The 54,390-nt window shown below is 60.6% G+C and carries 60 protein-coding genes, 1 tRNA gene and 1 pseudogene (1 of these 62 only partly in view); 28 read left to right on the top strand and 34 right to left on the bottom strand.

The features are described 5' to 3' along the window. The 4 genes and pseudogenes from AC1D17_RS18245 to AC1D17_RS18230 form a co-directional block, all read left to right on the top strand. Window positions 1-1,876: the 3' portion of a heavy metal translocating P-type ATPase gene (locus AC1D17_RS18245; RefSeq protein WP_477566754.1), read on the top strand. The gene continues 605 nt to the left of window position 1, outside the view; 1,876 of the gene's 2,481 nt are visible here — the last part of the coding sequence; the start codon falls outside the window, past its left edge; it ends in the stop codon at window positions 1,874-1,876. A gap of 15 nt (window positions 1,877-1,891) precedes the next feature. Beyond that, entirely contained in the window at window positions 1,892-2,335 is a 444-nt protein-coding gene (cueR, locus tag AC1D17_RS18240) for a Cu(I)-responsive transcriptional regulator (RefSeq protein ID WP_477566753.1), read from the top strand. A 38-nt stretch (window positions 2,336-2,373) separates the two neighbouring features. Then, a pseudogene (locus AC1D17_RS18235) lies at window positions 2,374-2,618 on the top strand (copper oxidase); the annotation flags it as partial. A 50-nt stretch (window positions 2,619-2,668) separates the two neighbouring features. After that, the gene (locus AC1D17_RS18230; RefSeq protein ID WP_477566752.1) at window positions 2,669-3,148 is read left to right on the top strand and encodes a cupredoxin domain-containing protein; all 480 of its coding nucleotides are present in this window, start codon (window positions 2,669-2,671) and stop codon (window positions 3,146-3,148) included. A gap of 90 nt (window positions 3,149-3,238) precedes the next feature. On the opposite strand, the gene AC1D17_RS18225 is transcribed toward AC1D17_RS18230, so the two are convergent. Together AC1D17_RS18225 and AC1D17_RS18220 are read right to left on the bottom strand one after the other, a co-directional pair. Then, window positions 3,239-4,519 carry an O-acetylhomoserine aminocarboxypropyltransferase gene (locus tag AC1D17_RS18225; protein WP_477566751.1) on the bottom strand — a complete coding sequence of 427 codons (1,281 nt, stop codon included), beginning with the start codon at window positions 4,517-4,519 and terminating at the stop codon, window positions 3,239-3,241. A 127-nt stretch (window positions 4,520-4,646) separates the two neighbouring features. Continuing rightward, window positions 4,647-5,075 (bottom strand): CoA-binding protein, encoded by a 429-nt coding sequence (locus AC1D17_RS18220; RefSeq protein WP_477566750.1) that lies wholly within the window; start codon window positions 5,073-5,075, stop codon window positions 4,647-4,649. Window positions 5,076-5,295: 220 nt separating this feature from the next. On the opposite strand from AC1D17_RS18220, the gene AC1D17_RS18215 reads away from it, so the two are divergent. Further along, a complete protein-coding gene (locus tag AC1D17_RS18215; protein WP_477566749.1) occupies window positions 5,296-6,132 on the top strand; it encodes an EamA family transporter in 837 nt (278 codons plus the stop codon). Between the two features lie 18 nt (window positions 6,133-6,150). On the opposite strand, the gene AC1D17_RS18210 is transcribed toward AC1D17_RS18215, so the two are convergent. The 3 genes from AC1D17_RS18210 to AC1D17_RS18200 are packed head-to-tail and all read right to left on the bottom strand — an operon-like array spanning window position 6,151 to window position 7,575. Beyond that, complete coding sequence (locus AC1D17_RS18210; RefSeq protein ID WP_477566748.1) at window positions 6,151-6,438, bottom strand: HigA family addiction module antitoxin; 288 nt, start codon at window positions 6,436-6,438, stop codon at window positions 6,151-6,153. Window positions 6,439-6,449: 11 nt separating this feature from the next. Continuing rightward, complete coding sequence (locus AC1D17_RS18205) at window positions 6,450-6,716, bottom strand: type II toxin-antitoxin system RelE/ParE family toxin (RefSeq protein ID WP_477566747.1); 267 nt, start codon at window positions 6,714-6,716, stop codon at window positions 6,450-6,452. 37 nt (window positions 6,717-6,753) lie between these two features. Then, window positions 6,754-7,575, bottom strand: a complete 822-nt coding sequence (locus tag AC1D17_RS18200; protein ID WP_477566746.1) for an enoyl-CoA hydratase — start codon at window positions 7,573-7,575, stop codon at window positions 6,754-6,756. 160 nt (window positions 7,576-7,735) lie between these two features. Between AC1D17_RS18200 and AC1D17_RS18195 the strand changes: the two genes are divergently transcribed. The 3 genes from AC1D17_RS18195 to rpsI all read left to right on the top strand — a co-directional run bounded on the left by AC1D17_RS18195 (window position 7,736) and on the right by rpsI (window position 9,328). Beyond that, the gene (locus AC1D17_RS18195; RefSeq protein WP_477566745.1) at window positions 7,736-8,167 is read left to right on the top strand and encodes a PaaI family thioesterase; all 432 of its coding nucleotides are present in this window, start codon (window positions 7,736-7,738) and stop codon (window positions 8,165-8,167) included. Between the two features lie 226 nt (window positions 8,168-8,393). Next, window positions 8,394-8,858, top strand: coding sequence for a 50S ribosomal protein L13 (gene rplM / locus AC1D17_RS18190; protein ID WP_264219235.1), 465 nt, complete (start codon window positions 8,394-8,396; stop codon window positions 8,856-8,858). A gap of 2 nt (window positions 8,859-8,860) precedes the next feature. Next, window positions 8,861-9,328, top strand: a complete 468-nt coding sequence (rpsI, locus tag AC1D17_RS18185; RefSeq protein WP_477566744.1) for a 30S ribosomal protein S9 — start codon at window positions 8,861-8,863, stop codon at window positions 9,326-9,328. An 83-nt stretch (window positions 9,329-9,411) separates the two neighbouring features. On the opposite strand, the gene AC1D17_RS18180 is transcribed toward rpsI, so the two are convergent. After that, on the bottom strand, window positions 9,412-10,143 hold the full coding sequence (locus AC1D17_RS18180; protein WP_477566743.1) for a cysteine hydrolase family protein: 732 nt from the start codon (window positions 10,141-10,143) through the stop codon (window positions 9,412-9,414). A gap of 159 nt (window positions 10,144-10,302) precedes the next feature. Beyond that, a complete protein-coding gene (locus AC1D17_RS18175) occupies window positions 10,303-10,764 on the bottom strand; it encodes an Lrp/AsnC family transcriptional regulator (protein ID WP_477566742.1) in 462 nt (153 codons plus the stop codon). Window positions 10,765-10,885: 121 nt separating this feature from the next. Here AC1D17_RS18175 and AC1D17_RS18170 point away from each other — a divergent pair, with 121 nt between their 5' ends. The 4 genes from AC1D17_RS18170 (at window position 10,886) to AC1D17_RS18155 (ending at window position 14,607) form a co-directional block, all read left to right on the top strand. Continuing rightward, window positions 10,886-11,677, top strand: coding sequence for a phenylalanine 4-monooxygenase (locus AC1D17_RS18170; RefSeq protein ID WP_477566741.1), 792 nt, complete (start codon window positions 10,886-10,888; stop codon window positions 11,675-11,677). A gap of 92 nt (window positions 11,678-11,769) precedes the next feature. Next, window positions 11,770-12,726 (top strand): agmatinase, encoded by a 957-nt coding sequence (speB, locus tag AC1D17_RS18165; RefSeq protein ID WP_477566740.1) that lies wholly within the window; start codon window positions 11,770-11,772, stop codon window positions 12,724-12,726. 93 nt (window positions 12,727-12,819) lie between these two features. After that, window positions 12,820-13,752: an N-acetyl-gamma-glutamyl-phosphate reductase gene (gene argC / locus AC1D17_RS18160; RefSeq protein WP_477566739.1), complete on the top strand. Its 933-nt coding sequence runs from the start codon at window positions 12,820-12,822 to the stop codon at window positions 13,750-13,752. A gap of 63 nt (window positions 13,753-13,815) precedes the next feature. Continuing rightward, window positions 13,816-14,607, top strand: a complete 792-nt coding sequence (locus AC1D17_RS18155) for a sulfite exporter TauE/SafE family protein (protein WP_477566738.1) — start codon at window positions 13,816-13,818, stop codon at window positions 14,605-14,607. On the opposite strand, the gene AC1D17_RS18150 is transcribed toward AC1D17_RS18155, so the two are convergent. Beyond that, window positions 14,608-15,711 (bottom strand): COX15/CtaA family protein, encoded by a 1,104-nt coding sequence (locus AC1D17_RS18150; protein ID WP_477566737.1) that lies wholly within the window; start codon window positions 15,709-15,711, stop codon window positions 14,608-14,610. A gap of 177 nt (window positions 15,712-15,888) precedes the next feature. Here AC1D17_RS18150 and AC1D17_RS18145 point away from each other — a divergent pair, with 177 nt between their 5' ends. The 3 genes from AC1D17_RS18145 (at window position 15,889) to AC1D17_RS18135 (ending at window position 18,302) form a co-directional block, all read left to right on the top strand. Further along, window positions 15,889-16,101 (top strand): DUF2842 domain-containing protein, encoded by a 213-nt coding sequence (locus AC1D17_RS18145; protein WP_477566736.1) that lies wholly within the window; start codon window positions 15,889-15,891, stop codon window positions 16,099-16,101. Between the two features lie 15 nt (window positions 16,102-16,116). Then, a complete protein-coding gene (locus AC1D17_RS18140) occupies window positions 16,117-16,857 on the top strand; it encodes a metallophosphoesterase family protein (protein WP_477566735.1) in 741 nt (246 codons plus the stop codon). A 176-nt stretch (window positions 16,858-17,033) separates the two neighbouring features. Then, complete coding sequence (locus tag AC1D17_RS18135) at window positions 17,034-18,302, top strand: GNAT family N-acetyltransferase (RefSeq protein WP_477566768.1); 1,269 nt, start codon at window positions 17,034-17,036, stop codon at window positions 18,300-18,302. A gap of 15 nt (window positions 18,303-18,317) precedes the next feature. Here the strand turns inward: AC1D17_RS18135 and AC1D17_RS18130 are convergent, their stop codons facing one another. After that, window positions 18,318-20,507 (bottom strand): GumC family protein, encoded by a 2,190-nt coding sequence (locus AC1D17_RS18130; RefSeq protein ID WP_477566734.1) that lies wholly within the window; start codon window positions 20,505-20,507, stop codon window positions 18,318-18,320. Between the two features lie 231 nt (window positions 20,508-20,738). Between AC1D17_RS18130 and AC1D17_RS18125 the strand changes: the two genes are divergently transcribed. From AC1D17_RS18125 to AC1D17_RS18105, 5 genes are all read left to right on the top strand, one after another. Then, window positions 20,739-21,314: a polysaccharide biosynthesis/export family protein gene (locus tag AC1D17_RS18125; RefSeq protein WP_477566767.1), complete on the top strand. Its 576-nt coding sequence runs from the start codon at window positions 20,739-20,741 to the stop codon at window positions 21,312-21,314. 4 nt (window positions 21,315-21,318) lie between these two features. Beyond that, on the top strand, window positions 21,319-22,494 hold the full coding sequence (locus AC1D17_RS18120; protein ID WP_477566733.1) for a glycosyltransferase family 4 protein: 1,176 nt from the start codon (window positions 21,319-21,321) through the stop codon (window positions 22,492-22,494). Between the two features lie 57 nt (window positions 22,495-22,551). Then, window positions 22,552-24,111 carry an undecaprenyl-phosphate glucose phosphotransferase gene (locus tag AC1D17_RS18115; RefSeq protein WP_477566732.1) on the top strand — a complete coding sequence of 520 codons (1,560 nt, stop codon included), beginning with the start codon at window positions 22,552-22,554 and terminating at the stop codon, window positions 24,109-24,111. A gap of 14 nt (window positions 24,112-24,125) precedes the next feature. Then, window positions 24,126-25,376, top strand: coding sequence for an O-antigen ligase family protein (locus AC1D17_RS18110; RefSeq protein WP_477566766.1), 1,251 nt, complete (start codon window positions 24,126-24,128; stop codon window positions 25,374-25,376). Between the two features lie 64 nt (window positions 25,377-25,440). Continuing rightward, on the top strand, window positions 25,441-26,607 hold the full coding sequence (locus AC1D17_RS18105; protein ID WP_477566731.1) for a glycosyltransferase family 4 protein: 1,167 nt from the start codon (window positions 25,441-25,443) through the stop codon (window positions 26,605-26,607). Between the two features lie 133 nt (window positions 26,608-26,740). On the opposite strand, the gene AC1D17_RS18100 is transcribed toward AC1D17_RS18105, so the two are convergent. Continuing rightward, window positions 26,741-27,436, bottom strand: a complete 696-nt coding sequence (locus AC1D17_RS18100; protein ID WP_477566730.1) for a hypothetical protein — start codon at window positions 27,434-27,436, stop codon at window positions 26,741-26,743. 204 nt (window positions 27,437-27,640) lie between these two features. On the opposite strand from AC1D17_RS18100, the gene AC1D17_RS18095 reads away from it, so the two are divergent. Next, window positions 27,641-27,717 (top strand) — tRNA-Pro (locus AC1D17_RS18095). A gap of 202 nt (window positions 27,718-27,919) precedes the next feature. Here the strand turns inward: AC1D17_RS18095 and AC1D17_RS18090 are convergent. The 10 genes from AC1D17_RS18090 to AC1D17_RS18045 all read right to left on the bottom strand — a co-directional run bounded on the left by AC1D17_RS18090 (window position 27,920) and on the right by AC1D17_RS18045 (window position 35,328). After that, the gene (locus AC1D17_RS18090) at window positions 27,920-29,491 is read right to left on the bottom strand and encodes a calcium-binding protein (protein ID WP_477566729.1); all 1,572 of its coding nucleotides are present in this window, start codon (window positions 29,489-29,491) and stop codon (window positions 27,920-27,922) included. A gap of 164 nt (window positions 29,492-29,655) precedes the next feature. Then, window positions 29,656-29,922, bottom strand: a complete 267-nt coding sequence (locus tag AC1D17_RS18085; RefSeq protein WP_477566765.1) for a hypothetical protein — start codon at window positions 29,920-29,922, stop codon at window positions 29,656-29,658. Between the two features lie 5 nt (window positions 29,923-29,927). After that, window positions 29,928-30,278: a hypothetical protein gene (locus AC1D17_RS18080; RefSeq protein ID WP_264219253.1), complete on the bottom strand. Its 351-nt coding sequence runs from the start codon at window positions 30,276-30,278 to the stop codon at window positions 29,928-29,930. 135 nt (window positions 30,279-30,413) lie between these two features. After that, a complete protein-coding gene (locus AC1D17_RS18075; protein ID WP_455272027.1) occupies window positions 30,414-30,659 on the bottom strand; it encodes a DUF982 domain-containing protein in 246 nt (81 codons plus the stop codon). A 130-nt stretch (window positions 30,660-30,789) separates the two neighbouring features. Beyond that, the gene (locus tag AC1D17_RS18070) at window positions 30,790-31,323 is read right to left on the bottom strand and encodes a MerR family transcriptional regulator (RefSeq protein WP_113316048.1); all 534 of its coding nucleotides are present in this window, start codon (window positions 31,321-31,323) and stop codon (window positions 30,790-30,792) included. A gap of 153 nt (window positions 31,324-31,476) precedes the next feature. Then, on the bottom strand, window positions 31,477-31,815 hold the full coding sequence (locus AC1D17_RS18065; RefSeq protein WP_060641264.1) for an integration host factor subunit alpha: 339 nt from the start codon (window positions 31,813-31,815) through the stop codon (window positions 31,477-31,479). 94 nt (window positions 31,816-31,909) lie between these two features. Then, on the bottom strand, window positions 31,910-32,881 hold the full coding sequence (locus tag AC1D17_RS18060; RefSeq protein ID WP_477566728.1) for a beta-ketoacyl-ACP synthase III: 972 nt from the start codon (window positions 32,879-32,881) through the stop codon (window positions 31,910-31,912). A 5-nt stretch (window positions 32,882-32,886) separates the two neighbouring features. Beyond that, window positions 32,887-33,945, bottom strand: a complete 1,059-nt coding sequence (gene plsX / locus AC1D17_RS18055; RefSeq protein WP_477566727.1) for a phosphate acyltransferase PlsX — start codon at window positions 33,943-33,945, stop codon at window positions 32,887-32,889. Between the two features lie 204 nt (window positions 33,946-34,149). Further along, the gene (locus tag AC1D17_RS18050) at window positions 34,150-34,701 is read right to left on the bottom strand and encodes a YceD family protein (protein ID WP_477566726.1); all 552 of its coding nucleotides are present in this window, start codon (window positions 34,699-34,701) and stop codon (window positions 34,150-34,152) included. An 87-nt stretch (window positions 34,702-34,788) separates the two neighbouring features. After that, window positions 34,789-35,328, bottom strand: a complete 540-nt coding sequence (locus AC1D17_RS18045; protein ID WP_477566725.1) for a ubiquinol-cytochrome C chaperone family protein — start codon at window positions 35,326-35,328, stop codon at window positions 34,789-34,791. 131 nt (window positions 35,329-35,459) lie between these two features. Here AC1D17_RS18045 and AC1D17_RS18040 point away from each other — a divergent pair, with 131 nt between their 5' ends. Further along, a complete protein-coding gene (locus AC1D17_RS18040) occupies window positions 35,460-35,975 on the top strand; it encodes an outer membrane protein assembly factor BamE (protein WP_477566724.1) in 516 nt (171 codons plus the stop codon). A 122-nt stretch (window positions 35,976-36,097) separates the two neighbouring features. On the opposite strand, the gene AC1D17_RS18035 is transcribed toward AC1D17_RS18040, so the two are convergent. The 4 genes from AC1D17_RS18035 to ribH form a co-directional block, all read right to left on the bottom strand. Continuing rightward, window positions 36,098-38,236 carry a sodium-translocating pyrophosphatase gene (locus tag AC1D17_RS18035; protein ID WP_477566723.1) on the bottom strand — a complete coding sequence of 713 codons (2,139 nt, stop codon included), beginning with the start codon at window positions 38,234-38,236 and terminating at the stop codon, window positions 36,098-36,100. Window positions 38,237-38,455: 219 nt separating this feature from the next. Continuing rightward, the gene (locus AC1D17_RS18030) at window positions 38,456-39,691 is read right to left on the bottom strand and encodes an MFS transporter (protein WP_477566722.1); all 1,236 of its coding nucleotides are present in this window, start codon (window positions 39,689-39,691) and stop codon (window positions 38,456-38,458) included. Window positions 39,692-39,699: 8 nt separating this feature from the next. Next, complete coding sequence (gene nusB, locus AC1D17_RS18025) at window positions 39,700-40,194, bottom strand: transcription antitermination factor NusB (protein WP_477566721.1); 495 nt, start codon at window positions 40,192-40,194, stop codon at window positions 39,700-39,702. After that, window positions 40,191-40,652 carry a 6,7-dimethyl-8-ribityllumazine synthase gene (gene ribH, locus AC1D17_RS18020; protein WP_264219261.1) on the bottom strand — a complete coding sequence of 154 codons (462 nt, stop codon included), beginning with the start codon at window positions 40,650-40,652 and terminating at the stop codon, window positions 40,191-40,193. The genes nusB and ribH overlap by 4 nt, the downstream gene beginning before the upstream one ends. Before the next feature lie 207 nt (window positions 40,653-40,859). Between ribH and AC1D17_RS18015 the strand changes: the two genes are divergently transcribed. Together AC1D17_RS18015 and AC1D17_RS18010 are read left to right on the top strand one after the other, a co-directional pair. Beyond that, window positions 40,860-41,363, top strand: a complete 504-nt coding sequence (locus tag AC1D17_RS18015) for a cupin domain-containing protein (RefSeq protein WP_477566720.1) — start codon at window positions 40,860-40,862, stop codon at window positions 41,361-41,363. 39 nt (window positions 41,364-41,402) lie between these two features. Continuing rightward, window positions 41,403-41,921, top strand: coding sequence for a GNAT family N-acetyltransferase (locus AC1D17_RS18010; RefSeq protein WP_477566719.1), 519 nt, complete (start codon window positions 41,403-41,405; stop codon window positions 41,919-41,921). 137 nt (window positions 41,922-42,058) lie between these two features. Here the strand turns inward: AC1D17_RS18010 and AC1D17_RS18005 are convergent, their stop codons facing one another. The 7 genes from AC1D17_RS18005 to AC1D17_RS17975 all read right to left on the bottom strand — a co-directional run bounded on the left by AC1D17_RS18005 (window position 42,059) and on the right by AC1D17_RS17975 (window position 48,144). Continuing rightward, window positions 42,059-42,433 carry a hypothetical protein gene (locus tag AC1D17_RS18005; RefSeq protein ID WP_477566718.1) on the bottom strand — a complete coding sequence of 125 codons (375 nt, stop codon included), beginning with the start codon at window positions 42,431-42,433 and terminating at the stop codon, window positions 42,059-42,061. Beyond that, window positions 42,412-42,825 carry a hypothetical protein gene (locus AC1D17_RS18000; protein WP_477566717.1) on the bottom strand — a complete coding sequence of 138 codons (414 nt, stop codon included), beginning with the start codon at window positions 42,823-42,825 and terminating at the stop codon, window positions 42,412-42,414. Before AC1D17_RS18000 ends, AC1D17_RS18005 begins: the two co-directional genes overlap by 22 nt. A gap of 98 nt (window positions 42,826-42,923) precedes the next feature. After that, on the bottom strand, window positions 42,924-43,541 hold the full coding sequence (locus tag AC1D17_RS17995; RefSeq protein ID WP_477566716.1) for a riboflavin synthase: 618 nt from the start codon (window positions 43,539-43,541) through the stop codon (window positions 42,924-42,926). Next, window positions 43,541-44,653, bottom strand: coding sequence for a bifunctional diaminohydroxyphosphoribosylaminopyrimidine deaminase/5-amino-6-(5-phosphoribosylamino)uracil reductase RibD (ribD, locus tag AC1D17_RS17990; RefSeq protein ID WP_477566715.1), 1,113 nt, complete (start codon window positions 44,651-44,653; stop codon window positions 43,541-43,543). The genes AC1D17_RS17995 and ribD overlap by 1 nt, the downstream gene beginning before the upstream one ends. 172 nt (window positions 44,654-44,825) lie before the next feature. Beyond that, complete coding sequence (gene nrdR / locus AC1D17_RS17985; protein WP_264265880.1) at window positions 44,826-45,299, bottom strand: transcriptional regulator NrdR; 474 nt, start codon at window positions 45,297-45,299, stop codon at window positions 44,826-44,828. A 27-nt stretch (window positions 45,300-45,326) separates the two neighbouring features. Then, window positions 45,327-46,628: a serine hydroxymethyltransferase gene (gene glyA, locus AC1D17_RS17980; protein ID WP_264219267.1), complete on the bottom strand. Its 1,302-nt coding sequence runs from the start codon at window positions 46,626-46,628 to the stop codon at window positions 45,327-45,329. Between the two features lie 190 nt (window positions 46,629-46,818). Continuing rightward, a complete protein-coding gene (locus AC1D17_RS17975) occupies window positions 46,819-48,144 on the bottom strand; it encodes a L,D-transpeptidase family protein (RefSeq protein ID WP_477566714.1) in 1,326 nt (441 codons plus the stop codon). A 462-nt stretch (window positions 48,145-48,606) separates the two neighbouring features. Here AC1D17_RS17975 and AC1D17_RS17970 point away from each other — a divergent pair, with 462 nt between their 5' ends. After that, on the top strand, window positions 48,607-49,170 hold the full coding sequence (locus AC1D17_RS17970) for a hypothetical protein (RefSeq protein WP_477566713.1): 564 nt from the start codon (window positions 48,607-48,609) through the stop codon (window positions 49,168-49,170). Window positions 49,171-49,354: 184 nt separating this feature from the next. On the opposite strand, the gene ldtR is transcribed toward AC1D17_RS17970, so the two are convergent. From ldtR to AC1D17_RS17955, 3 genes are all read right to left on the bottom strand, one after another. Beyond that, window positions 49,355-49,867: a transcriptional regulator LdtR gene (gene ldtR, locus AC1D17_RS17965; protein ID WP_477566712.1), complete on the bottom strand. Its 513-nt coding sequence runs from the start codon at window positions 49,865-49,867 to the stop codon at window positions 49,355-49,357. A 131-nt stretch (window positions 49,868-49,998) separates the two neighbouring features. After that, window positions 49,999-50,436 carry a DUF6163 family protein gene (locus AC1D17_RS17960; protein WP_477566711.1) on the bottom strand — a complete coding sequence of 146 codons (438 nt, stop codon included), beginning with the start codon at window positions 50,434-50,436 and terminating at the stop codon, window positions 49,999-50,001. Window positions 50,437-50,581: 145 nt separating this feature from the next. Then, window positions 50,582-51,529, bottom strand: a complete 948-nt coding sequence (locus tag AC1D17_RS17955; RefSeq protein ID WP_477566710.1) for an adenylate/guanylate cyclase domain-containing protein — start codon at window positions 51,527-51,529, stop codon at window positions 50,582-50,584. 191 nt (window positions 51,530-51,720) lie between these two features. Between AC1D17_RS17955 and hemB the strand changes: the two genes are divergently transcribed. From hemB to AC1D17_RS17940, 3 genes are all read left to right on the top strand, one after another. Continuing rightward, complete coding sequence (gene hemB / locus AC1D17_RS17950; RefSeq protein ID WP_477566709.1) at window positions 51,721-52,734, top strand: porphobilinogen synthase; 1,014 nt, start codon at window positions 51,721-51,723, stop codon at window positions 52,732-52,734. Window positions 52,735-52,905: 171 nt separating this feature from the next. Next, window positions 52,906-53,370 (top strand): RDD family protein, encoded by a 465-nt coding sequence (locus AC1D17_RS17945; protein WP_477566708.1) that lies wholly within the window; start codon window positions 52,906-52,908, stop codon window positions 53,368-53,370. Window positions 53,371-53,560: 190 nt separating this feature from the next. Further along, entirely contained in the window at window positions 53,561-54,322 is a 762-nt protein-coding gene (locus tag AC1D17_RS17940) for an arginyltransferase (protein ID WP_477566707.1), read from the top strand. Window positions 54,323-54,390: the final 68 nt, after the last annotated feature.

The following is a 54,390-nucleotide window of genomic DNA, read 5'->3' as shown; positions in this document are numbered from 1 at the left end:
CAGCATCGGCATGGGCAACAACCTTGTCATTCAGTTTGTGCTCGCCACCATCGTCCTGTTCGGACCAGGTCTCCGCTTCTTTCAGAAGGGCGTTCCCAACCTGCTTCGCTGGACCCCCGACATGAATTCGCTGGTCGTGCTCGGCACCTCGGCCGCCTGGAGCTATTCAGTCGTCGCGACATTCCTGCCCGGCGTGCTGCCTTCCGGTACCGCCAACGTCTACTACGAGGCGGCCGCCGTCATCGTCACGCTGATCCTGCTCGGCCGTTACCTTGAGGCGCGCGCCAAAGGCAAGACCAGCCAGGCGATCAAGCACCTCATCGGCCTTCAGGCGAAGACCGCGCATGTAAAGCGCGGCGAGGACTTCGTCGAGATCGAAATCGGAGACGTGACCCTCGGCGACATCGTGCGCATCCGCCCCGGCGAGAAAGTCCCGGTCGACGGCCGCGTCAGCGAAGGCGCGTCCTATGTGGACGAGTCGATGATCACGGGCGAACCCGTTCCGGTCAAGAAATCCTCGGGCGACGATGTCGTTGGCGGCACGATCAACAAAACCGGATCGTTCACGTTCGAAGCGACAAAGATCGGCGCCGACACACTTCTCGCCCAGATCATCAAGATGGTCGAGGCCGCGCAAGGCTCGAAGCTGCCGATCCAGGCACTCGTCGATCGGGTTACGGGATGGTTTGTCCCGGCCGTCATTGCGGCCGCTGCCCTGACTTTCATGGCCTGGCTCGTCCTCGGCCCTTCGCCTGCGCTGACCTTCGCTCTGGTCAATGCCGTCGCGGTGCTGATCATCGCCTGCCCCTGCGCCATGGGTCTGGCAACCCCGACATCCATCATGGTCGGCACGGGCCGCGGGGCCGAACTCGGCATTCTCTTCCGAAAGGGCGAAGCGCTCCAAACCCTGCGCGACGTCGACGTCGTGGCACTGGACAAGACTGGCACACTCACCAAGGGCAAGCCGGAACTGACAGACTTTGCCGTCAACGAGGGGTTCGATCGCAACGAAACGCTCCGCCTCGTTGCCAGCCTGGAGATGCAGTCCGAGCACCCGATTGGCGAAGCCATCGTCGCGGCGGCGAAAGCCCAGGATCTTTCGCTGCTAGACGTCTTGGATTTCGAAGCTACCCCGGGCTACGGCGTGAGCGGCCGAATCGGCGATCGGACCGTGCTGGCCGGCGCAGACCGGGCGATGACGCGGAGCGGCATCGATATCTCGCCGTTTTCGGATCAGGCGGCCGCTCTCGGCGATGCGGGCAAGTCGCCGCTCTATGCCGCCATCGACGGCAAGCTGGCCGCCATCATCGCCGTGTCCGATCCCGTCAAGGAAACGACGCCGCAGGCGATCAAGGCCCTGCACGCGCTCGGCCTGAAAGTCGCGATGATCACGGGGGACAACAGGCGCACGGCGCAGTCGATTGCCCGTCAGCTCGGCATCGACGAGGTCATCGCCGAAGTCCTGCCCGATGGAAAGGTCAAAGCCGTGGGCAAGCTGCGCGAGGGCGGACGCAAGGTGGCGTTCATCGGCGACGGCATCAACGATGCGCCCGCTTTGTCGGAAGCCGACATCGGTCTTGCGGTCGGAACCGGAACGGACATCGCCATCGAGAGCGCCGATGTCGTGCTGATGTCGGGCGATCTCAACGGCGTGCCACGGGCGATTGCCATCAGCAAGGCGACGATCCGCAACATCCGGCAGAACCTGTTCTGGGCCTTTGCCTACAATGTCAGCCTGATCCCCGTCGCTGCGGGCGTCCTCTACCCGTTGAACGGCACGCTGCTGTCGCCGGTCCTTGCCGCCGGCGCAATGGGCCTATCGAGCGTGTTCGTGCTGGCCAACGCGCTGCGTCTACGGCGCTTCAAGGCAAACTGACGGAAGGAAACCACGATGAACATCGGTGAAGCATCCAAGGCCTCCGGCGTCTCGACCAAGATGATCCGCTACTATGAGCAGATCAAGTTGATCTCGCCGGCCCATCGCACCGAATCGAGCTATCGGACATATACGGACAACGACGTTCACACGCTGCAATTCATTCGCCGTGCACGCGATCTCGGGTTCTCGGTTGAGCAGATGAAGGCCCTGCTGGCCTTGTGGCGGGACCGCTCGCGCGCAAGCGCCGACGTCAAGGCGATCGCGCTTGAGCACATCGCGGAGCTCGAGCGCAAGGCCGCAGCCATTGCCGCGATGACGAAGACGCTCAAGCATCTGGCCAGTCATTGCCACGGCGACGAACGGCCGGACTGCCCGATCATCGAAGGCTTCGCCGAGACCCTGGAGGATAACGGGCCCGGTGTGCCGTCCAAGTTCGGCCTCGCCAACCTCGTCTAGATGAGCCCGGTCAGTCCGCCTTGACCCGCAAAAATAATTTCCCTGAGAACATCGTTCCGACGATGACCAGATGGTGTCCGCGCGGCCCGATCGAGATGGGTGGCATGTTCTCCGTCGTCAGGATCCGCGAGGGGATTGCAGCCGACAAGTATACCGATCGCGGCTGGTACGAAAACCCACCCGGCACGAGGCTGGCGAGTGAACGGGAAAACGCCCCGGCACGACCAAGGCCAAGGATGCCAACATCCGGATCTTGCCCAAGCCCGTGAAGCCCAAGCCCTAAAGGACGGCTGATCTCGACCCGATCCAATTCAGCAACCAAAGGAATGAACCATGAAAACTGCAATGATCGCGCTGTTCCTTGCGGCGCTCGCCACTCCCGCCCTCGCTTCCGGCTCGCATGCGGGTGGCCACGGTGAAGCCATGGCCGCCGGTGAACCCGGCAAGAAGGCTCAGGCAACCCGGACGATCCGTGTCTCCATGAAGGAGACGGATGACGGCAAGATGGTCTTCGCGCCCAACACCTTCAAGGTGCGCAAGGGCCAGACGATCGTCTTCTCCATTAAGAACGCGGGCGAACTGGACCACGAGTTCGTCCTCGACCAGGATGACAAGATCATGGAGCACAAGGCCATGATGGAAAAGTTTCCGGAGATGGAACATGACGACCCGAACGCGATCCGTCTGGCCGCCGGAAAGTCCGGTGAGATCGTCTGGAAGTTCACCAATGACGGCACGTTCAAGATCGCCTGCCTCGTTCCCGGCCACTTCGACGCCGGAATGCATGGCGACGTCGCCGTCGCCATGCATTAACCCACAGAAGGAGATGGGACATGTAGTCGATCAAGCCGGCCGCAACGACGGTGTTCGTCATCGCGCTTGCCTCCGGCCTGGCGAACTACATCAGGCTTTCGCCAGCGACTGCTCGAGATCGGCGATGATATCGGCGACATCCTCGATGCCGACCGACAGGCGAACGACTTCCGGGCCAGCGCCGGCCGCCGTCTGCTGTTCTGCCGTGAGCTGCCGGTGCGTGGTCGAGGCCGGGTGGATCACCAGCGAGCGCGTGTCACCGATATTGGCCAGATGCGAGACCATTTCCAGGCCTTCGACAAAGCGTTTTCCGGCTTCGTAACCACCCTTCAGACCGAAGGTGAAGACGGCGCCGGCGCCGCGCCTGGAGTATTTCTGCTGGAGCGCGTGATTGGCATCGCCCTCGAGGCCGGCATAATTCACCCAGGCAACCTTGTCATGGGCGCTGAGCCACGTGGCAACGGCCAGCGCGTTGTCGCAATGCCGCTGCATGCGGAGCGGCAACGTCTCGATGCCGGTCAGGAGCAGGAATGCATTGAACGGCGAGATCGCCGGGCCGAAATCGCGCAGGCCCAGTACCCGGCAGGCAATGGCGAAAGCGAAGTTGCCGAAGGTCGCATGCAGGACCATGCCGGCATATTCGGGGCGCGGCTCCGAAAGGATCGGATATTTGCCGGATTTCGACCAGTCGAACGTGCCGCCATCGACGATGACGCCGCCCATCGAATTACCATGGCCGCCCATGAACTTGGTCAGCGAATGCACGACGATGTCGGCGCCGTGTTCGATCGGCTGGATCAGGTAGGGTGTGGCCATCGTGTTGTCGACGATCAGCGGCAGGCCATGTTTCTTGGCGACGGCGGAAATGGCCGCGATATCGACGAAAGTGCCGCCCGGGTTGGCGAGGCTCTCAATGAAGATCGCCTTGGTGCGGTCATCGATCTGGCTTTCGAAAGAGGCGATATCGGCCGTATCCACCCAGCGAACTCGCCAGTCGAAGGATTTGAAGGCATTGCCGAACTGGTTGACGGAGCCGCCGTAGAGCTGACGGGCCGCCAGAAAATTGTCGCCGGGGCTCATGATGGCGTGGAACACCAGCAGCTGCGCCGCATGACCGGATGCAACGGCAAGCGCTGCCGTGCCGCCTTCGAGCGCTGCGACACGTTCTTCGAGCACGGCCTGCGTCGGGTTCATGATTCGGGTATAGATATTGCCGAAGGCCTGCAGGCCGAACAGCGAGGCGGCGTGATCCGCATCATTGAAGACGAAACTCGTGGTCTGGTAGATCGGCGTTGCCCGCGCACCCGTGGTCGGGTCCGGCGCTGCGCCTGCGTGGATCGCGAGCGTATTGAAACCTGGTTTGTTCGTCATGGATGTGTCCTCCCTTGATCAAGTTCGGCGCACTATTTCAGAGGTAACATGTTGCGGTCAAAGACTTTTTTGCCTGTTTTGCACGCCTGACGGGTAAGGAATTCCAATCCTTGACCCAACGGGGGAATCAACCGACCAGCCGCGGGTACTCGATCGCCGGGCAGCGGTCCATCACCACCTGAATGCCATTTTCCTCAGCCTTTGCCGCAGCTTGGTCGTCGCGGACGGCCAATTGTGTCCAGATGAATTTGGGGCGGGCTTTCAGGGCAAGGATTTCATCGATCAGCGCCGGCAGCGCGCCGGTTGCGCGAAACACGTCGATCATGTCGACCGGTTCGGGAATATCGGCAAGCCTGGCATATACCTTTTGACCGTGGATTTCCTTGCCGGCCTGACCGGGATTGACCGGAAAAACCGTGTAGCCCTTGCGCAGCAGGAACGCCATCACGCGGTGGCTCGGGCGCTCGGCATTGGGCGACGCACCGACCAGGGCAATGGTTTTCGTCGAGCGCAGAATGCCGGACAGGTAATAGTCTGGATACACATCATGATTCATCATCGACTTCCGCGCTGCATGATCTTTGAGCCGATAATTGAGACAGCCTTCGCGGGTGTCAACCGGCCAGTCGGCGTTCACACCTGAATCCGCTAAATGACGATATCGCGCAGCGTGGCCAAATCTGACCCTTTGCCAGAATCGAGTTGCTTTTCTTAGCTCTCCACTTCAGAAACACAGCCATTCCGCCGCTTCTCTCGCAGTATTTCGAAGGTTCATCTTGCCCCTTGACGTCATTGCTCTCGTTCTGTTCGGGGCGTTATTGCATGCGACATGGAACGCCCTGGTCAAGGCGGGATCGGAAAAATCGCTGGATGCAGCGATGATCGCGCTCGGTTCTGCCGTCGTCGCCCTGCCGTTCCTGCCTTTCATGCCATTGCCGCATCCGGACGCCTGGCCGTTCCTTCTGGTGTCGGCGCTGTTCCAGTTTGCCTATTTTCAGCTTGTTGCGGCCGCCTACCGCGCCGGCGATATCGGCCTTGTCTATCCGCTGATGCGTGGCGCCGCCCCTTTGCTGGTGGCTGGAACGAGCGGCGCGATCATCGGCGAAAACCTGTCCGACGGGACGATCGCCGGCGTCCTGACGATCTCGACGGGCGTGCTGACCCTGGCGTTCGAGGCCCGCAAGGGCGGCACCCGCGCCATCCTCTTGGCGCTTGCCAATGCCGTAGTGATCGCCACCTATACCTATATCGACGGGATCGGCGCACGGCTGGCCCTCAACCCGATCTCCTACACGCTCTGGATGGTGCTCCTGCCGCCGGTGTTGTTGTTTTCATGGGCTTTTGCCAAGCGCGGCTTTGCGCCGGTGCTCTTCCACGTCCGCCATCAATGGTGGCGCGGACTGATCGGCGGGGGCGGCTCGATCCTTGCCTATGGCCTGGCGCTCTGGGCGATGACGAAAGCGCCGGTTGCGACGGTCGCAGCGCTGCGCGAAACATCGATCCTCTTCGCCATCACCATCTCGATCGTCGTCCTCAAGGAACGCGTCAGCATCGTCCGCATCGCCGCCGCCTGCCTGATCGCGCTCGGTGCGCTGACGCTGAAGCTGGCTTGAGCGGCATTTACGTCAATTTCAGGCAGCAGATTTTGCTGGAAGAACTTCGATCTTGATCCGCTCACCGTTTTGTCGCGATGCGACGGCGAGATCGTAAGCGCCTTGGAGTCCGAGCCAGAACTGAGGATCATTTCCAAAGAACTGGCCAAGCCTCAAAGCAGTATCGGCGGAAATCACGCGTTTTCCAGTCAGGATTTCGGAAACGCGTCCGGAGTTTATCCGCAGCGCCAGTGCCAAAGCGTTGCCTGTCATGCCGCGCGCATCCAGTTCTTCCCTGAGCATTACGCCCGGATGAATTTCAAACATTCCATTTTCCTTCAATGGTAGTCCACTATTTCGACATCGTAAGCATGTCGAAAACAGAGCCGCCAGGGCCCGTTAATGGTCATCGCCCATTGTGTCTTTCGATCTCCCGGCAGTTTACGCAACCCAACCGATTTCAAGGGTGCCAAGTCATCGAGAGAGCGGGCATTGTACAGCATGACCAGCCGCATTTTTGCCTTCTCGGCATCCAATCCGGAAAGTTTTGATTTTCCGTTCTGTACAAATTGCCGCGTCGCGCTGTTGGCAATCGATTTGATCATACACACAACATGCACGTCCGTCGTACAACGTGACGCATCATGCTTTGGGCCACTCCGGCGTCCGCTTGCCGAGAACCGCATCGATCCCCTCCTTCGCATCGGACTTCAGCATGTTCTCCACCATCACCCCGGTTGCAAAATCATAGGCCCCGGTGATGCTCATCTCAGCCTGTTGATAAAACGCCCGCTTGCCGATCCTCAGCGCCTGCGGTGATTTCGAGGCGATGACGGCGGCGTATTTGTTGACCACCTGCTGCAGATACTGTTTCGGCACGATGCGATTGACCAGGCCGAAATCCTTGGCGGTCGAGGCATCGATGGTTTCACCGGTCAAGAGCATTTCCATCGCCTGCTTGGGGTGCGCGGCGCGCGAGACGGCGACCATCGGCGTCGAGCAGAACAGGCCGATATTGACGCCCGGCGTGCAGAAGGTCGAGCTGTCGGTGCAGATCGCCAGATCGCAGCTTGCGACCAGCTGGCAGCCCGCCGCCGTCGCCAGACCGTCGATTTCAGCGATCACCGGCTGCGGAAGCTGGTTGATCTTCAGCATCAGGCTGGCACAGAGCCGCAGGGATTTTTCGAAAAACGCCCGCCCTTGGTCATCGTCAGCGCGATGCGCCGTCATTTCCTTCAGGTCATGACCTGCGGAAAAAAGTGCGCCGGATGCGGCAAGAATCACCACCCTAATGTCATCCGACTGGGCAGCAGTATCGAGTTCGGCACCGAGTGCCTCCATCACCGCAATCGAAAGCGTGTTGGCCGGAGGATTGTTCAGCGTCAGCCGCAGCACATTGCCGGAAACTTCGCTGTGCACCGGGCCACGGGGTTCTTCCTTGTGCAAGGGAACGATATCCGCCATCTCTCTTCTCCTCTATCGTCGTCACGGCTTGCCCGGATCAGCGTTTGGTACGCTGCTGCAAGCACCGTTTCAAGCAGCGGCTTGAAACCGATAGGACTTTCGTCCTGCTTGCCCCGGCCACCCGCCGCCCGTTAGAAGGTCACGACACCGGGAGTGAACCATGCCTTTGGAACCGATCCTCACCGTCGCCGATCTCAACCGTTTCCTCGATACGGATTTTTCCGAAGTCCATACCGACGGCAAGATCTTCGAGGTCATGGCCACGGGGCCGGGCTTTGCCACGATGCGGCTGGATCCGCAGCAAAAACACCTGCGCCCCGGCGGCACCGTCTCGGGACCGACCCTTTTTGCGCTTGCCGATGTCACCGCCTATATCGCGCTGCTTGCTCATATCGGCCCGGTGGCGCTCGCGGTCACCACCAATCTCAACATCAATTTTCTCAAGAAACCCAAGCTCGGGCCGCTGCAATGCACCTGCCGGATCCTGAAACTCGGCAAGCGGCTGGCCGTGCTTGATGCCGCGATTTCAGAGCTTGATGGCGATGAACTGGTTGCCCACGCCACCGCGACCTATTCGATTCCGCCGAGATAATTTGTGGTATCAAAATACCCCATATCTAACTATATGTTTTATAACGGCAATTTTTCAAACCGCTCAAAACCGCGATCTTGACCGCATTTCATCCTTTGCGTATAAGCCGCACCAGATCGCGGTCCCTTGGGGCCGCTTTCATTTTTGGCTGGCTGAATGCCTGTCAAATTCAAGCAACAAGAAACGCCCGGCGGCAACGTATCGGGTTCAACGAAAGAGTTTTAACATGTCAACCTTCGTTCAGAAGCCTGCAGAGGTGGAGAAGAAGTGGATCCTCATCGACGCCGAAGGCCTCGTTGTCGGCCGCGTCGCCACTATCATCGCCAACATCCTGCGTGGCAAGCACAAGGCAACTTACACTCCTCACGTTGACGACGGTGACAATGTCATCGTGATCAACGCCGAGAAGGCAGTCCTGACCGGCAAGAAGTACACCGACAAGAAGTACTACTGGCACACCGGTTACCCGGGCGGCATCAAGGAGCGCACCGCGCGCCAGATCATCGAAGGCCGCTTCCCGGAGCGCGTTCTCGAGAAGGCTGTCGAGCGCATGGTTCCGCGTGGCCCGCTTGGCCGTCGCCAGATGAAGAACCTGCGCGTATACGCCGGTACCAATCATCCGCATGAAGCACAGCAGCCGGCCGTCCTCGACGTCGCCAAGCTGAACAGCAAGAACGTAAGGAGCGCCTAATCGTGGCTGATCTCTCTTCTCTGAAAGACCTCGGCACGGCTTCGGAAGCTTCGGCTCCGGTTCATGTCAAGAAAGTTGACGCCCTGGGCCGCTCCTATGCGACCGGCAAGCGTAAGAACGCCGTCGCCCGCGTCTGGGTCAAGCCGGGTTCCGGCAAGATCACCGTCAACGGCAAGGAATTCGCAAACTACTTCGCACGTCCGGTTCTGCAGATGATCCTGCGCCAGCCGATCGTCGCTGCTGCCCGTGACGGCCAGTTCGACATCGACGCGACGGTAGCCGGCGGCGGTCTTTCCGGCCAGGCCGGTGCCGTTCGTCACGGTATCTCGAAGGCCCTCACCTACTTCGAACCGGGCTTGCGCTCGGTCCTGAAGAAGGGTGGCTTCCTGACCCGCGATAGCCGCGTCGTCGAGCGTAAGAAGTACGGTAAGGCCAAGGCCCGCCGTTCGTTCCAGTTCTCGAAGCGTTAATCGTTTCCGGAATTATCGATTTGGAAAAGGCGGGCTTTGTCCCGCCTTTTTCTATGGCTCCAGGGGAACGCAATCCCGCACGCTTATTCAGCCGGTTCAGGACGGCGCTGACGTTGCGCCTCAATCGCCCTCAGGAAATTGTCAGACGTAGAGACCCATCCAAAAAGTATCTGCACGAGCGTAATCGATGCATCATGATTGCTCCTCGAGGCGTCCCGGCCGATTGGTTCGCTGGTGCAATCCGTCAGCAGGACACAGTGGTAGTCCCTGAAAAAGGCATCACGGATCGTCGATTCGACGCACACGCTCGTCGTGCATCCGGTGACAATGAGGTGCTTGATACCCGTCTTCTTCAATACGGCATCGAGTTCGGTCTGATAGAAACCGCTGAACCTTGTTTTATAGAGGACAACATCCCCAGCCTCAGGCTTGAGCCGGTCGACAATATCTGTTCCCCACGTATCGCGGATCAAAATCCGACTATCGCGGCCATCCGGGGCAGTCACAGCGTCGCCTACCCCAAAGATTTGGAGGTGCCGCATGCGATTGGGGGCGTCCGGCGCTCCAAGGTCCGAGAGATCGGAATGATAGCCCATTTTCAGATAGACGATGAGCACTCCCAGGTCGCGGGCAGCAGCGATGACGCTTGCAATCGGCTCGACAGCCTTTTGAATACCGGAAAGATCGATTCCGGCCCTGTCGAACATGCCACCTTTCGAGCCGAAGTCGTTCTGCATATCCACCACGATAACGGCAGCCTTAGAGGGATCGATTGATACGGATTGCGGCATAGCGTCGATGACAAGTGACTGCATTTCATTCTCCCATCTTTACGAGAATTTGCGCACTGTGCCTCAGTCATCATGATCCGCCGCCGATCACACGTCAACAAAGGTTGAGAACGGCACCGCGGCTTGCCCGCCGTGGACAGCGGCGCGTCCAAAGGCAGTTCCGCGCGACCTTGGGAGCATGCATCAAATCGGCAATTCCGTCGAAAACTTCAGCTCCCGCAGCACGAAACTCGACACCACCGTGCGCACATGCGGGTTGCGCATCAGGTAGCGCGTCATGAAAGCCTCGTAGCTTTCGACATCGCTTGCCCGGATTTTCAGCATGTAGTCGAAGGCGCCGGAGAGTGCATAGCATTCCATGATCTCCGGCCGCTCCAGCACCACCGAAGCAAAGGAGGCAACCGCCTCCTCGTGATGATCCTCCAGCGTCACATGCGCGATGACACAGAGTTTCAGATCGAGTTTTCCGGGATCGAGCAGCGTCACGCGCTTGCGAATGACGCCGTCGGCTTCCAGTTCCTGGATCTTTCGCCACGCCGAACTCTGCGACATGCCGGCCTTCTCGGCCAGCTCCGCCAGCGACAGGCTGCCATCGGCCTGGACGAGCTGCAGAAGCTTGCGATGGAAATTCCCAGATTCTTTCATATTTCTAAAAATCTCCGAAAATCCTGCCAATATTACGCCCGTACCCAGCACAAAAGAAAGAAAAATCCGTCGATCCGGGGGCATAATTGCAAGCAACTCGCGCATCTGGGAGGATCGAAACATGACCAATGAAAGCAGCTACACCGCCAAACTGCCCGGGCCGGACGGGATCTATCCCTACACTGCGGAGGAAGACGCAATCTGGGGAGAGCTCTATGAGCGCCAGATGAAGCTGCTCGCCAACATGGCCTGCCGGGAATATCTGGATGGCGTGAAGACCCTTGGCTTAAGGCCGGACAAGGTCCCGCAACTTGCCGATGTCGATCGCCGTTTGCATGAGACCACCGGCTTCGGGGTCGAAGGCGTCCCCGCCCTCATTCCGCCCTCGCGCTTCTACGAACTTTTGTCGCAGGGCAAGTTTCCGCTCGCCACCTTCCTGCGCCGCCGCGAGCATATCGACTACATCGAAGAGCCGGACCTGTTCCATGAGGTGTTCGGACACTGCCCGCTGCTGACCAATCAGAGCTACGCCAATTTCGTGCGCCATTTCGGCGAAGCGGCCGTCCGTCTGGGCAAGGGTTATTCCTGGCACCTGTTCCGCGTCTTCTGGTTCACGGTGGAATTCGGCCTGATCAACACGCCGCAAGGCCGCCGCTGCTTCGGAGCGGGCATTGTCTCTTCGCCGAGCGAGGCGAAGGCCGCCATGGAAGGCTCGGCGTGCGAATTCCGGCCGTTCGACCTGATGAGTGTGCTCAGAACACCTTACCGTATCGATATCGTCCAGCCGATCTACTATGTCATCGACAGTTTTGCCGATCTCGAAGCGATCGTCGCACAGGATATCGGCGCGATGATCGAAAAGGCAAAGTCTCTCGGTGATTTTGCCCCGGCTTTCGAAGCCAAGGCCTCATGAGAGACTGATTATCCGGCAGCAGTCCTAATCGGGGTCTTGCCTTCCTTCAGCCGATTGTCCAACGTCTGGCCACGCAACAGACGGAACCGATCATGGCCAACAAGACGATAGACCACGCAATCACTGCCGCATCGCTGAAGAGCGCCGCCACCGACCCGACCCATGCCGGCATCCTGTCCTTCATGCGGCGGAAATATACCAAGAGCCTGAAGGGCGTCGACGCCGTCGTCTGGGGCATCCCCTTCGACGCGGCGACGTCCAACCGCCCGGGTGCCCGCTTCGGGCCGCAGGCCATCCGCCGTGCTTCCGCCATCTTCGACAATGATCCGCAATATCCGTTCGACCGTGACCTGTTTGAAGACATGGCGACGATCGACTATGGCGACTGCCTGCTCGACTATGGCAATCATGCCGCCACGCCTGAGACCATCCGCGCCGGGGCAGAATCCATTCTCGCAAGCGGCGCGTTCCTGCTGACGCTTGGCGGCGACCATTTCGTCACTCTGCCATTGCTGCGCGCCCATGCCGCTGTTCACGGCCCCCTCTCCCTCGTGCAGTTCGACGCGCATCAGGATACCTGGGCCGACGAGAAAGGCCGTATCGACCATGGCTCCTTCGTCGGCCGTGCGGCGCGCGAGGGCCTGATCGATACCGCAAGCTCGATCCAGCTCGGCATCCGCACCCACGCGCCGGAGGATTGCGGCATCCGCATCCTCTATGGCTACGATATCGAGGAGATGAGCGCTGGCGAGATCGCCGACGTCATCCTCCACCATGTCGGCGACCGCCCGGCCTATCTCACCTTCGATATCGACTGCCTCGATCCGGCCTATGCTCCCGGCACCGGTACGCCGGTTGCGGGCGGGCCGTCCTCGGCGAAAATCCTGTCGGTAATCCGCAAGCTTGGCGCGCTGTCCATCAAGGGCGCCGATGTCGTCGAGGTCGCCCCTGCCTATGACCACGCCGATATCACCGCCATTGCGGGCTCCACAATCGCGATGTATATGCTCGGCCTTCATGCCGAACAGCTGGCGGAAYGGCGCGGATGACGGCCTGCCCCACCCTGTTGTCAAACTGATTCAATTTCATGCCAAAGTGATTCCGGAAGAACCGATAATCCATTGGCAGGACAGGATAAAATCATGAAACCGAAGATCTTCATCGATGGCGAACACGGCACCACTGGCTTGCAGATCCGCAGCCGCATGGCTGGCCGCTTAGATGTGGAATTGCTGTCCATTCCGGAAGCGGAACGCCGCAACGCCGCCATCCGCGAAGATCTCCTGAACAGCGCCGATGTCGCCATCCTCTGCCTGCCCGACGACGCCTCCAAACAGGCCGTCTCGATGCTCGAAGGCAACAACAAGGTGCGCATCATCGACACGTCGACGGCGCATCGCATCGCGCCGGACTGGGCCTATGGCTTTGCCGAAATGGATGCGGCGCAGGCGGCTAAAATCCGCGGTGCCCGCCTCGTCGCCAATCCCGGCTGCTACCCCACCGGCGCCATCGGCCTGATCCGCCCGCTGCGCCAGGCCGGCCTGCTGCCGGAAAGCTATCCCATCACGGTCAATGCGGTCTCCGGCTATACCGGCGGCGGCAAGCAGATGATCGCGCAGATGGAAGACCCGGCCAATCCGGACCATATCGACTCGCCGAACTTCCTCTACGGCCTGACGCTGAAGCACAAGCATGTGCCTGAGATGCAGACCCATGGCATGCTCGATCGCGCCCCGATCTTTTCGCCATCGGTTGGCCGCTTCCCGCAGGGCATGATCGTTCAGGTGCCGCTGTTCCTCGATCAGCTGAAGGACGGCGCAACGCTGGAAACGATCCATGCAGCGCTTGTTGCCCATTATGCCGGACAGTCGATTGTCGAGGTCGTACCGCTGGATACGAGCACGAAGCTGGCCCGCGTCGATGCCGTCGAACTTGCCGGCAAGGACACGATGAAGCTTTTCGTGTTCGGCACGAGCGGTGGCGAACAGGTCAATCTGGTTGCCCTGCTCGACAATCTCGGCAAGGGCGCCTCGGGTGCTGCGGTCCAGAACATGGACCTCATGCTGTCGGCATAAACCACCATCCCTTCGGGGCGTTCGCCGCCCCGATCCGCGACTGCGGAAAGGCATTGATCCGACATGGACGATACCGGCTTCTTCGCGACCCTTTTTGCAAGGGTCGCCACCTCGCTGCCCGAGCACGGCCTTTATCCACTGTTGATCTGCACTTTCATCGCCGGGCTTGCCCGTGGCTTTTCCGGTTTCGGCGCCGCCCTTATCCTCATCCCGGTCGGCGGTTCTATCCTCGGCCCGAAGATCATTTCCCCGGTTCTACTGGTGATCGACACGATTGCGGCTGCCGGCATGCTGCCGGCCGCATGGCGTGGCGCCAACCGGCACGAGGTCTTCATCATGGCATCCGGCGCCCTGATCGGCGTGCCGCTCGGCACGGCCGCCTTGGCACTTGCCGATCCGCTCGTCTTACGCTGGGCGATCACCATCGTCGCCACGCTGCTTCTTGCTCTATTGGTTTCCGGCTGGCGCTATCACGGCCAGCCGCGCGTGCCGCTGACGGCGGGCGTTGGCGGCATTGCCGGCATTTTCAGCGGCGCCGCCCAACTCGGTGGACCGCCGGTGGTCGCCTATTGGCTGAGCGGCGCCAACGACGCCCCGGTCATCCGCTCGAACCTCATGCTCTATTTCGCGATTTCCTCAGGCTTGACGGCCGTCACCTATCTGATCGGCGGTCTGTTCGTCGAGCAGGTCTTTGCCATGACGCTGGTCATCCTGCCGCTTTATGCTGGCGGCCTCTACATCGGCTCGCACCTCTTCGGCCTTGCCAGAGCATCGACTTTCCGGATCATCTGCTATGTGCTGATCGGAGCATCCGCCATTCTCGGCATGCCCGCCCTCGACACGCTCCTGCGCTGATCAATCCCTGACCTCGATCGCCAGCGGCCGGGGATATTCTCCGGTGAAGGCACGCCAGTGGGCAACGGCAAAGCCGAGCACGATCAGCGCGCCGCCCTGATGGGCAACGCCCCAGCCGACCGGCACCTGCAGGATCAGCGTCGTGATACCGATGATCGCCTGGATCGTCACCAGCACGAACAGCAGCACCGAACGGCGCGCATGCGTCGTGTCCGGCGCGTTGCGCAGCGAGGCAATCATGTGCATCAGGACGAAGGCGAACAGCACATAGGCGCCGATGCGGTGGACGAACTGTACTGTCTTCGGATTTTCGAACAGATTGAGCCAGGCGGGCTGCTGGATGAACAGGTCGGATGGCACGAAAGAGCCGTCCATCAACGGCCAGGTATTGTAGCTCAGGCCGGCATCGAGCCCCGCGACCAGTGCGCCGAGATAGATCTGGAATAGCGCCATGCAGGCGATGATCGCAGCCATCTTCCTTGAGCTTGCCGTCGGCGCCGGATCGTTGGCGTGAGGCGACAGTCCCCTGCCGATCCAGATGCAGGAGATGAAGATCAGACAGGCAATGACGAGATGGGTGGCCAGCCGGTATTGGCTGACTTCGGTGCGGTCCGCCAAACCCGAGGAGACCATCCACCAGCCGATAAACCCCTGAAAACCGCCAAGCGCCAGAATACCGAGCAGCGGCAATTTCAGGCGCGGCTCGATCTTTCCGCGGATCCAGAAGAAAGCCAGCGGCAAGGCAAATATCAAGCCGATGGAGCGGGCAAGCAGCCGGTGCGCCCATTCCCACCAGAAGATGGTCTTGAAGCCTTCCACCGTCATGCCGCTGTTGAGCTGCTCATATTGCGGGATCTGCTTGTAGAGTTCGAATTCCTCCTGCCATTCGGCAGAGGTGAGCGGCGGGATGACCCCATGGATCGGCTTCCACTGGGTGATCGACAGGCCGGATTCCGTCAGCCGCGTCGCGCCGCCGACGAGCACCAGCGCAAACAGGGCCAGCACGACGATGCCCAGCCATATCCGGATCTGGTCCCGATTGCGGCTGACCGTATCGATCTCCCGAAGAAGCCGCTGTTCCGTCGCCAAATCCGTGCTTGCCATGCAAGGTCTCCACTGTCGAAACGCATGGCCCTGCCTGCTGGAGGCGATTTGTCCGGGCGCGCGTGCATCAAAGGCGTTGATTTGCACCAGAGCAGCATGCAAAACAAGCCGTACCCCTTTGCGGCATGCCGTCGCGGCAAAGAACCCGCGCGAAACCTGCCAACCGGAAAGACCTGAATGCCTGTACGCCTGAGAAAACTGATCGGCACCGTCCTGATCATCATCCTCGTCATCGTCTACGCGCTGGCGGCCACCACCTTTGCCTCGCTCCTCCTCGGCACAGCGCCATGGTGGGTGCATCTGGCCTATTTCTTCTTCACCGGCCTGTTGTGGATCCTGCCCGCCATGTTGATCATCAAGTGGATGGAAAAGCCGGCGAAGCCGCACTGACCGAAGGACGGACGCATGAAAATCGCAGTGATCGCCGATATCCACGGCAATGACCTCGCCCTTGAAGCCGTGCTCGCCGACATTGCGGCGCAGGGCATCGGCGATGTCGTCAATCTCGGTGATCACCTGAGCGGTCCGATGAATGCAGCCCGCACGGCCGACATCCTGATGGCGCGTGATTTCCCCTCGATCCGCGGCAATCACGACCGCTGGCTGGTCTCCCTCAAACCGGCTGAGATGGGTCAGTCGGATAGGATGGCACATGCCGAACTGCAGCCGCGCCATTTCGACTGGCTGCGCGCGCTGCCCCCGACGCTCGTCCACCGGCAGGAGCTCTTCTTATGCCACGCCACGCCGCAGGACGATCTTAGCTATTGGCTGGAAGACCTGACGGCCGAGGGCGTGGTGCACATGTCCCGGCGAAAGCGCATCGAGGGTTTCGCCGAGGGGATCGATTTTCCCGTCATCCTCTGCGGCCATACCCATATTCCCCGCGCTGTCCGGCTGGCCGATGGCCGGCTGGTCGTCAATCCCGGCAGCGTCGGCTGCCCCGGCTATGACGATGATGAACCGGTGTTCCACAAGGTGGAAACCGGCTCGCCCGACGCGTCCTATGCCATTCTTGAAAAGGCGCACGGCCGCTGGAACGTCGTCTTCCGGCGCGTTTCCTACGATCACATGGCGATGTCGAACCTTGCCCGCGAGCGTGGCCGCGACGCATGGGCCAACGCGCTCGCCACGGGCTGGGTCGGCTAGCCGCGCATTTTCCAAAGCCTGTTCGGCTCCTTAGCCGCGGCCGGTTGGTTTTATCCATTCGGTAACCGCATTTGATGAAATCCGGTACACGCCGTCCGATGCCCGTCCCCTTTAAATGAAAATAAGGGCATGCTTGTACTAGATGAGACGTCATCCCGTTCCCTGAACAGCAAGCGATCATGACCGACGTGGACTTCAACATGATGCCCGTTCGCAAGGCTCGCCGCCGTGCCTGGCATGGCCGCGACCAGGTGCGCGACATTGCGCTTGCGCGGGATCTGACGGTGAGCGTCCACGTCAGCATGCAGGCGCTGGAGGCGGACTGGCGCGCGCTGGAGGGTTCCGCCGCCACATCCCTGCATCAGGGCTTCGACTGGTGCGCCGCCTGGGCTGCGACCCATGCCAACCAGTTGCTGCTGGTGCGCGGCAGGATAGGTCAGAAAACGGTCTTCATTCTGCCGCTCGAGCTGGTGCGTGGACGCTTCTTCCGCACGGCGCGGTTCATCGGCTCGCCGCACAGCAACATCAATACCGGGCTTTTCGCCGCCGATTTCGATCCGTTCACCAGTGCGCAGCTCGCCAGGGAACTGATCGCAGACCTGTCGGCAAAGCTGTCGCGCGTCGCCGATATCGTCGCGCTGGAGAAGATGCCGTTCGACTGGCACGGGACGTGTCACCCGCTCGCCTCGCTTCCGGCGGTTCGCAACCAGAATTCATCGTTCCAGTTGCCGCTTCTTGCAGATTTCGAAGCGACGCTGGCTCAGCTCAATGCCAAGCGGCGGCGCAAGAAGTTTCGTATCTCGGAAAAGCGGCTGGAAGCCATCGGCGGCTACGAGCACGTTATTGCCGCGACATGCGCGGAACGGCGGCAGATACTGGACCTGTTCTTCGAGCAGAAAGCGATCCGCTTCAATGCGCTGGGGCTGCCCAACGTTTTTCAGGACAAGGAAACGCAAGCATTCTTCCATGCGCTGGCGGCCGTCGAACCGACCGGTGAAGGCCAGCCGCTCGAACTCCATGCGATTCGCTTGCGCGGACAAGGGGATGGCCGCATCGCCGCGATTGCCGGGCTGTCGCGCAAGGGGGATCACGTCATCTGCCAGTTCGGCTCGATCGACGAGGATATCGCCGCGGACGCCAGCCCGGGCGAGCTTCTGTTTTATCTGATAATCCGCAAATGCAACGCCGAAGGGGTAAYACTGTTCGATTTCGGCATAGGCGACCAGGCCTACAAGCGCTCCTGGTGTACGGTCGAGACAATCCAGCATGATATCGTCGTGCCATTGACGCTGCGTGGACGTCTGGCGGCGGCGGCGCATCGCGCCGCCGTTCGGATGAAAGCCGGTATCAAGAAGAACAGGAAAGCCTATGCATTCCTGCAGCGGATTCGCCAGCGCCGCCAGATGCCAGGCACCGCAGCCACAGCGGAAACCGGCGACGACTGAAACGGCAGCGGTTGATCACGCCGCCCGGCGACCTGTGTGTCCCGGCTGCGGATAGCCCGTTCCCGTCATCAACACGATCTCGCCAAAGCCCGCCTCGGCAAAACCGGTGATCAGTCCGATGATCTCCTCGTTGCCGACAGCCGGCGCCGAAATGATGATCTTCGTATCGCGCAAGCGCGTGACCCTGCCGATGGCTTTGACATCGGCCGGCCCGCATTCGATCAGAACCGTGTCATAGGCGTTCGACAGGGCATCGATGATCATCTGCAGCCGCTCGATACCGCGCATGGCGAGCACCGGATCGGCATCGCCCTGCGGGATGATATGCGCGTCCGACAGCCGGTCGGCATGGATCGTTTCCGTGAAGGGAACTTCACCCACGAGCAGATTGGTGATCCCGGCGAGATCCGCCGTCTGCGTCATCAGGCGGGTCGGGCAAGCCGAGCCGGTCAGGTCAATCAGCACGATCTTGCGTCCCGCCTCGGCAACCAGCCGGGCGAGCGCTACCGCATTCGCCGACCCTTCATCGCCCGCAGGTGATACGGAGATCGCCACACGCACATCGTCAGTGCACAGATGGTCGGCAACCGAGGCAATCGAAAAATCGTCCTCTTCCGGCTCCTCGGGTTCCGCTTCCGCCGGTTCCAGCGCAACTGCCGCCGTAAGGACGGGTTCCCGGACGACGGCCGGCGCCGCCTGCGCGGTCACCGACTGAGACACGGCTTCCGGCACCGGCTGGATTTCCACCCGTCGAATTTCCAGTGGCTCTTCGTCAAACGCCTCCTCATCCCTGCGGCCGATGGGGCGCAAAGCCCGGCCGCTGAACAGTTCGGAGAGCATGATGACGACGCAGCCGACAAGCAAGCTGGCAAAGGCGGCGACAATGGTGATCGGCACGACTTTGGGGAAGCTCGCCTCGGTCGGCTCGACCGCCTGCGAGATGATGCGGGCGTCGGCGGGCGCCGCGTTTTCGCCGCTGCGCGACGTTGCCTCGCGATAGCGCGCCAGGTAGGTTTCCAGCAGCTGCCGCTGCGCCGTGGCTTCCCGTTCCAGCGCCCGCAACCCGACCTCGTCCTCACCCGCCTTCGCCGAATTTGCCTTCAGCGTATTGAGCTGGGAAACCAGCTGGCGCTCGCGCAGCTGCGAGACATTCGCTTCGTTTTCGAGGCTGCCAAGGATCTTCCTGGTTTCGCTCACTATCTGCGCCCGGATTCCCTGAAGCTGCGATTTCAATCCCTTCAGGCGGGGATGCCCGTCAAGCAGGGTGGTCGACAGATCGGCGATCTGTCCCTGGATGCTGGATTCGGTTTCCTTCAACCGCTGGATCATCGGCGAGGCGACGACGTCGTTCAGGGTATCGACGGCCCTGCCGCTGGCAAGCGCCGTGCGAACGTTTTCCGCGCGCGCCTCGGCATTGGCCCGCTCGCCACGCACGCGGGCAAGCTCGGTCGAAATGTCGTTCAGCTGCTTGGTCGCGAAAGTGCCGCCGGTTTCCCCGGTCAAAAGCAGATCGGACGACGAACGATAGCCGGCAACCTTGGCCTCGGCGTCGCGGACCTTTTCGCGCAGATTGGCGATTTCCGGCTCCAGCCAGCGGCTGGCCTCCGAATTGGTGACCAGCTTTGCACCGCTTTGCAGCGACAGGAAGACCTTGGCCATCGCATTCGGGATCGCGGCGGCCAGCTTCGGGTCTTCCGAGGTGAATTGCATCGCGATCACCCGCGACTTCTCCACCTGATAGACCTGCAGCTTCTTCTCGAACTCCTTTAAGACGCGCTCTTCGGGTGGCAGGTCGAGCGGGTTCTTCTTGATGCCCAGCATCACCAGCACATCGGAGATCGCCGACGGGTTCGCGGTCGGATCGAATTCCGGCAATTCATACAGCTTCATCTCGCGCGCGACCTGCTTGATCAGATCGGCCGAGCGCAACACCTGCACCTGGCTGGAAATGCCGGACTCGTCGAACGGGCTGTCGGCCGTTTGCGGCGGGGCCTGGTTGGCACCACTGAATTCGGCCTGGCGCGATTCGATCAGCAGGCGCGCCTCGCCCTGATATTCCGGGCTCATCAGGCTGGCGCCGAGAAAGGCCAGGCCGGCGAACGTTACGGTCGCCAGCAGCACCCTGCCCCGCCGGCGCCAGATGGCGCGGAAAAGCCCGCCGAGATCGATATCTACATCCTGATGACCGTCGTTGACGCCCGGCATGCGTTTTACCTCGAACCTTCACAACTGCGCGTCACCGTAAACAAACATGGTAACGCAACGGTTAATGAGCCTTTGACGGTGCAACGCGCGCACAATGCCTGCGCAACGTCTGCTTCGGGGCGCAAACAGGCCCTACCTTTGCGTGAAATTCTTCGCGGCCTTTACCGGCTATTAACCCTAACGGATTGATAACATCGGGCCATGACATGGTTTCTGGAACGCGAGAGCCCGATGACATCCGCCCGAACGAAAACAGGCCCCGCCTTGGCCCTCCTCTCGCTGTGCCTTGCAATTTCAGGGTGCAGCAGCTACCAGCCTGCGCCCAAGGCCTTCCATGAAGCGACCATTCAGCCCTATCGGGTGGATAGCGGTGACAGGCTACGCATTAGCGTCTTCGAACAGGCAGGCCTCACCGGCAGCTACACCGTCGATCAGGCCGGCTACGTCGCCTTCCCGCTAATCGGCGCGGTGCCATCGCGCGGACATACCCTGCCCGAAATGGAGAAGATGATCGCCGGCAAGCTGCGCGAAGGATATCTGCGCGATCCGGACGTGACGATCGAGGTCGATCGCTATCGCTCTGTCTTCATCATGGGCGAAGTCGGTCAGGCTGGACAATATTCCTATGTCCCGGGCATGACAGTCCAGAACGCCATTGCCGTTGCTGGCGGCTACTCGCCACGTGCCAACCAGGCCAATGTCGATGTCACCCGCAAGATCAACGGCCGCATCCTGACCGGACGCGTCTCGATCTCCGACCCGATCATGGCCGGCGACACGATCTACGTGCGCGAGCGGCTGTTCTGACGGCATGCCTGACCCTCAGCCGCTGCGCATCATCCATTGCTTCAGGTCGCCCATCGGTGGAATCTTCCGCCATGTGCGCGATCTGGCCGAAGCCCATGCGCGCCAAGGCCATGAGGTCGGGATCGTCTGCGACAGCACAACGGGCGGACATTACGAAGATGCACTTTTCGACGAGATAAGGCCCTTTCTGGCGCTCGGTCTCGTCCGGCTGCCGATCCGCCGGTCCATCGGTCCTGCCGATCTGGGGGCACTGTGGAGAGGTTACAAGGAAATTAGAAGTTTGCAGCCGGATATCCTGCACGGTCACGGCGCCAAAGGCGGCGCCCTGGCCCGGATTATCGGCTCAGCCTTGCGGGTGAACAGGTATTGCGTTGCCCGCCTTTATTCGCCGCATGGCGGCAGCTTGCACTATAGCAGAGCAACGCTGTCGGGACGGGCAGTGTTCCTGCTCGAGCGTTTCCAGGAATATCTGACGGATGCGATCGTCTTCGTCTGCGATTTCGAGCGCCGGACCTATCGCGCCAAGGTCGGCAGGCCGCGAACCCGCAACGAGCTCATCTACAACGGCATCGACGACCGCGATTTCGACACGGTCTATGCAAGACCCGATGCGGTGGATTTTCTCTACATCGGCATGCTGCGCGATCTGAAGGGCCCCGATCTCTTCATCGATGCCTTTGCCAAGACCGAGCGGATCATCGGCAAACCGCTTTCGGCGATGATGATCGGCGATGGGCCGCAAAGGGACGAATACGAACGGATGATGCTGGAACGCGGCCTTGGCCGACGCATCGAAATGCTGCCTGCGATGAAGGCACGCGATGCCTTCGCCTTCACCCGCAACGTCGTCGTGCCCTCGCGCGCCGAATCCATGCCCTATATCGTTCTGGAAGCCTTGGCCGCCCGCAAGCCGGTGATCGCCTCCAGCGTGGGGGGCATTCCCGAGATTCTCGGCACCGATAGCGCTGCCCTTGCCGCACCCGGCGATGCGCAGTCGCTTGCCGATGTGATGACGGCGGCGATGATGGACAAGGACTGGGCCGCAAAGGTGATGCCTCAGGCCGATGCCTTCAAGGCAGCTTTTGCAACCTCGACGATGTCCGCCAGCATCATGCGGCTTTACCGCCAGCTTGTGCCGGAACCGGCCACCGGGCGGAAAACATCCCCGAATACCCCGTAAACGTTTCTTAGGGGCTTTCTGCTATCCCGAAGGGACACAACGGCCCGGGCGGACATCATGAACCAGATCGATAAACCGGATACTTTCGACACCGACGCATTACGCAAGAAGATTTCCGAAATCCGGGCCATCGCGCCTGGCGAGAAACAGGACGAGCCGAAGCGCGAACTTAATCCGCTGGCACGCAAGATTGCGTCGCAGTTCCGCACCGATACCTATTCTCCCAACATGATCACCGGCCTGATGCGGCTGTTCGAGTTCACGGCACTGTTTGCCATCGGCTATGCCATTCACATGCTTTATCTCGCGCCACCGCTGGATGAAATGCTCGGCTATTGCGGCCTCATCGCCGGTGGGTCGGCGCTAACGGTCATGTTCCTGCAGCTTTGCGACACCTACCAGGTTCCGGCACTCCGTTCGGCCGCCCGGACCCTGCCCCGGCTGATCGGCTGCTGGACGCTGGCCTTCGCCTCCATGGCGCTGGTGCTGTTTCTTCTCAAGACCGGTGAAAGCTACTCGCGTCTCTCCTTCACCAGCTGGTACGTGCTCGGCGCCGTCTTCCTGATCGCAGAACGCGCCTTCATCGCGTTCTCCATTCGCCGCTGGGCCCGCAACGGCATCATGGAGCGCCGCGCCGTCATCGTCGGCGGCGGCCAGCCGGCCAAGGACCTGATCCGCTCGCTCGAACAGCAGGTCGATAACGACATCCGCATCTGCGGCATCTTCGATGACCGTGACGAGCGCCGCTCGCCGGGTATCATTGCCGGCTATCCGAAGCTCGGCACCATCGGCGAGCTGGTGGATTTCGCCCGCCTCACCCGCATCGACATCCTGATCATCGCCCTGCCGCTGTCGGCGGAAAAACGAATCCTCGAACTCCTGAAGAAACTCTGGATCCTGCCGGCCGACATCCGCCTTGCCGCCCATGCAAACAATCTGAGGTTCCGTCCGCGCAGCTATTCGCATGTCGGCCAGGTGCCGATGCTCGACATTTTCGACAAGCCCATCGCCGATTGGGATTCGGTGGCCAAGCGCATCTTCGACGTATTCTTCAGCCTCGTGGCGCTGGTCCTTCTCTGGCCGGTGTTCATCGCCGCTGCGATCGCTGTGAAGCTGAGTTCGCCGGGCCCGATCATCTTCAAGCAAAAGCGCCACGGCTTCAACAACGAGACGATCGACGTCTACAAGTTCCGCTCGATGTACACCAACATGAGCGACCCGACCGCCCGCAATGCGGTCACCAAGGGCGATCCACGCGTCACCCCGATCGGACGTTTCCTGCGCAAATCCTCCATCGACGAACTGCCCCAGATCTTCAACGTGCTGCGAGGCCAGCTGTCGCTGGTCGGGCCGCGTCCGCATGCCGTTCTCGCCCAGACCGCCGAACGCACCTATTCCGATGTCGTCGAAGGCTATTTCGCCCGTCACCGCGTCAAGCCGGGTGTCACCGGCTGGGCGCAGATCAACGGCTGGCGCGGCGAGATCGACAATGACGAGAAGATCAAGTTCCGCACCGCTTTCGACCTCTACTACATCGAAAACTGGTCGTTGTGGCTGGACCTGAAAATCCTGTTCCTGACACCGATCCGGCTTCTCAACACGGAAAATGCCTATTGAGCACGTCCGCTGCCATGTCTGCCGCGGGGTTTCGCCCGCAGCTGGCTGCCGTCGCCATCCTCGGCTCGGCAATGGTGACGTCCGGCGTCTTCCTGTCCGGCTTCGTCATTGCCGAGCCGGCTCCCTACGAAGTCTTCATGGCGGCGCTGATCGGGCTCTGGTTCCTGTTCGGGCTGAAAATCTCGCGCTCCGTCGCCCCGCTTCTGGCGCTGCTCATCCTGTTCATGACCGGGGGCATCCTCTCCCTCACGGTCATGAGCGACCTTGCCGCGGCGCCGATGTATATGGCGGTGTCCGGCTTCCTATGCCTCTCCTCGGTGTTTTACGCAGCCATCATCGAAGCCCGCCATGAGCGGCTGAAGCTGATCTTCGACGCCTGGGTCGCCGCTGGCGTCATCACCTCGCTGCTGGGCATTCTCGGCTATTTCGGGGCGATCCCGGGGGCTGCGAATTTTACCCTCTACGACCGCGCCAAGGGCGCCTTCCAGGACCCCAACGTGTTCGGGCCGTTTCTGGTCGCTCCTTCGCTCTATCTGATGTACCGCCTGCTCACCGAGCGTATAACCACGGCACCGGTCCGGGCCGCCGCCATCCTCATCATGGCGCTCGGGCTGTTTCTCTCCTTCTCGCGGGCCGCCTGGGCACTTTATCTGTTCTGCGCCTGCGCGCTCGTCTTCGTCATGCTCCTGAAGGAACGGACAGGCGCTTTCCGCCTGAAGATCCTCGTGCTTGCCTTAGGGGGCGCATTGCTGATGGTCGCAGCCCTGGTGATCGCCCTGCAGATCCCGCAGGTCGCCGACCTGTTTTCCAACCGGACGCAGCTCGTGCAGGAGTATGACGGCGGCCATCTCGGCCGTTTCGACCGCCACAAGATCGGCTTTCTGATGTCGATGGAAAAACCGCTCGGTATCGGCCCGATGGTGTTCAGCACCATGTTTCCCGAGGACGAACACAATATCTGGTTGAAATCGCTGACCTCCTACGGCTGGCTGGGCTTTACCTCCTACGTCACGCTGATCCTCTGGACGGTGTGGATGGGCTTCCGTTTCCTACTGCTCGACCGTCCCTGGCAGCCTTATCTGATGATCGCGTGGATCGTGCTGATCGGCCATGCGGCCATCGGAAATGTCATCGATACCGACCACTGGCGGCATTTCTTCCTGCTGCTCGGCATCGTCTGGGGCTGCGGCGCCCTGGAATACCGTCATCGGCGGACCGTGGGTCAGCAGCCGCGCCGCCCCTTACCGGCGCCAACGCTGCGTTAACGCCAACCCTGTACATAGAGGGGACGGATCGGCTCCATATCGGGACCGGCGGCGGATTGTCAGAATGAATATCGACCCCCATAGCGCCGACGCTGAAAACCGGATGCGCATCCTGCAGGTGCTTGAGCCGAGCGGCGGCGGATCGGGCCGCCATTTCCTCGATCTGTGCAAGGGCCTGCAGCAGCGCGGCCACCATGTCGAGGCGGTTTATTCGCCGCTCAGGGCCGAAGACGCTTTCGTCCGCGAATTGAAATCCCTTGCCCTGCCCGCCGTTCACGCCGTCGCCATGAAGCGATCCCCCGGACTGTCCGACTTCGCCGCTCACCGCGCCTTGCGGTCTATCATCAACAGCGGCACGCCATTCGACATCGTCCACGGTCACAGCTCGAAGGCAGGCGCCTTGACCCGCCTGCGCTTTCCCGGTTTCCATGCGCCGCGCGTCTATACCCCGCATGCCTTCCGCACCATGGACCCGACGCTCGGCAGGCTCGGGCGGCTGATTTTCGGCAGCATCGAGACCATCCTTGCCAAGCTGTTCACCGATCACCTGATCTGCGTGTCCGACGACGAATATGCCCATGCCCTGTCGCTTGGCATGCCCGCCCGCAAGCTATCCGTCATCATCAACGGCGTGGCGCCACCGCCGCTCGACATGGCAAACACCGTGCGGGCCAGCTTCGGTATTTCAAACGACGCCTTCGTCTTCGGCTTCGTCGGCCGGCTGTCCTATCAAAAGGCGCCCGAGCGGCTGATCGAGGCTTTCCGCAACGCCGCATCGCGGCTGCCGGATGCACAGCTGATCATGGTCGGTTCCGGCGAACTCGAACCGGAGATCCGCAAGGCGATCACCGAGAGCGGCCTGCAGAGGCGCATTCGCCTGACCTCCGCCTTCACCGGCCCGCAAGCTGTTCCCGCCTTCGACGTATTGGTGATGCCGAGCCGCTATGAAGCTATGTCCTATGTCATGCTGGAGGCAGCGGCATCGGGAAAACCGATCGTCTCCACCGATGTCGGCGGCGCATCGACCGCGATCGACAAGGACAGAAGCGGCCTGATCGTGCCCAATGACGGTGACACCGCCAAGCTCGCCAACGCGATGGTGGAAAGTGCCGATCCGCAGCGGCATCGCCAATTGACTAAGGCGGCGCTCGACCGGATGGCGAACTTTTCGATGGGACAGATGATCGACAAGACCGAGGCGGTCTACCGGCAGCTAACCGCCGTGCGATAGAGCAAATTCAGCAAAAGTGTGCAGCGGTCTTGCGTCCGCAATTGCGCAAAGAAACAAAAGGATAGAGCATTTTCGCGATTGCCGGGAAATGCGGAAATGCCCCATCCGGCCAGACCGTCTGGCGGCGGCGCGGCTACCCCTGTGCGCACCAGCCCTGCTTGCCGCCGGACGCGCGCCGGGCGAGCCCCTCCAGGACCAGCATATCGCCGACCGAGCGCCCCTGCCCGGCCGTTACCTGGGCATCCTGTCCGGAGATACCGGCTACCTGAACATCGCCGGCATTGAGAATTTCCCAGAGCCGTTTTTTCGCCAGCGAACCGAGCTTGCGTTCGTTGTCGCATTTCGCCTGTTTGATTTTTGGCGCCTGGATGCCGGAAATCTGGATTTTTCGCCGCCCATACCAGAACGTGCCGCCATCGACGACACAGTTTTCCAGCGTTTCGGTGCAGAAGTAGAATGTCCCCGGCTTGCGGCCGACAGTCCTCTGCTCGCCAATTGTCTTCTGTCCATCGATGGATTTCAGCGCGCCAACATCCACAGCCGCCTGCTCGACGGGACGCATCGCCGGCATGGCGAGCGCAGGTTTTGCGAATTGCGGTGTTTTCTCAACACGCTTATCTGGAGAAAATTGTTTTTCCGCCGGCCGCGGCTTGGCGATCGATGCCGTATAGAAAGGGGTGGTCATCGGCAGGATCTCAGCCCGGTGATCGTAGGCCAGGACCGCGCTCACCGACAATACGCCGGCCAGATACCACGGCCACATGCTTGCCTTTGCCTGCTTGCGGCCTGCACGCCGCTTCTGACCTTTTCTGACCGCCGCTTTCGCCATCACCCTATCCCCGATTCGCCAGGGCATTATCGGGGCAAGGCATTGCCGAAAACTTTAAGCATCGGGAAAATTCATCATTGCGCATGAGATTGCGCTGTGTGGGCTGCCGTTGAAAAGCATCCCCGCTTTTTCCGGCGATTTACGCCATTTTCCAAAATCAGGACTTGCGCGCCAAGTCCCGATTATATACGCCTCTTTTCGGTTCGGAGCGTAGCGCAGCCCGGTAGCGCACTTGACTGGGGGTCAAGGGGTCGTGGGTTCGAATCCCGCCGCTCCGACCATTTTCTCCTTGAAGTCCCGGTCAAATCGCCTTTCCATTTTCTTCTGCTACCGGAAGAAACGGAAGGCGCGGGATATTGTTTCGAGGGCAGCGTCCCCCCGTAAAAATCCCGAACATCCCGACGTTCCTGTTCCGGCAATCTTCCGCATCCACAAAGCGATCCGCCGACGCCCTGAAGCGGCGGCGGCCTGCCGCTCTCCAGCCTATACGATAAAGAAATCCGCGTTGGTCATCGCCAGGCCGTGGGCAACCGTGGCAAACTGAACGGCTGCGGTTCCGCCTAGGCCATCCTTGTCGTAGCTGACCGCACCGGTCGTCGTGTTGTAGATGATACGGTCGGATGCATCGGCTGCAGCGGGTCCGATATGAAAGGCGCCCGCAGCAAGCGTGCCCGTAACGCTCAAGGCCGTGAATACGAGGTTCTCCAGCCGCATCGTGTCATTTGCAACGACGAAATCGCTGATGGTGTCGATGTTGGTCGTGCCGAGTGCGCTGTTGAAGAAAAACGTGTCGTTGCCGGTACCGCCGGTCAGGACATCATTTCCAAGACCGCCATTGAGCAGATCGTTTCCCGCCCCGCCGGACAGCCCGTTGGCATGATTGCCGCCATAAATCTGGTCATTGAACTTTGTGCCGATGACGTTGGGTATGTTTTTCACCGTGTCGGTGTTTCCAAACCCGTCCTTGGCGGTATCGGCCGCCAAGCCGGCTTGCGGGCCGGTGCCGAGAAGATTGACGATGACGCCCAGCACTCCGCCCGCCGCGGCATCCTTGCTGTAGTCCACCGTGTCCAGGCCCGAATTTCCATTCAGGAAATCATTCCCCCGCCCGCCGATCAGCCTGTCGGCACCGCCGCCGCCCCGGATGGCATCGTTACCGTTGCCGCCAATCAGCACATTGCCAAGGCCGTCGCCGGTCAGCGTGTCGGCTGCCGACCCGCCGGTGACGTTCTCGATATTGCGGATGGTGTCTTCGGCGGCACCGCCAACCGTGACCGTAGCATTGGTGGCGCCATTGAGGGTGACGACGACGGCCCCTGTCTTGTCGCTGTAAACCGCTGTATCCAGCCCCGTTCCGCCATCGAGCCCGTCCTTGCCCAATCCGCCGATAAGCACATCGTTGCCTGCGGCACCTCTGAGCGTATCGTTGCCGCTACCGCCGTTGAGGACATTGGCAAGCCCGTCACCCGTCAGTATGTCGGCCCCCGAGCCGCCGGTGACATTTTCGAAGTTGCGGATAGTGTCTTCCGCGATACCGCCGACTGTGACCGTTGCATTGGTGGCGCCATTGAGGGTGACGGCAACGGCCCCTGTCTTGTCGGTATAGAGCGCCGTGTCGATCCCGGTCCCGCCATCGAGCACGTCCTTGCCGCCGGCGCCCTTGAGGGTATCGTTGCCGGCAAACCCGGAAAGAACGTCGGCCAGTGGCGTACCGGTGAGCGTGTCCGCGCCCTTCAGGGCAAGGCCCAGAAGACCTTGCGTGTTGTTTTGCGACGCTAGGTTATGAACGGTCGTCGCTGCAATGCTCAAGCCGGTGATCAGCAGCGCAGTGCTGTTGTTGATGACATATCGCACCGAGGTAACAGTGCCGCCGGTTGGCACATGGGCGCTATTGAAGGTGAAGCCGCTGCCCTGAAACAGGGTGAAGTTGGACGTATTGTCAAAATACTTCGCCGATGTCGACGATACCGTCGAAAAATCGTAGTCGTAGAGTCCGCTGACCTCAAGCGTATTGAATTTGATCGGAAACGTGGTCCCACCGCTCACAACAGCCATTTCGCCCTCCAAGGCCAAGAGTATATGAGCTTTTCGTTATATACCCTGAAGCGATGGTAGGTCGATCCTATTGAAGCGCTCGCAACCCTAAATTTTAGTCTGCTGGACAATCAGCAGGCCAACATGGCTATCGCCGACGCGGCGCCCATTGCGGCGATCGGGGTTCAGTGCACAGAAACATCGGTCTCCGGCTCTTCGAGGAATGACTGGATGCCATCGCGCTCGACGGTGGCCAAAAACTCCTCGAAGGCCTCCTTGTCCGTTGCAAAGGGTTCCTCCCAGACGGTCAGGCCTTCGTCCTGATCGATCACTTCCATTGTCCAGCCATCGGTGCTGCCTTCMTTGCGGAAAATATCGACAAGCACGGTGATGTCGTCTTCCGTGAACTCGCCGGAAAAATCGGAATGCTCGAGCTTCTGCTTCTTCGCCATGGTGATCATGCCTGTTTCGTGTTGGTGATTGTGGCGTTCAGCCGGCCCCTGGAGCGTTCGCGCGTGGCGCTGCCCTCGAGCCGCTTGGCCGCTTCCTTGATTTCGAGCGGCGCGAAAAGAGCACGGTATTCCGGCCGTGTCATCGCTGCCTCCATCGACAGTTCGGTTTTCTTTGCCTCGATCAGGCGCTCCAGACCGGTCGTGCCGGGCTTGAACACAAGCTCCCTGGCTGCCTCGACGCCACCTTTCAGGATGACAAGTCGGCGAAACAATACGGGCCGGAAGCCGATCAGCGCGCAATGATCATAGAGCGCCAGCATCTCGCCGTGAAATTTTGCCTGAAGGGTCTTGGTCATCGCGTCCTTTTCTCAATCGCACGGCGGACATATGGAGATGCTGGCCGCTTGTGCCAAGCCTTGGTGAAGAGAGAGCCAGTTTAACGGACGGGTGCGACGGCTAAAAGACCGTCATCGACACCAAAGACGGAGCCGTCAGTCCTGGACCGCAATCTCGGCTTCGGCTGCAGCCGCCAGAAAGGCCTTTCGTGCGTCTTCGGCCGGACGTTTGCCTTCGACGACCTCAGCGCAGATACCGAGTGCCCGGTCCAGTGCCGGCGCGTCGTCCAGCGGCCAGTCCTCGATCATCGCCCAGGATGCCTCGGTGGTGTTGGAGATCGTCACGTATTTGCCCGGCCCTTCGAGGGCGAGCGTCACGCTTTTCGTCCAGGGCTTTTCCATTGATTTGCCTTGCTCAGAATTTCAGTCGGGGTTCGTACCATGAATGGTTGAACGGCACGAGAAGAAAGCGATGGGCAATAAAACCTGACCGGGAGCCTGACAAATGCCGGTTCGCCGCCCTCTTCCGATCTCAGCGCACCTGATCGAGCAGGCGCTTGCATTCCAGGAGATCGTAGAGCGCCTCCTGGAGCAGCGCCCGGTCCTCCTTGCCGACCGAAGTCTTGCCGATGGAGATTTCCGGCGTCTCGTCGTTACCGCCGACAAAGGAGAAGAACCGGCGGCTTGCCGGCGCCTTGGCGCGTCCGACGATCTGGTCTTCGTCGGGATTGCCGAGCTTGGGCTGTGCAGGTTCCTCGATATTGGCGGCAGCGAGCGCTTCGACGGTTGCGAGATCACCGCTGGCAATCGCCGCGACGAACTTGTTGCCGTTCATCTTCAGGAGCTTCTGCACACCCTTGATCGTGTAGCCGTGGTCATAGAGCAGATGGCGGATGCCCTTGAGCAGATCGACATCTTCCGGCCGGTAGTAGCGCCGGCCGCCGCCGCGTTTCATCGGCTTGATCTGCAGGAAGCGCGTTTCCCAGAATCTCAGAACATGCTGCGGCAGGTCGAGATCGTCGGCGACTTCACTGATGGTGCGAAATGCATCCGGGCTCTTGTCCATGTCTTCCCCCATTCCGCGTCAAACAGGCGTGCCGTGCACCACGCGCCCTGACCGCGGATCGATAGCGCCGTCACCGCGAATGATTACACGAATCATGCGCATTTCAACGGCTTATGGACGTGTTTTCAACCACTTTAATGATGGAAAGCGGATTTAGAGCGCCGGCGATTGCGGTTTCAACTTGGCCTTGCGCTGGAGATGCGCCTTGAGCACGCGCTGCTTCAGCACATTGGAGGCCTTGAACGTCATGACCCGGCGGGGAGAAATCGGCACTTCCTCGCCGGTTTTCGGGTTTCGCCCGATGCGCTCGTTCTTGTCGCGCACCTGGAATGTTGCGAAGGAGGAAAGCTTGACACTTTCGCCACGCACGATGGCATTACAGATTTCGTCAATCACGGTCTCGACCAGTTCGGCCGATTCCGTTCGGGAAAGACCGACCTTGCGAAAAACCGATTCAGCCAGGTCTGCTCGTGTCACCGTTTTTCCGCTCATCTTCCCCCACCGATTTTCTTGATATATCGATTAGCCCGGAAAGAGTATTGCCCTTGTCCATTCCGGTCAAGCGTCTGCACCATATCACATTTTTTTACCAGCGCAGCAGCACGGAGCCCCACGTAAAGCCGCCGCCCATCGCCTCGAGCAGCACGAGATCGCCCTTCTTGATGCGGCCGTCGGATGCTGCGACATTGAGCGCCAGCGGAATGGAGGCTGCCGACGTGTTGCCGTGTAGATCGACGGTGACCACGACTTTCTCAAGCGGAATGCCAAGTTTCTTGGCTGAACCGTCGATGATTCTGCGGTTGGCCTGGTGCGGCACCAGCCAGTCGATATCCTCGGCTGTCGTGCCGGTCGCCTCGAACGCGGCCTCGATCACGTCGGTAATCATGCCCACCGCATGCTTGAAGACCTCGCGGCCCTCCATGCGCAAATGGCCGACCGTGCCGGTGGTCGAGGGGCCGCCGTCGACATAGAGCTTTTCCCTGTGGGCGCCGTCGGAACGCAGCTGCGCGGTCAGGACGCCGCGATCGGCGGTGGTGCCTGAGCCTTCCTGGGCTTCCAGGATAACGGCGCCGGCGCCGTCACCGAACAGCACGCATGTCGTGCGGTCGTTCCAGTCGAGAATGCGGGAAAATGTCTCGGCGCCGATGACCAGCACACGCCTGGCGAGCCCGCCGCGGATATAGGCGTCGGCGGTGGTCACCGCAAAGACGAAGCCGGAACAGACCGCCTGCAGATCGAACGCCGCGCCGTGGTGCATGCCAAGCCGGTTCTGGATGTTGACGGCGGTCGCCGGAAAGGTGTTGTCGGGCGTCGAGGTGGCAACGATGATAACGTCGATATCGGCCGGCGTCAGGCCGGCATTGGAAAGAGCCGCACGGGCGGCGCCCTCACCGAGCGACGCGGTCGTTTCCCCCTCGCCGGCGATGTAACGCTGGCGAATCCCGGTGCGCTGCACGATCCATTCGTCGGACGTGTCGACCTTTTCTTCCATCTCGCGATTGGTCATCACCCGCTGCGGGAGCGACGCCCCGAAACCGCGAACCACAGAACGGATCATACTTTTCAAACCTCGTCTGCCATGCCGGTCGCTGCACCTTCGGAAGGGCGCGAGGCATGGTACTTTTGCAAATCGTTTTCGATCTTGGCCTTCAGCCCGTTGCGGACCATATCATAGCCGACGTCGATGGCGGCTGCGAAACCTTCCGCGTCGGTTCCTCCATGGCTCTTGATCACGACACCATTAAGGCCGAGGAAGACGCCGCCGTTCACCTTTCGGGGATCCATCTTCTCGCGCAGGCGGTCAAAGGCACCCTTGGCAAGGATATAGCCGATCTTGGCAAGCAGCGTGCGCGACATCGCCGCGCGCAGATACTCGGCGATCTGGCGGGCTGTCCCCTCGGCTGCCTTCAGCGCGATATTGCCGGAAAAACCCTCGGTGACCACCACATCGACGGTGCCGCGGCCGATATCGTCACCCTCGACGAAGCCGAGATAGTCGATGCTGTCGATGCCGGCTTCCCGCAACAGCCGTCCGGCTTCCTTGACCTGTTCCTGGCCCTTGATTTCCTCGACGCCGACATTGAGCAAGCCCAGCGTCGGGCGCTCCACCTCGAACAGCGCGCGCGCCATGGCGCCGCCCATCAGCGCGAAATCCATCAGTTGCTGTGCATCGGCGCCGATCGTCGCACCGACGTCGAGCACGATGCTCTCGCCCTTCAAGGTCGGCCAGATCGCCGCGATGGCGGGACGCTGGATTTCCTGCATCATCCGCAGACAGAACACCGACATTGCCATCAGCGCACCGGTATTGCCGGCGGAGACGACCACATCGGCCTCCCCCTTGCTGACGGCTTCGATCGCCTGCCACATGCTCGCCTTGCCACGGCCGCGCCGCAGGGCCTGGCTGGGCTTCTCGTCCATGGCGATCGCCAGTTCGGACGCATGGAACGTGCTATTGGCCTTCAGCTTGGGGTATTTTTCCAACAGGGGAGCACATTGATCTGCAAGTCCGTACAGTGCGAAACGGATATCGGGATGCCGTTCAAGCGCCTTGGCGGCGCCCGGGATGACGACCTGCGGACCGAAGTCGCCGCCCATCACATCAAGAGAAATTCTGACCACGCGTGCCTTATCCTTGTTTTCCTGCCACACTGCATGTTTCGTCCCGGCGCAAGCAGTCTGAGCGATGGAGACACACGTGTTTTCATGACGTTTGAGACGCTGCGGCCCCAATTTTGGGGCAAAACGGCCCAACGGGCTGGATTTCGGCCAAAATACCGTTTTTCGCTGACGTGACAACCGATTTGTGCCGTCGGCTTTGCGGACTCAGTCCTTTTTCCAATCCTTGAGCACCGCGAAGGGATTGGGACGGACATCGTCCTTCTGTGTGCTTTCAATCCGCTCGTCGAAGCTTGCCCCTTCCTTGCGCGGATAGGGATCGATGGCAAGCGCTGCGTGCTCCGAGACGGTAACGCCGACATCGATGGTGTCGCCCGTAAACGTTTCAGGAACGTCCGGGCCCTCCGGATCGAGAATCATTTCACCGCTGTCGTTAGCCGCGATCCGCGCCAGCCGCGAGCCTTCCGGTACGAAGATCGCCTCGACGGGTTCGTCGATCTCCGCGTCCACCGGCTCCAGCGTCACCACGCAAGCCTGGACGATCCTGGCCTGAACCCGGCCCTTGACCTTGACGCCATCTTTTTTCCAGCGGGAAATCTGCAGGTCGGCGGCGAGCGAGCGGACTTCCAGCACATCCCACAAGTCGCGCAACGCTTTGCACTCGGCCCCGTTTGCCTCGATATGAACCGTCACGGCATTGGCGGAGATATGGCCGACCTTCACCGGATAGGAGAATGCTGGCTTTTCGTCATGGTTCATCGTCTGGTCCTTTCGGGCAGCGGTACCGCCCAAGATAGTGCTGCCGGCCATCGTTGCGGCGCTGGCCTTCCGTCGCGAGAGGCGAATTCAGGCCGCCGCTTGCAGCAGGTCGATCCGGCCGGTTTCTACGACATCCTCTCCCTCAAGCGCAAGCTGGGCTTCGGCGGCCAGCAGATAGTCGGCAAGGCCGAGCATCGAGAGCGACTGATCGTCTGTCTGCGGATGGAAATTACGCTTCAATGCGGCAGCCAGCTCATCGCGGTCGCCGCGCTCCAGCGCCGCAGCATAGCTTTCAAGCCGCCCATAGAACATCGACGCAAGCTTCTTCATGCGCTTGGGCACGCTGACATCGCCAACACCCAGCTCGCGGATCGAATGATCGACGTCCTCGAAGAATGCGTCGATGATCTCCTGGGCGATCTCCTGGCCGGCGCGCTGTGAGCTGCGCGTGCGGCGGAAATAGAGGATAAGCGACGCCGACAGCATCTCGAAGCGGCCCATCACCGTGTCCGGCACATCAAGGTCTGTATAGAGATACGGACGGCGGGCGGCGGCGGTCAAAAGCGCGTATTGGCGCGCAACGATGGCCGCATTGCCGTTTTTTTTGCCGAAAAGTCCGAATATCATCATAAAGCCCAAGTTTGCCTGCTTCAAAATGCGCAAGCCCGCGCATCCTGTTATTGCATGATCGCCGAAGCTGGTTTACCGAAGCAGGCACGAAATGCAATGGCGCATCTGCCAGCGTTACCTAAAGGGAGATGTCGTTGACGAAACGGTATTTCAGGTCAGACATGAAATTTCTGAACAACGTCGCTTTTACATTGGCAATTTGCGTAACGACCCTTTCCGGCTGCAAGACGGCCGATATGCTCAACACCAGCGAAACCATCAACCAGGGCTATGTCGTCGATCAGGAAACGCTGGCGCTGGCACCGGTCGGCTCCAGCCGCGAACAGGTGCTTTTGTCGCTGGGAACGCCGTCGACGACAGCCACGTTCGACAATGAAGTCTTCTACTACATTTCGCAGAAACGTCAGCGCCCCGTCGCCTTCATGAAGCCGAAGCTGATCGACCAGAGCGTGCTCGCCGTCTATTTCGACAAGGACGGCGTCGTTTCGCAGCTGGCACATTACACGCTGCAGGACGGCAAGGTCTTCGACATGATTTCCCGCACCACGCCAACCGGCGGCAAGGAAATGACCTTCCTCGGTCAGCTGCTGACCGGCAACGGCATTGGCAAGAGCATGGCGAAGTCGGTTCTGGGCGGCAACTGATACGCACGATCATGATCTCGTAAAAAAACCCGCTGGCGCGCATTGAGCCGGCGGGTTTTTCTTTGCCTGTCGTTTTTTTGCCCGCAACACCGAAGCGATGCTGCGGGCTTGTTCTCAAGCCATCACCCTGCAAGAACCGCCAGAAGCAGCAGCGCAACGATGTTGGTGATCTTGATTGCCGGGTTGACGGCCGGACCAGCCGTATCCTTGTAGGGATCGCCGACGGTATCACCGGTCACGGAAGCCTTGTGGGCCTCCGATCCCTTCATGTGGCGCGTGCCATCCTTGTCGACGAAGCCGTCTTCAAAGCTCTTCTTGGCATTGTCCCAGGCACCGCCGCCCGAGGTCATCGAGATGGCGACGAAGATGCCGTTGACGATAACACCGAGAAGCGAAGCACCGAGCGCTGCAAAGGCCGAGGCCTTCGAGCCGGAAATCAGAAGCACGCCAAAATAAACGACGATCGGAGCCAGCACCGGCAGCAGCGACGGCACGATCATTTCGCGGATCGCCGCCTTGGTCAGCATGTCGACGGCGCGGCCGTAATCCGGCCGGTCGGTGCCTGCCATGATGCCTGGCTTTTCCTTGAACTGGCGGCGCACTTCCTCCACCACCGAACCGGCGGCACGGCCGACGGCGGTCATGGCGATGCCGCCGAACAGATACGGAATGAGACCGCCGAAAATCAGGCCGGAAACCACGTATGGGTTGGACAGATCAAACGAAATCGTCCCGACATCGGCAAAATATGGAAATTTGTCGCCGTTGGCGGCAAAGTACTTCAGGTCGTTCGAATAGGCAGCAAACAGCACCAGGGCGCCGAGACCGGCCGAACCGATCGCATAGCCCTTGGTGACGGCCTTGGTCGTGTTGCCGACCGCATCGAGTGCATCGGTGGATTTGCGCACTTCCGGCGGAAGGTGCGCCATTTCGGCGATACCGCCGGCATTGTCGGTGACCGGGCCGAAGGCGTCGAGCGCCACGATCATGCCAGCAATGCCGAGCATGGCGGTGACGGCGATACCGGTACCGAACAGGCCTGCCAGCTGGTAGGTGGCGACGATGCCGCCGACGATGACGATGGCTGGAAGCGCCGTCGATTCCAGCGACACGGCAAGGCCTTGGATGACGTTGGTGCCGTGGCCGCTGACGGAGGCCTGGGCAATGGAGTTGACCGGCCGCTTGTTGGTGCCGGTATAGTACTCGGTGATCACCACGATCAGCGCGGTGACGACAAGGCCGAGAATACCGCAGACGAACAGGTTGGTACCGGTGATGTCCTTGCCCTCGACGGTGCCGATCGAGCCCCAGCCGATGGTGAGCGACGTCGCTGCGCCAAGACCGATGATCGATAGCAGACCGGTGGCGATCAGGCCCCTGTAGAGCGCGCCCATGATCGAGCCGTTGGAGCCGAGCTTGACGAAGAAGGCGCCGATGATCGAGGTGATGATGCAGGCGCCGCAGATCGCCAGCGGATAGCTCATGACGAGGCCAAGGTTGGCACCGCCGGCAAAGAAGATCGATGCCAGAACCATGGTGGCGACGATCGAGACGGCGTAGGTTTCGAACAGGTCGGCCGCCATGCCGGCGCAGTCGCCAACATTGTCGCCGACATTGTCTGCGATGGTGGCGGGGTTGCGGGGATCGTCTTCCGGAATACCGGCTTCCACCTTGCCGACGAGATCGCCGCCGACATCGGCGCCCTTGGTGAAGATGCCGCCGCCGAGACGGGCAAAGATCGAGATCAGCGACGCACCAAAGCCAAGCGACACCAAGGCATCGATCACTTCACGCGAGCCTTCGGCAAGGCCAAGACCGGCCGTCAGGACGAGATAGTAGATCGTGACGCCGAGCAGGGCGAGACCTGCGACCAGCATGCCGGTGATCGCACCGGACTTGAAGGCGATGCCGAGACCTGCCGCAAGACTGACGGAGGATGCCTGCGCGGTGCGCACGTTGGCTCTCACCGAGACGTGCATGCCGATGAAACCGGCCATACCCGACAGAACCGCGCCGATCAGGAAGCCGATGGCGGCTGTCGCGGAGAGAAGAACCCATGCAGCGACGAAAACGACGGCGCCGACCATGGCAATGGTCATGTATTGACGTGTGAGATAGGCCTGCGCCCCCTCGCGTATGAAGCCTGCAATCTCTTGCATGCGGGCATTGCCCTGATCGGCTGACAGCACCGATTGCGTCGCCCAGATGGCATAGACCACCGAAAGCAACCCGCATGCGATAACGCCCAGAAGTATGGTCATTTCGCTCTTTCCTCCGTTTAGCCTGCGGGCTCACTCCGTTCCACAGGCCCCCAAAAAGCGCAGCAGACCAAACCTCCTCTTCAAGCATGGGCCGCATACGTGGCCGCAGAGTGCGGTGGCGAATCGGGATCGTCAAGCCGCCCCAATCGGAAAAACCCACGTTTTTCGGTAGGTTGGCGGTGCCTTACAAATACGGAATACGACTTTTGGAGATAAATCTCAGGCAGCACGCCGCCTTTCGGCGACAAACAGCGAAATGAGCAGCAAAAGGCAGAATGCCGTCACCGGCCAGATGGCAGCGCTCAGCATGTCCCAGCCATAGGCGGTGAGGACCTTGCCGGAACCGAAGGACGCGAGCGCAACCGCGGTGAACAGGATGATGTCGTGAAAACCCTGCACCTTGTCGGCTTCCTGCGGCCGGTAGCTTGAGGCGACAATCGCCGTCGAGCCGATGAAGCCAAAGTTCCATCCGGCCCCGAGCAGGATCAGCGCACCCCAGAAATTCCACAGCGCAATCCCCGCATGCGCCACCAGTGCGCACAGCATCAGGATGACCAGCCCGCAGGCGACCACCCTTTCGGCACCATAGCGGCTGACCAGCATGCCGGTGAAGAAGCTCGGCGCAAACATCGCCAGCACATGCCACTGGATGCCGAGCGTTGCCATGTCCTGCGAGAAGCCGCAGCCGACCACCATGGCGATCGGCGCGCCGGTCATCATGAAGGTCATCAGCGCATAGGTGGAGATGCCGCAGACCATGCCGGTGAGGAAGCGCTGGTTGAGCACGATCTCGCGCAACGGGCGGATGGGGCCGGCTGCAGTGGTGCCTGCGACGGGGCGTAGATCCGGCAGCCGCAGAAACGCCAGGATGGCGATTGCCGCTAAGCAGGTGGGAACGAGCGCGATGAAGGCACCGGCAAAGAACACGGGCGCCAGCATATCCTTCGTCAGGATGACCAGTTGCGGCCCGAGCACGGCAGACCCCATGCCGCCGGCCAAAATCCAGGAGATCGCTCTCGGCTTATAGAACCGGGGGGACGCGTCCGCCGCGGCAAAGCGCAGTTTCTGGGTAAAGCCGCCGGCGACGCCGGATATGCACAATCCCAACGCAAACAGCCAGAAGTCACTTTGAAACAGCGCATAGGCGGCAAGTACTCCGCCTCCGGCGCCCAGAAGCGCGCCAACCACGAAGGCTGCCTTGCGGCCGAGCAACCGGGACGTGGCGGCGACGAAAACCGCGCCGAGCGCGACGCCGACATTGAACCCTGTCAGCGGAGCTGTCGCCAGCGACTTGTCGGCACCAAGCAGCTGATATCCGGCGACACCGCCGACGGAAAAGACGATCGGACCGATCGTCCCGAGAACGGCCTGGGCCGCAGTCAGCAGATAGACATTGCGGCGGGCACCACGCAGTTCATGATCCATGTCCTGCACACCGCCAGTCCGCCCTGACATCGCATGTCCTATTTCTTGACGTCGGTTCTGATCGTGCGGGCGATCCGGTCAAGCACGGCATTGACGAGCTTGGGCTCATCCTCTTCGAAGAACGCCTTGGCGATCTCGACATATTCGGTGACGATCACGGCGACGGGCACGTCCTTGCGTTCGCGCAGCTCGAACGTGCCGGCGCGCAGGATAGCGCGGACCGTCGAATCGAGACGCGAAAGCGCCCAGTCGTCCTGGAGGGCCGTGCCGATCAGCGGATCGAGCAGGCGCTGGTCGCGCACGACGCCAGCCACGATCGAGCGAAACCACGAGGCATCCGCCTTCAGATAGGTATCGCCGTCGATTTCCTGGCCAAGCCTATGGGCTTCGTATTCCGCGACGATCTCGAGCACGCCGGTACCGCCGACATCCATCTGGTAGAGGGCCTGAACAGCAGCAAGACGGGCAGCACCGCGCTGGTTTGCCTGCTTGACCGGCTGGTCGGCCGGCGGATTGGTAGGATTATCGCTCACTGTTCGCCGCCCAGCTTGATCTTCAGGTCGATCATGGTGAGCGCTGCGCGGGCAGCAAAACCACCCTTGTCGCCTTCGCTCTTCCTGGCGCGGGCCCAGGCCTGATCGTCGTTTTCGACGGTCAGGATGCCATTGCCGATGGCAAGGCTTTCGCTGACGGCAAGATCCATCAGGGCGCGCGAGGATTCGTTCGAGACGATGTCGAAGTGGTAGGTCTCGCCGCGGATGACCATGCCGAGCGCGACGAAACCGTCATACTCGGTGCCGCCATTGTCGATGCCGTCGAGCGCCATGGCGATGGCCGCTGGAATCTCCAGCGCGCCGGGAACGGTCACGACATCATAGGTCGCGCCGGCATCCTTGAGCGCTGACGTCGCGCCATCGAGCAAAGCGTCGGCCATGTCGTCATAGAAACGCGCTTCCACAATCAGAATATGTGGTTTCTCAGTATCGGACATTTGTCACCTGTCTGAAATTGGGGGCCGGACATCTCCAGCGCAGGCGGCGGTCAAACCACGCCGGAGCCCCGTTGGCAAGCATTTTTCGCGTCTGGCGCCGATTTGGCAAGACCATTGAGGACCGTTGCAGGCGAAAACACCGAAATTGCCGCCGTCTTTTCAATCCGATGGCCGTTCTGTACAAGTTTGCCCGGAGCGGAGGAAAACATGACAGAGAAATACAAACCCGTCGTCAATCCCAGCGAACTTGAGCTGGACCATTGGCACGAAGGCACGTTCTTCGAGTCCCGGGACGCATCCTTCGGCGCAAAACTCGGCCTGAAGGATCTCGGCATCGGCTACGGCGAAGTACCGCCGGGCAAATCCGGCTGCCCGTTCCACAATCACCATATCGAGGAGGAACTGTTCGTCATTCTGAGCGGACAGGGCGAGTATCGCTTCGGTCCCGATCGCTACCCCGTCAAACCGGGCGACGTACTCGGCGCGCCGGCCGGCGGCCCGGAGACCGCCCATCACCTGATCAATACCGGCACTGTCCCCCTCACCTATCTTTCAATTTCGACCAGTGCGAAGGCCGAAATTGTCGAATATCCGGATTCGGGAAAGTTCCTTGCCAAGTCGCGGGCGGTGCCCGGCGGAAAACCCGTCTTCCGTTTTGTCGGACGCAAGGAAAGCGAAACCGATTATTGGGACGGCGAGCCGGGAATCTGATCGAATAGGGGAATCGCATTCAAACGGACTGAACAGCCCATGCACAGCGTCCCCACCATCGAAACCGAACGCCTGATCCTTCGCCCCTACCGCCGCGACGACTTTGCCGCCTATAGCGCCCTGTTTGCCGATGCCGAGGTGACGCGCTTCATCGGCGGCGTGCCGTTTTCGCGCGAGCAGGCCTGGACGCGTTTCCTGCGCCAGGTCGGCATGTGGCATTATTTCGGCTTTGGCTTCCTGGCATTGCAGGACCGCGCGACCGGCCAGTTCATCGGCGAGGCCGGCTTTCATGACCTCCACCGCGTCATCACCCCGTCCCTCGAAGGCACGATGGAAACCGGCTGGGCACTGTCGCCACGCTCGCACGGCCGTGGTCTTGCGACAGAGGCCGTCGCCGCAGTATTGAAATGGGGTGACCAGCAGTTTCCGGCGCTGAAGAAGACCTGCATCATCGACGTCGCCAACCTCGCATCTTTGCGGGTGGCATCGAAGCTACAGTTCAAGGAAGCGCGGCGAACGACGTATCACGGTGCACAGGTGATCCTGCTGGAGCGGTGATTGGCGTCATCTGCGGTTTGAGGCAAACCACCTTTCGCCACTCTTAGCCGTACCCTACTGCCAAACACAGATGGGAGGGAGAGGCCCGATTGAGCCCTTTTCACTGGCTAGCACGATGACGACCTGCGCACCGCAAACTATAGGTTTGATCTAATAACAATACCATCAGGCAAGAAAACGCCGTTAAATCTATTGCCAGCGACATTCGCCGACCCGATGTCGGGCATGTTTATGAAGGATTTCATAGCCTGCACCACAGGCTTTCCTTCTCCGGTAAACTCAACTGCACCTATGTCAAGGCCGGCTAGATCGTCTCTATGCCGTGAAACGGTATCTGCGACGGTGAAATAGAATTGGCGCTTATCGTTCATTTCTTTTGCGGGAACAATCCAAAGTTTCCAACTGTCAGTGTCAGAAAAATTCACCCACATCGCAAATCGTGGTTTTGCTGGTGTTTGATCCAAAAACCTTACGAGGTTTTGCCCGTTTCTCACCAATGTGCTTTGATCCATGGCAGAACTCCATTTGCTTGGTTGGTAACCGCCCCCAACATTATCTGGGTCGTTCCTACGTCTATAATATTATACCTTATGTCTGGCCCCCACTCACAGACAATCGCCCAGTTTGCGGCAAACGTCGGATTGTGATCCTGAGCCTCTTTCAACAGCGCAGACAAACCAGCGACTTTTACTAACTTCTGGAGGTCATGATCGTAGATTGATCGGATAAAACTCAACTCGGGAATTGTCTCGGCAGAGATCTGTTTCGCGACGCAGGCCTTAAGTCCGATTTCAATCGCATACCCTGCCAAATAATAGGCATTTGAAGCTCGTCCAAGCTGCAAAAGAGCTTCTGCATCGTCAATCTTTGCCTGAGCAACAAGCCGGAGATCATGTCTCCTCATCACGCGCCTCGCGATATCCTGTATTCTGTGTTCGCGTTCACCATTTCCGAAATTCTTGGCAAGTCAAGACAAGAGGGCGACGAGTTAAGGCTTAATCCTCAAACCTTCGCCACCGGAAATTCCGCCAGCCTTGCCGCATAGCGTGCCATCGTATCGACTTCGAAATTGACGAAGTCGCCGGCCTTGCGTTGACCCCAGGTCGTCACTTCCAGCGAATGACGGATAAGCAGTACGTCGAAATCCGGGCCGTCGACGGCATTGACCGTCAAGGATGTCCCGTCCAGCGCGACAGAGCCCTTCGGTGCCACGAATTTTGCCAGATGTTCCGGCGCGCGCAGGCGGAAGCGGGTTGCCTCGCCTTCGGTTTCAACCGACAGAATTTCCGCCTTGCCATCGACATGGCCGGAAACCAGATGGCCGCCGAGTTCGTCGCCGATCTTCAGCGAGCGTTCCAGATTGATCTTCTGGGTCGCACTCCACGACGAAATCGTCGTCAGCCGCAACGCCTCTTCCCAGGCCTCGACCTCGAACCAGCGCCCGTTTGCCCCCTCTTCCGGCAGCGTCGTCACGGTCAGGCAGACGCCGGAACAGGCGATCGAGGCGCCGATGTCGATGCCCTTGGGATCATAGGCCGTGGCGATGCGCAGCTTGATGCCTTCATCAAGCGACGTAATCGTTTCGACAGTGCCGATATCGGTGATAATGCCGGTAAACATCAGGAAGCTCTTTCATATTCATAGGTGTCGAGGAGGTCGTCGCCAAATGTGTCCGTCCGCGTGTGAACGAAGCCCACCGGGATCAGTTTCCGGTCAAGTGGGGATGGTACACCCTCCTCGCCAAGGGCAAGCGGCGCGGTAAACAGAAGAATCCGGTCGATCAACCCATCATTGAGGAATTGCTGTGCCGTCTTTGCACCACCCTCGACAACAAGCGAGGATACGCCCCGCGTTGCCAGAGCAGCGAGCAGATCGGCCGGCACCTTCGGGTCGCAGACGACAACCTCGACACCGGCTGATTCCAGGGCCTGGCGCCGTTCAAGAAAGGCAACGGAACCCTCACTCTGACCCGTCACCACAAGCACATGCACATCCCGCGCGGTCTGTGCGAGCTTCGAGGTGACCGGCAGGTTGAGATCATCGTCGATGACGATGCGCAACGGCGACCGATGCTCCAGGCCGGGGATGCGCGCGGTCAATTGCGGATCGTCGGCAATCGCCGTGCCGATACCGACGAGGATGGCATCGGTCTCGGCCCGCAGCCGATGGACCAACGCTCGGGCTTCGGCACCGGTAATCGGCACCTGCCCCCGCCCCTTGATGCCGATCATGCCGTCGGCGGAAACAGCGAGTTTGAGAGTGACATACGGCCGGTTGCTGCGCTTGCGCATGAGGTATCCCTCAAGCTCGCGCTCGCCTTCCTCCGCTAGAACACCGGTGACGACCTTAATGCCGGCGTCGCGCAGCATCTCCAGCCCATGCCCCGAAACGCGTTCGTCCGGATCGATGACGGACACGACGACGCGGGCGACACCGGCTGCGATCAAAGCGCCGGCACAGGGCGGCGTCTTGCCGTGATGGGAGCAGGGTTCGAGCGTGACATAAGCCGTGGCGCCGCGCGCGGCCGCTCCGGCGGCGGCCAGGGCCTGCGTTTCCGCATGCGGCCTGCCGCCCTTTGCCGTGACGGCACTGCCGACGATCTTCGGGCCGCCCCCATCGTTGCGGACAATCACGCAGCCGACGGACGGATTGGAGCCGGTCGCACCAAGGTTCATGTGTGCGAGGCGCAGCGCCTCCGCCATAAAACGCTGGTCTTCAGCCATTTCCGCCATGTCGATGCCATCCCTCACCCTGCAGACGTCAAACGCCGCCCTTTCGGGCGGCGCAGGTACCACAGCGCCGCGCGTCATTCATGACGCGCAAAGGTCGCTGTAACACTTTTGATCTGCTGCATAATCTTTCCTTGAATCGATTCCGATACAAGGAATTATGCAGTAGCAGCGATCAGGCCCCGGGATCGCGCGCGATCTTGGCGCTGATCTCGGCGATCACCTTCTCGAAGTCCTCGGCATGGGAGAAATCGCGGTAGACCGAAGCGTAACGGACAAAGGCAACGTCATCGAGGCCTTTTAGCGCCTCAAGCACCTGCAGGCCGATCTCTTCGGAGGGGATTTCCGTTTCGCCGGAGCTTTCCAGCCGCCGGACGATGCCCGACACCGCCCGCTCGATCCGGTCACGATCGACCGGCCGCTTGCGAAGCGCGATTTCGAACGACCTGAGCAGTTTATCGCGGTCGAACGGCGCCTTGCGGCCGGTCTTCTTCAGGATCATCAGTTCCCGAAGCTGCACCCTTTCGAAGGTCGTGAAGCGGCCGCCGCAATCCGGGCAGATGCGCCGGCGGCGGATGGCGGCGCCATCCTCCGCAGGACGGCTGTCCTTCACCTGGCTGTCTTCCGATCCGCAATAGGGGCAGCGCATTCGGGCTCCTTGATCAGAGGTAGGGGATCAGAGATACGGGTACATCGGGAAACGGTCGGTCAGCTTGACGACTTTTTCGCGAACACCAGCCTCTACCGCAGCATTGCCTTCATCCGAATTGGCGACCTTGAGGCCATCGAGGACTTCGACGATCAGGTTGCCGATTTCGCGGAATTCGGCTTCCTTGAAACCGCGTGTCGTACCGGCAGGCGTGCCGAGGCGAACGCCGGAGGTGACGAACGGCTTTTCCGGGTCGAACGGGATACCGTTCTTGTTGCAGGTGACGTAGGCGCGGCCAAGTGCTGCTTCAGCCCGCTTGCCGGTGGCGTTCTTCTTGCGCAGATCGACCAGCATCAGATGGTTGTCGGTGCCGCCCGAAACGATGTCGAGACCGCCGGCCACCAGCGTTTCGGACAGCGCCTTGGCGTTCTTGACGATCTGGGCCGCGTAATCCTGGAACTCCGGCTTCAGCGCTTCACCGAGAGCAACTGCCTTGGCGGCGATGACATGCATCAGCGGGCCGCCCTGCAGGCCCGGGAAGACTGCCGAGTTGAACTTCTTTGCCAGATCCTCGTCATTGGTCAGGATCATGCCGCCGCGCGGTCCACGCAGCGACTTGTGCGTGGTGGTGGTGGCAACGTGGCAATGCGGGAATGGCGACGGGTGCTGGTTACCGGCAACGAGACCGGCAATGTGCGCCATGTCAACCATGAGGTAGGCGCCGACTTCATCGGCAATTTCGCGGAACCGCTTCCAGTCCCAGATGCGGGAATAGGCGGTGCCGCCAGCGATGATCAGCTTCGGCTTGTGAGTGCGAGCCTTTTCGGCCACGGCATCCATATCGAGCAGGTTGTCGCCTTCGCGCACGCCGTAGGACACGACGTTGAACCACTTGCCGGACATGTTGACCGGCGAACCGTGCGTCAGGTGTCCCCCGGAGTTGAGATCGAGGCCCATGAAGGTGTCGCCCGGCTGCAGCAGCGCCAGGAACACGGCCTGGTTCATTTGCGAACCGGAATTCGGCTGAACGTTGGCAAAGTTGACGCCGAACAGCTTCTTGGCGCGCTCGATGGCGAGTTCTTCAGCGATATCGACGAACTGGCAGCCGCCGTAATAGCGCTTGCCCGGATAGCCCTCGGCATACTTGTTGGTCATGATCGAGCCCTGGGCTTCGAGCACGGCGCGCGAGACAATGTTCTCAGAAGCGATCAGCTCGATCTCATGGCGCTGGCGGCCCAGCTCCTTTTCGATCGCACCAAAAATATCCGGATCGCTGTCGGCGAGAGAACGGCTAAAGAATACGTCGGTGGCGGCGGAAGAAACGCTCATTCTCAAAGCTCCTTAAGAGGCGGTGGCACGGTGTTTACCGTCCTCGCATGGCAAGGGCAATACGGGCTGTGCGATTTGCGTCATTTCCCCCATTTGCCGCGGCGGGAATACGACAGCCGCCGCTAAAACAAAAGGCCGCGCTCCCCTTCAAAGGTGCGCGGCCTTGGCTCAATCAAATGCAGACCGGCTTTTACTGCGGTAGATTGTCCCGTTCGACGGTACCTGCCGCCTGCTCGATGCCGGTGGTGGTCTGCAGCGCCAGTTCCTGCTCGCCGTCCATCTCGTAGATGTCGTCGCGGAACTGCACGATGCCGTCGGTTGCCGCCCAGGCGGTGATATACTTGAAATAGACCGGGACTTCGACCGCCAGCTTGATCGGCGAGTTCTGGCCGGCGCGAATCGTCGATTCGATCTGCTGGCGCGACCAGCCGGGCGTGTCGCGCAAAAGCCAGGTGGTCAGGTCGCGCACGTTCTGGACGCGCACGCAGCCGGAACTCTCGAACCGCGCGAGCTTGTTGAACAGGCCCTGCTGCGGCGTGTCGTGCATGTACTCGTTGTTCGGGTTGTGGAAGTTGATCTTCGTCGAGGCCATTGCGTTGGTCTTGCCGGGATCCTGGCGGAAGGTCAGGTTCGGCGCCTTCTCGGCATTCCAGTCGATCGTTTCCGGCGCGACCTCGTTGCCCTGTCCGTCAATGAGGCGGATCGAATTCTTGTTCAGATATTCCGGGTCCTTGCGCATCAGGGGAACGATGTCCTTCTCGACGATCGAGCGCGGAGACGTCCAATAGGGGTTGAGGATGACCTCGTAGATCTTCGAGTTGATGATGTGGGTCGGGCGGCTGATACGGCCGACGACCGCCGTATGGCGCGTCGCGACGCGGCCGTTTTCGACGGCTTCGATATAGGCAGCCGGAATGTTGACCAGAACATAGCGGTTGCCGAGATCGCCGGACATCGACTGCAGGCGCACGATGTTCGTATTCAGCTGGCCGAGGCGGACATCGGCCGAGATGTTCATTGCCTTGACCGAATATTCGCCGAGCACGCCGTCGGCGGGCAGGCCGTGGCGGGCCTGGAAGCGCTTGACCGCGCCATCGACATAGCTGTCGAAGGAATTGGAAATGCCGGCGGAGCGCGGCAGGTCGCCGGAGATGATCAGACGCTGGCGCAGGGCCTGCACGGACGGATCGGAGACGCCCATTTCCAGCCGAACCGGCGAATTGACCTGCGGCCAGCCGCCGGCCGAAACGATCTGCTGATACTGGCCAACGGCGTTCTGGGTGTTGGCAAGCGTATTCATACCGAAGATCGGGGTATTGGACACGACGGCCGTGGCGCTGCGCGAAGCCTTGGCGTCAAACTGGTCGTCCCAGGCGCCGCGGCGCGGTGCATTGATGATCTCGTCAAGCGCGTCCTGCGCAAACGCGCCACCGGCCCATGCTGCAGCGCCGAAAGCCGCCGCCGAGGCCAGGAAGCCACGGCGCGAAAAAGCATCAATTCCGGGTTTTTTCGACATATTTCCTACCATCCAATGCTGCGACGCAAAACGCAGAGCTATCACGAATATGGTTAACAAACGCAAACTATACTTGCAGCTCCCTGCCCGCCGTTCACATTTTTGAGATCGCGAACGCAATTTGCGGCCAGTCGCGCATCGGCAACAGAAGCAACGCAGGACCCGCATTCCCAAGGCTCGTCGCTGTCACAGTAATATGGCCAATTCGTGTCGCCTGGCGGTCGCCATGGGCTGTTGGACAAGATGCAGACGGATGAAATTGCCCTGACAGCGGACCAAAACGAGGAAGCTGCCTGCCGTGAAGATAATGAGCACCCCGGTGGACCTCAGCTTGGGTCTGGCGACAGTTTCAGTTCCAAGCCGGCTCAATAGCAAGATGTTTGCAATGCCTCATTGCTCTCAACCGATTGGCAACTTCCAACTGCTATCGGGACGCGATTTCAACGGGGAGTATTGTTTTCTATGTCCGACAATCGGTTCACACTCTACACCGCTCTGGTCACCGCCGCCTTCTCGGTCGTGTCGGCTGGACTTGGTGCGATGGGCGGCGTTGCGTCAAACATCGGCCCAAAGGCGTTTGATTGGTACACAGGCGAGACCGTTCCGAAGGCTGCGGTTACCAACGAAACCGAGCGTGCAAATGCGCTGCAGGTTAAGCTCGATCAAGCCGCCTTGGACATCAAAGCGGCAAAGGATGCAAACGCGGTGCTGGGGGCTGACAACAAGCAGGCCCGCGATGTCATCGCACGCCTTTCAAACGTCATAGCGACCTATAACGGGGAAGCAGCCGTCCAAACTCTCTCGTACAAGAGTGAATTTCGATATCCCGGCACAGAACTGGTCGTCTACCTTGAAAAACCCATTCCTGGCGGAGTGCTCATGAGCATAATGGGACGCAACTATTCTGTTCCCGAAAATATCCCGATTGGCGTCGTTTCCGCTTCAATGGCCAACTGCACGGTCGAGGTTGAAAAGGTTACCGGCGTCGGTGCCACGGTCATCGGGCGGTGCGTGGCTACCCAGTAGCAGTTCGACCTATGTGGTCTCACGCAATTTACGGCAGATCGTTGATCGGCGCATTCTCGAAGAAACGCCTGAACGATGTCGAACGCGATGAAGGCTTCCTCGTCGTTCCGTCCTATGTGCGCTTCTCATCCTGCGGCCATTGAGCCGCAGGAGAGGAGAAACAGCAGTCAGCTTACGGGGCTGATCAGAGCTTGTAGAGCATCGTGTCGTTCCAGAAGCGGTCGAGGCGCTGCAGGAGCTTGTTCATCTGGCCGAACTCGTCGGTGCCGATGCCGCCGACCTTCTGGATCGAGCCGATATGGCGTTCATAGAGCTTGGCGACCGTTTCGGCGATGTCCTGGCCCTCGTCCGTCAGGCTGATGCGGACCGAGCGGYGGTCGACGCGCGAGCGCTGGTGATTGATGAAGCCGAGATCAACCAGCTTTTTAACATTGTAGGATACGTTGGAGCCGAGGTAGTAACCGCGCGAGCGCAGTTCGCCGGCCGTCAGTTCCGAATTGCCGATGTTGAAGAGGAGAAGCGCCTGGACGGCGTTGACGTCGGAGCGGCCCGACCGGTCGAATTCGTCCTTGACGACGTCGAGCAGACGACGGTGAAGACGTTCGACGAGATGAAGGGATTCCATGTAGAGCGAACGGATCGCATCTTCGTGGGGGTCTTTGACGGCAACGGCCTGCGGTTTCATTTTGGTGTTCATGATGACTGCCTCACTGTTTTGTTTGGCGGTGTATGTTTCTCTTCCCGCCTTGAGGTAGACACTATCGAATACGTATAAAATTCTACTTAAACACCAGCCTTAACAGCGCCTTACTATCCACAGCCCTTGTCTCAGGGTAAATCAATTCTTGCAGCACGGGCCTGCTTGGCCCGCTGATAGAAGATCGTAGCCCGGAAAAGCACGAAGGTAACGGCCACTGCGGCGTGCAGGATGACGATCAAAGGCTTGGCCCCGAATATCTGCGGATAGACACCGAACATGACGAGTTCCACCCCGGCTGCCACCACCCAGATAACCGGCCCCCAGGAGACCAGCAGCCACAATCCAAGCGCTGCGACGGGATAGACAACGGCGAGTGCTGTTGCTGCTACCCGCCACGGCACCGGCAGAAGATCGAACCGGCCGCCGCCGCCGAAGGAAAAGCCGATCAGCATTGCCCAATAGTTCAGGCCGAACCAGAAAGACGATACGGCCACCAGCCGCAGGAACAGCCCGAACAGCCTTTCGGTCAGCGAGATTTTGGGGATTTTTACAGAATCAGGGGCCATGGCGGCGAAGATAGGTCGGGGACGAGCGCTTTGCCAGACGGATATTTTTCCCCGCACGGCGCACCGGCGAGCGCTCCGCCGCGATTCGAGGCAGCTCTCCTCGGCATCCGGACACGGCACACGCAGCTATCGGCGCGCCGCCCTGTCAACGGCGGATGATCCGGTACAGGGCCGCCACGGTGCCAATCGCGAGAAGCGGCCAGCCGGACCAGAAAATCCCGTTCCACGTCAAAACATTGATCCCGGCAATGCCCAGGCCGATGACGCTGAGGGCTGCGAGGAGTCGGTCGAAACGGTTCTGGATGGACACCCAGACCAGCGCCCAAAGGACAGCCAGCCCCAGAACCGGCCATGCCGACCAGAAAACGCCGCGCCAGGACAGGGCGTTGATGGCGACGAGAACAACGGCCGCCAGCCCGGCGATCGCAAGCAGCGGGCGCGCGATCGGCGCCAGTCGCGCCACGGACGTCGCTGCTTTGGCGTCCGGCCGTGTTCCGGCATCTGCGCCGGTCCCTGGCTTGGGAGCCGGGCGAGGCGTCGTGTCCGCCCGTGACGGCGTCTCGCTTGTGCCGTCGCCGACGCGCACGGCATAGCTCGGCACCGCGTCGGCGATATTCTTGACCGGCAACGGCCCGAGGAAATCGAAGCTGACGGCCACCTTGTTGCGCACCTGGTCGTATACGGTATTGGAAATGACAATCCCGCCGGCTTCGGCCGATGCCTGCAGCCGGGCGGCAATATTGACGCCGTCCCCGTAGATATCGTCGCCATCGACGATCACATCGCCGAGATTGATGCCGATGCGAAACAACATGCGACCGTCCGCCGGCCGCGCCGCATTGCGGCCGGCCAGCTCGTTTTGAACGTCCATTGCCGCACGCAGGCACTCAACGACGCTCGGGAATTCGGCAATCACCCCGTCGCCCCAGGTATTGATCACCCGCCCGCCATGGGCGTCGATCAGCCGGGACATCGCCTCGCGGTAACGCTTCAGCATCGCCAGCGTGCCTTCCTCGTCCGCTCCCATCAGGCGTGTGTAGTCCTGCACGTCGGCGCAGAAGATCGTTGTCAGCTTGCGTTGCGTCTCGCCCATGTTCCCCCCACGTCTCCCGGCAATCAGGCCAGCCCGGTTGCATCCGAAGGAATATGGGGATTGCAACCAGCAGGAAAAGACCCACGGCCCTTCAAGGGACGATGAAACGCCGCACCTCAAACATTTTCCTTTGACGATTGCCCATGATAAACGCAACCAGATCAAGACGAAGCTGACGAAAGACGATCGCCATGACCGACAAGACCGACACCGTTGACCTCATCACCGGCCACCGCCGCATGCGTCGCAACCGCAAGGCCGACTGGACCCGCCGGATGGTGCAGGAAAACCGGCTGACGGTCGATGACCTGATCTGGCCGATCTTCGTTGTTCCCGGCGAAAACATCGTCGAGCCGATCGACGCCATGCCCGGTGTCAACCGGATGAGCGTCGACAGGGCCGTGGAGGCAGCCAGGCAAGCCGCCGATCTCGGTATCCCGGCCCTTGCGACCTTCCCGAATGTCGATATTTCCCTGCGCGACGACACCGGCTCCAACAGCCTTGCCGCCAACAACCTGATCAATGAGACGACGCGGGCCATCAAGAAGGCCGTGCCGAATATCGGCGTGATAACCGACGTGGCGCTCGACCCGTTCACCAGCCATGGCCATGACGGCATCCTGCGCAACGGCGAGATTGTCAACGACGAGACAGTGGCGCAGATCGCCAAGGCCGCCGTCCTGCAGGCCGATGCCGGCGCCGACATCATCGCGCCTTCCGACATGATGGATGGCCGCATCGGCGCCATCCGCCGGGCGCTGGATGCAGCCGGTCACCAGAATGTCGGCATCATGGCCTATGCCACCAAGTTCGCCTCGGCCTTCTATGGCCCTTACCGTGAAGCGATCGGCACCAGCGGCCTGCTCAAGGGTGACAAGAAGACCTACTATATCGATCCGGCCAATGGCACCGAAGCGATGCGTGACGCTGCCCTCGACGTCGAGGAAGGCGCCGACATGCTGATGGTCAAGCCCGGCCTGCCCTATCTCGATATCTGCTGGCGGATGAAGGAAAGCTTTGGGCTGCCGGTCTTTGCCTATCAGGTCTCCGGAGAGTATTCGCAGATCAAGGCCGCCGCCGCCAATGGCTGGATCGACGGCGAACGCGTCATGCTCGAAACCCTGCTTGCCTTCAAGCGCGCCGGCTGCGACGGCATCCTCAGCTATTTCGCCATGGATGTGGCGCGGATTCTGGCCAAGCGGTGACACCCGCCACGGTCTGTTTCAGCGCCCGCAAGATCAGCCAGCAATGGGTTGCCGCCTGGTAGCACAAGGCCTATGCCGGCACATCATCGCCCACGGCAGGTTCACCTTGCGTGACGGATTTGCATTTTTGCCGCCACTTCCCATATCAGGCAGAGAACTGGAGACACAGACATGAGCGTGCAGGACGAAAATCTCAGAATTCCGAGCAATGACTGGCGGGCCTATCAGGGCGTGCTCAGCCGGCGCGCCATGGCGTTCGTGATCGATTACGCGATCGTCGCCCTCTTGTGGATCCCGGCTGCGGTCGTGGTGTTCTTCCTCGGCATCCTGACGCTCGGCCTTGGCTTTTTCCTTTATCCGGTGCTCTTTGCCGGCCTCGCGATGCTGTATTTCGGCATAACGGTGGGCGGCCCGAAGCAGGCATCGCCGGGCATGAGCATGATGGGGCTGGCAATCGCCCGCACCGACGGCCGGCCAATGGATTTTCTCACAGCCATCGTCCATCTGGTGATCTTCTGGATCGCCAACGCGCTGCTGACGCCGCTTGTCCTGCTGGTCGGCCTGTTCACCGACCGTGGCCGACTGCTGCATGACCTGCTCATCGGCACGGTTACGGTCCGCCGCGACGCCTATTGATTCGGCTGATTTGCGGCGGGATGGCGACGGGTTGTTGCGTCATCCCGCCGCTGTCATGCAGCCGGCAAACCTTAAATCACAGGTTTACGACATCGCAACGCGACAGTTCAAAAAGTCGCGATTGACCTTTTTCAATCTTGCGCCATGCTAATGTTTTCCAAGCGGCCTAGAAGAGCGATCCCCGCGCCATATGAACACGCAAACTGCACCGTCTCCACAGTTTTACCTGACCGCACCGGCAACCTGCCCGTATCTGCCGCAGGAGATGGAACGGAAGGTGTTTACCCACATGGTGGGCGAGCGGGCGCCTGAACTGAATGATCTCCTCACCCAGGGCGGGTTCCGCCGGTCACAGAATATCGCCTACCGGCCGGCCTGCGAAAGCTGCCGGGCCTGCGTTTCGGTGCGCATCGTCGCCGGCGAATTTTCCCCCACCCGCTCGATGCGGCGTATCCTGGCGCTGAACAGCGACGTGGTCTCGACGGAATATCCGGCAGAACCCTCCAGCGAGCAGTACAGCCTGTTTCGCCGCTATCTCGACCATCGCCACCAGAAGGGCGGCATGTCCGACATGTCGGTGCTGGATTATGCGATGATGGTCGAGGATACCCATGTCAACACCAAGATCATCGAATACCGGCTCAAGGTCGAAGGCGACGGTATCGGCAAGGCGAAGGGACCGTTGATCTCGGCAGCACTCACCGACAAGATGGGCGACGGCCTGTCGATGGTCTATTCCTATTTCGACCCCGATTTGGCCGACCGTTCGCTCGGCACCTTCATGATTCTCGATCATATCCGCAAGGTGAAGGACCGTGGCCTGCCGCACGTCTATCTTGGCTATTGGGTCAAGGGGTCGCGTAAAATGGACTATAAAACAAAATTTCTGCCGCAGGAGCACCTTATGGCCCAGGGCTGGGAGCGCTATACAGGTGAAAACACACCCACCTGACGGGACTAGAGCCTCGTACGATAAATGAGGCGCATTCTGTTGTCTCAAATCGGCCGATCCGCTAGAAG

This window comes from Pararhizobium sp. P1_E7 (assembly GCF_056405855.1).
This window is presented reverse-complemented; position numbering and strand designations above follow the sequence as displayed.

What these genes read in the sequence shown, in the direction of transcription:
- AC1D17_RS18210 (WP_477566748.1), bottom strand. Translation starts at nt 6,438, where the DNA reads ATGTTTGAAATTCATCCGGGCGTAATGCTCAGGGAAGAACTGGATGCG.
- AC1D17_RS18070 (WP_113316048.1), bottom strand. Translation starts at nt 31,323, where the DNA reads ATGGACAAGAGCCCGGATGCATTTCGCACCATCAGTGAAGTCGCCGAC.
- AC1D17_RS18065 (WP_060641264.1), bottom strand. Translation starts at nt 31,815, where the DNA reads ATGAGCGGAAAAACGGTGACACGAGCAGACCTGGCTGAATCGGTTTTT.
- AC1D17_RS17955 (WP_477566710.1), bottom strand. Translation starts at nt 51,529, where the DNA reads ATGGGCGAGACGCAACGCAAGCTGACAACGATCTTCTGCGCCGACGTG.
- AC1D17_RS18040 (WP_477566724.1), top strand. Translation starts at nt 35,460, where the DNA reads ATGTCGTTGACGAAACGGTATTTCAGGTCAGACATGAAATTTCTGAAC.
- AC1D17_RS18010 (WP_477566719.1), top strand. Translation starts at nt 41,403, where the DNA reads ATGCACAGCGTCCCCACCATCGAAACCGAACGCCTGATCCTTCGCCCC.
- AC1D17_RS18120 (WP_477566733.1), top strand. Translation starts at nt 21,319, where the DNA reads ATGCCTGACCCTCAGCCGCTGCGCATCATCCATTGCTTCAGGTCGCCC.
- AC1D17_RS18180 (WP_477566743.1), bottom strand. Translation starts at nt 10,143, where the DNA reads ATGCAGTCACTTGTCATCGACGCTATGCCGCAATCCGTATCAATCGAT.
- AC1D17_RS18125 (WP_477566767.1), top strand. Translation starts at nt 20,739, where the DNA reads ATGACATCCGCCCGAACGAAAACAGGCCCCGCCTTGGCCCTCCTCTCG.
- AC1D17_RS18075 (WP_455272027.1), bottom strand. Translation starts at nt 30,659, where the DNA reads ATGGAAAAGCCCTGGACGAAAAGCGTGACGCTCGCCCTCGAAGGGCCG.
- nrdR (WP_264265880.1), bottom strand. Translation starts at nt 45,299, where the DNA reads ATGCGCTGCCCCTATTGCGGATCGGAAGACAGCCAGGTGAAGGACAGC.
- AC1D17_RS18105 (WP_477566731.1), top strand. Translation starts at nt 25,441, where the DNA reads ATGAATATCGACCCCCATAGCGCCGACGCTGAAAACCGGATGCGCATC.
- AC1D17_RS18205 (WP_477566747.1), bottom strand. Translation starts at nt 6,716, where the DNA reads ATGATCAAATCGATTGCCAACAGCGCGACGCGGCAATTTGTACAGAAC.
- AC1D17_RS18050 (WP_477566726.1), bottom strand. Translation starts at nt 34,701, where the DNA reads ATGAACCATGACGAAAAGCCAGCATTCTCCTATCCGGTGAAGGTCGGC.
- AC1D17_RS18140 (WP_477566735.1), top strand. Translation starts at nt 16,117, where the DNA reads ATGAAAATCGCAGTGATCGCCGATATCCACGGCAATGACCTCGCCCTT.
- AC1D17_RS18110 (WP_477566766.1), top strand. Translation starts at nt 24,126, where the DNA reads ATGTCTGCCGCGGGGTTTCGCCCGCAGCTGGCTGCCGTCGCCATCCTC.
- ribD (WP_477566715.1), bottom strand. Translation starts at nt 44,653, where the DNA reads ATGGCGGAAATGGCTGAAGACCAGCGTTTTATGGCGGAGGCGCTGCGC.
- AC1D17_RS18150 (WP_477566737.1), bottom strand. Translation starts at nt 15,711, where the DNA reads ATGGCAAGCACGGATTTGGCGACGGAACAGCGGCTTCTTCGGGAGATC.
- AC1D17_RS18005 (WP_477566718.1), bottom strand. Translation starts at nt 42,433, where the DNA reads ATGGATCAAAGCACATTGGTGAGAAACGGGCAAAACCTCGTAAGGTTT.
- AC1D17_RS18080 (WP_264219253.1), bottom strand. Translation starts at nt 30,278, where the DNA reads ATGACCAAGACCCTTCAGGCAAAATTTCACGGCGAGATGCTGGCGCTC.
- AC1D17_RS18035 (WP_477566723.1), bottom strand. Translation starts at nt 38,236, where the DNA reads ATGACCATACTTCTGGGCGTTATCGCATGCGGGTTGCTTTCGGTGGTC.
- AC1D17_RS18200 (WP_477566746.1), bottom strand. Translation starts at nt 7,575, where the DNA reads ATGGCGGATATCGTTCCCTTGCACAAGGAAGAACCCCGTGGCCCGGTG.
- AC1D17_RS18090 (WP_477566729.1), bottom strand. Translation starts at nt 29,491, where the DNA reads ATGGCTGTTGTGAGCGGTGGGACCACGTTTCCGATCAAATTCAATACG.
- AC1D17_RS18155 (WP_477566738.1), top strand. Translation starts at nt 13,816, where the DNA reads ATGGACGATACCGGCTTCTTCGCGACCCTTTTTGCAAGGGTCGCCACC.
- AC1D17_RS18015 (WP_477566720.1), top strand. Translation starts at nt 40,860, where the DNA reads ATGACAGAGAAATACAAACCCGTCGTCAATCCCAGCGAACTTGAGCTG.
- AC1D17_RS18230 (WP_477566752.1), top strand. Translation starts at nt 2,669, where the DNA reads ATGAAAACTGCAATGATCGCGCTGTTCCTTGCGGCGCTCGCCACTCCC.
- AC1D17_RS18030 (WP_477566722.1), bottom strand. Translation starts at nt 39,691, where the DNA reads ATGTCAGGGCGGACTGGCGGTGTGCAGGACATGGATCATGAACTGCGT.
- AC1D17_RS18175 (WP_477566742.1), bottom strand. Translation starts at nt 10,764, where the DNA reads ATGAAAGAATCTGGGAATTTCCATCGCAAGCTTCTGCAGCTCGTCCAG.
- AC1D17_RS18000 (WP_477566717.1), bottom strand. Translation starts at nt 42,825, where the DNA reads ATGAGGAGACATGATCTCCGGCTTGTTGCTCAGGCAAAGATTGACGAT.
- AC1D17_RS17975 (WP_477566714.1), bottom strand. Translation starts at nt 48,144, where the DNA reads ATGTCGAAAAAACCCGGAATTGATGCTTTTTCGCGCCGTGGCTTCCTG.
- AC1D17_RS17940 (WP_477566707.1), top strand. Translation starts at nt 53,561, where the DNA reads ATGAACACGCAAACTGCACCGTCTCCACAGTTTTACCTGACCGCACCG.
- AC1D17_RS18130 (WP_477566734.1), bottom strand. Translation starts at nt 20,507, where the DNA reads ATGCCGGGCGTCAACGACGGTCATCAGGATGTAGATATCGATCTCGGC.
- AC1D17_RS18100 (WP_477566730.1), bottom strand. Translation starts at nt 27,436, where the DNA reads ATGGCGAAAGCGGCGGTCAGAAAAGGTCAGAAGCGGCGTGCAGGCCGC.
- AC1D17_RS18115 (WP_477566732.1), top strand. Translation starts at nt 22,552, where the DNA reads ATGAACCAGATCGATAAACCGGATACTTTCGACACCGACGCATTACGC.
- AC1D17_RS18045 (WP_477566725.1), bottom strand. Translation starts at nt 35,328, where the DNA reads ATGATATTCGGACTTTTCGGCAAAAAAAACGGCAATGCGGCCATCGTT.
- AC1D17_RS18195 (WP_477566745.1), top strand. Translation starts at nt 7,736, where the DNA reads ATGCCTTTGGAACCGATCCTCACCGTCGCCGATCTCAACCGTTTCCTC.
- AC1D17_RS18225 (WP_477566751.1), bottom strand. Translation starts at nt 4,519, where the DNA reads ATGACGAACAAACCAGGTTTCAATACGCTCGCGATCCACGCAGGCGCA.
- rplM (WP_264219235.1), top strand. Translation starts at nt 8,394, where the DNA reads ATGTCAACCTTCGTTCAGAAGCCTGCAGAGGTGGAGAAGAAGTGGATC.
- AC1D17_RS17945 (WP_477566708.1), top strand. Translation starts at nt 52,906, where the DNA reads ATGAGCGTGCAGGACGAAAATCTCAGAATTCCGAGCAATGACTGGCGG.
- cueR (WP_477566753.1), top strand. Translation starts at nt 1,892, where the DNA reads ATGAACATCGGTGAAGCATCCAAGGCCTCCGGCGTCTCGACCAAGATG.
- AC1D17_RS17995 (WP_477566716.1), bottom strand. Translation starts at nt 43,541, where the DNA reads ATGTTTACCGGCATTATCACCGATATCGGCACTGTCGAAACGATTACG.
- AC1D17_RS17960 (WP_477566711.1), bottom strand. Translation starts at nt 50,436, where the DNA reads ATGGCCCCTGATTCTGTAAAAATCCCCAAAATCTCGCTGACCGAAAGG.
- glyA (WP_264219267.1), bottom strand. Translation starts at nt 46,628, where the DNA reads ATGAGCGTTTCTTCCGCCGCCACCGACGTATTCTTTAGCCGTTCTCTC.
- AC1D17_RS18170 (WP_477566741.1), top strand. Translation starts at nt 10,886, where the DNA reads ATGACCAATGAAAGCAGCTACACCGCCAAACTGCCCGGGCCGGACGGG.
- ribH (WP_264219261.1), bottom strand. Translation starts at nt 40,652, where the DNA reads ATGTCCGATACTGAGAAACCACATATTCTGATTGTGGAAGCGCGTTTC.
- AC1D17_RS18060 (WP_477566728.1), bottom strand. Translation starts at nt 32,881, where the DNA reads ATGATCCGTTCTGTGGTTCGCGGTTTCGGGGCGTCGCTCCCGCAGCGG.
- AC1D17_RS18145 (WP_477566736.1), top strand. Translation starts at nt 15,889, where the DNA reads ATGCCTGTACGCCTGAGAAAACTGATCGGCACCGTCCTGATCATCATC.
- AC1D17_RS18220 (WP_477566750.1), bottom strand. Translation starts at nt 5,075, where the DNA reads ATGAATCATGATGTGTATCCAGACTATTACCTGTCCGGCATTCTGCGC.
- AC1D17_RS17970 (WP_477566713.1), top strand. Translation starts at nt 48,607, where the DNA reads ATGTCCGACAATCGGTTCACACTCTACACCGCTCTGGTCACCGCCGCC.
- hemB (WP_477566709.1), top strand. Translation starts at nt 51,721, where the DNA reads ATGACCGACAAGACCGACACCGTTGACCTCATCACCGGCCACCGCCGC.
- argC (WP_477566739.1), top strand. Translation starts at nt 12,820, where the DNA reads ATGAAACCGAAGATCTTCATCGATGGCGAACACGGCACCACTGGCTTG.